Annotated in this window: 44 protein-coding genes and 1 pseudogene (1 of these 45 running past the window's edge); 23 read left to right on the forward strand and 22 right to left on the reverse strand. The window is 70.1% G+C overall.

Annotation, left to right across the window (positions count from 1 at the left end):
• From ADK66_RS06150 to ADK66_RS06170, 5 genes are all read right to left on the reverse strand, one after another.
• Nucleotides 1-361 carry the 5' portion of a dihydrofolate reductase family protein gene (locus ADK66_RS06150; RefSeq protein WP_053652918.1) on the reverse strand. Its footprint begins 254 nt before the window's first position, so the window shows 361 of its 615 coding nt (coding positions 1-361); the start codon lies at nucleotides 359-361; its stop codon lies off the left edge, out of view.
• Nucleotides 362-522: 161 nt separating this feature from the next.
• Nucleotides 523-2,799: a catalase/peroxidase HPI gene (katG, locus tag ADK66_RS06155; protein WP_053652965.1), complete on the reverse strand. Its 2,277-nt coding sequence runs from the start codon at nucleotides 2,797-2,799 to the stop codon at nucleotides 523-525.
• A 41-nt stretch (nucleotides 2,800-2,840) separates the two neighbouring features.
• A complete protein-coding gene (locus ADK66_RS06160) occupies nucleotides 2,841-3,266 on the reverse strand; it encodes a Fur family transcriptional regulator (protein ID WP_053652919.1) in 426 nt (141 codons plus the stop codon).
• 145 nt (nucleotides 3,267-3,411) lie between these two features.
• Nucleotides 3,412-4,137 carry a DUF1275 family protein gene (locus ADK66_RS06165; RefSeq protein ID WP_053652920.1) on the reverse strand — a complete coding sequence of 242 codons (726 nt, stop codon included), beginning with the start codon at nucleotides 4,135-4,137 and terminating at the stop codon, nucleotides 3,412-3,414.
• 259 nt (nucleotides 4,138-4,396) lie between these two features.
• Entirely contained in the window at nucleotides 4,397-5,125 is a 729-nt protein-coding gene (locus ADK66_RS06170) for a TioE family transcriptional regulator (RefSeq protein WP_053652921.1), read from the reverse strand.
• Between the two features lie 55 nt (nucleotides 5,126-5,180).
• Between ADK66_RS06170 and ADK66_RS06175 the strand changes: the two genes are divergently transcribed.
• Entirely contained in the window at nucleotides 5,181-6,758 is a 1,578-nt protein-coding gene (locus ADK66_RS06175) for a DUF6194 family protein (protein ID WP_053652922.1), read from the forward strand.
• Nucleotides 6,759-6,767: 9 nt separating this feature from the next.
• On the opposite strand, the gene ADK66_RS06180 is transcribed toward ADK66_RS06175, so the two are convergent.
• Together ADK66_RS06180 and ADK66_RS06185 are read right to left on the reverse strand one after the other, a co-directional pair.
• Complete coding sequence (locus tag ADK66_RS06180) at nucleotides 6,768-7,448, reverse strand: VOC family protein (RefSeq protein ID WP_231639925.1); 681 nt, start codon at nucleotides 7,446-7,448, stop codon at nucleotides 6,768-6,770.
• A 123-nt stretch (nucleotides 7,449-7,571) separates the two neighbouring features.
• Nucleotides 7,572-8,081 carry a MarR family winged helix-turn-helix transcriptional regulator gene (locus ADK66_RS06185; protein ID WP_053652923.1) on the reverse strand — a complete coding sequence of 170 codons (510 nt, stop codon included), beginning with the start codon at nucleotides 8,079-8,081 and terminating at the stop codon, nucleotides 7,572-7,574.
• Between the two features lie 98 nt (nucleotides 8,082-8,179).
• Here ADK66_RS06185 and ADK66_RS06190 point away from each other — a divergent pair, with 98 nt between their 5' ends.
• Together ADK66_RS06190 and ADK66_RS06195 are read left to right on the forward strand one after the other, a co-directional pair.
• A complete protein-coding gene (locus ADK66_RS06190; RefSeq protein ID WP_053652924.1) occupies nucleotides 8,180-9,211 on the forward strand; it encodes an LLM class flavin-dependent oxidoreductase in 1,032 nt (343 codons plus the stop codon).
• A gap of 32 nt (nucleotides 9,212-9,243) precedes the next feature.
• Nucleotides 9,244-9,930, forward strand: a complete 687-nt coding sequence (locus tag ADK66_RS06195) for an NADPH-dependent F420 reductase (protein WP_053652925.1) — start codon at nucleotides 9,244-9,246, stop codon at nucleotides 9,928-9,930.
• A gap of 63 nt (nucleotides 9,931-9,993) precedes the next feature.
• Here the strand turns inward: ADK66_RS06195 and ADK66_RS06200 are convergent, their stop codons facing one another.
• Nucleotides 9,994-10,695: a TetR/AcrR family transcriptional regulator gene (locus ADK66_RS06200; RefSeq protein ID WP_053652926.1), complete on the reverse strand. Its 702-nt coding sequence runs from the start codon at nucleotides 10,693-10,695 to the stop codon at nucleotides 9,994-9,996.
• Nucleotides 10,696-10,812: 117 nt separating this feature from the next.
• On the opposite strand from ADK66_RS06200, the gene ADK66_RS06205 reads away from it, so the two are divergent.
• Nucleotides 10,813-11,796, forward strand: a complete 984-nt coding sequence (locus ADK66_RS06205) for an NAD(P)-dependent alcohol dehydrogenase (protein WP_053652927.1) — start codon at nucleotides 10,813-10,815, stop codon at nucleotides 11,794-11,796.
• On the opposite strand, the gene ADK66_RS06210 is transcribed toward ADK66_RS06205, so the two are convergent.
• The 3 genes from ADK66_RS06210 to ADK66_RS06220 form a co-directional block, all read right to left on the reverse strand.
• Nucleotides 11,786-12,718: a hypothetical protein gene (locus tag ADK66_RS06210; RefSeq protein ID WP_157552279.1), complete on the reverse strand. Its 933-nt coding sequence runs from the start codon at nucleotides 12,716-12,718 to the stop codon at nucleotides 11,786-11,788. The genes ADK66_RS06205 and ADK66_RS06210 overlap by 11 nt on opposite strands.
• Entirely contained in the window at nucleotides 12,715-13,812 is a 1,098-nt protein-coding gene (locus ADK66_RS06215) for a WxL protein peptidoglycan domain-containing protein (protein ID WP_053652929.1), read from the reverse strand. Before ADK66_RS06215 ends, ADK66_RS06210 begins: the two co-directional genes overlap by 4 nt.
• Nucleotides 13,813-13,898: 86 nt before the next feature.
• Nucleotides 13,899-15,392 (reverse strand): HtaA domain-containing protein, encoded by a 1,494-nt coding sequence (locus tag ADK66_RS06220; protein ID WP_053652930.1) that lies wholly within the window; start codon nucleotides 15,390-15,392, stop codon nucleotides 13,899-13,901.
• Between the two features lie 184 nt (nucleotides 15,393-15,576).
• Between ADK66_RS06220 and ADK66_RS06225 the strand changes: the two genes are divergently transcribed.
• From ADK66_RS06225 to ADK66_RS06250, 6 genes are read left to right on the forward strand one after another with little or no spacing between them, the layout of a single operon-like run.
• On the forward strand, nucleotides 15,577-16,410 hold the full coding sequence (locus tag ADK66_RS06225) for a hypothetical protein (RefSeq protein WP_053652931.1): 834 nt from the start codon (nucleotides 15,577-15,579) through the stop codon (nucleotides 16,408-16,410).
• Nucleotides 16,407-17,426: a hemin ABC transporter substrate-binding protein gene (locus tag ADK66_RS06230; protein WP_231639926.1), complete on the forward strand. Its 1,020-nt coding sequence runs from the start codon at nucleotides 16,407-16,409 to the stop codon at nucleotides 17,424-17,426. Before ADK66_RS06225 ends, ADK66_RS06230 begins: the two co-directional genes overlap by 4 nt.
• Nucleotides 17,423-18,526 (forward strand): iron ABC transporter permease, encoded by a 1,104-nt coding sequence (locus tag ADK66_RS06235; protein WP_082377265.1) that lies wholly within the window; start codon nucleotides 17,423-17,425, stop codon nucleotides 18,524-18,526. Before ADK66_RS06230 ends, ADK66_RS06235 begins: the two co-directional genes overlap by 4 nt.
• Entirely contained in the window at nucleotides 18,523-19,425 is a 903-nt protein-coding gene (locus ADK66_RS32190; RefSeq protein ID WP_082377258.1) for a heme ABC transporter ATP-binding protein, read from the forward strand. The genes ADK66_RS06235 and ADK66_RS32190 overlap by 4 nt, the downstream gene beginning before the upstream one ends.
• Complete coding sequence (locus ADK66_RS32195) at nucleotides 19,422-20,102, forward strand: heme oxygenase (biliverdin-producing) (RefSeq protein WP_231639927.1); 681 nt, start codon at nucleotides 19,422-19,424, stop codon at nucleotides 20,100-20,102. The genes ADK66_RS32190 and ADK66_RS32195 overlap by 4 nt, the downstream gene beginning before the upstream one ends.
• Nucleotides 20,099-20,407, forward strand: a complete 309-nt coding sequence (locus ADK66_RS06250; protein ID WP_053652933.1) for a DUF2470 domain-containing protein — start codon at nucleotides 20,099-20,101, stop codon at nucleotides 20,405-20,407. The genes ADK66_RS32195 and ADK66_RS06250 overlap by 4 nt, the downstream gene beginning before the upstream one ends.
• A gap of 75 nt (nucleotides 20,408-20,482) precedes the next feature.
• On the opposite strand, the gene ADK66_RS06255 is transcribed toward ADK66_RS06250, so the two are convergent.
• Nucleotides 20,483-21,499 carry a LacI family DNA-binding transcriptional regulator gene (locus tag ADK66_RS06255; protein WP_053652934.1) on the reverse strand — a complete coding sequence of 339 codons (1,017 nt, stop codon included), beginning with the start codon at nucleotides 21,497-21,499 and terminating at the stop codon, nucleotides 20,483-20,485.
• Nucleotides 21,500-21,761: 262 nt separating this feature from the next.
• Here ADK66_RS06255 and ADK66_RS06260 point away from each other — a divergent pair, with 262 nt between their 5' ends.
• The 4 genes from ADK66_RS06260 to ADK66_RS06275 all read left to right on the forward strand — a co-directional run bounded on the left by ADK66_RS06260 (nucleotide 21,762) and on the right by ADK66_RS06275 (nucleotide 27,946).
• Nucleotides 21,762-24,116: an AbfB domain-containing protein gene (locus ADK66_RS06260; protein ID WP_053652970.1), complete on the forward strand. Its 2,355-nt coding sequence runs from the start codon at nucleotides 21,762-21,764 to the stop codon at nucleotides 24,114-24,116.
• Between the two features lie 444 nt (nucleotides 24,117-24,560).
• The gene (locus ADK66_RS06265) at nucleotides 24,561-26,495 is read left to right on the forward strand and encodes a hypothetical protein (protein ID WP_157552281.1); all 1,935 of its coding nucleotides are present in this window, start codon (nucleotides 24,561-24,563) and stop codon (nucleotides 26,493-26,495) included.
• A gap of 11 nt (nucleotides 26,496-26,506) precedes the next feature.
• Complete coding sequence (locus ADK66_RS06270) at nucleotides 26,507-26,752, forward strand: hypothetical protein (protein WP_053652936.1); 246 nt, start codon at nucleotides 26,507-26,509, stop codon at nucleotides 26,750-26,752.
• A gap of 144 nt (nucleotides 26,753-26,896) precedes the next feature.
• The gene (locus ADK66_RS06275; RefSeq protein ID WP_053652937.1) at nucleotides 26,897-27,946 is read left to right on the forward strand and encodes a zinc-dependent alcohol dehydrogenase family protein; all 1,050 of its coding nucleotides are present in this window, start codon (nucleotides 26,897-26,899) and stop codon (nucleotides 27,944-27,946) included.
• A 21-nt stretch (nucleotides 27,947-27,967) separates the two neighbouring features.
• Here ADK66_RS06275 and ADK66_RS06280 read toward each other — a convergent pair whose 3' ends face one another.
• Both ADK66_RS06280 and ADK66_RS06285 read right to left on the reverse strand, forming a co-directional pair.
• Nucleotides 27,968-28,501 (reverse strand): copper resistance CopC family protein, encoded by a 534-nt coding sequence (locus ADK66_RS06280; protein WP_053652938.1) that lies wholly within the window; start codon nucleotides 28,499-28,501, stop codon nucleotides 27,968-27,970.
• Between the two features lie 58 nt (nucleotides 28,502-28,559).
• Nucleotides 28,560-29,063 carry a hypothetical protein gene (locus ADK66_RS06285; RefSeq protein ID WP_231639928.1) on the reverse strand — a complete coding sequence of 168 codons (504 nt, stop codon included), beginning with the start codon at nucleotides 29,061-29,063 and terminating at the stop codon, nucleotides 28,560-28,562.
• A gap of 349 nt (nucleotides 29,064-29,412) precedes the next feature.
• Between ADK66_RS06285 and ADK66_RS06290 the strand changes: the two genes are divergently transcribed.
• The gene (locus tag ADK66_RS06290) at nucleotides 29,413-29,991 is read left to right on the forward strand and encodes a carboxymuconolactone decarboxylase family protein (RefSeq protein ID WP_053652972.1); all 579 of its coding nucleotides are present in this window, start codon (nucleotides 29,413-29,415) and stop codon (nucleotides 29,989-29,991) included.
• A gap of 26 nt (nucleotides 29,992-30,017) precedes the next feature.
• Here ADK66_RS06290 and map read toward each other — a convergent pair whose 3' ends face one another.
• Nucleotides 30,018-30,836 carry a type I methionyl aminopeptidase gene (map, locus tag ADK66_RS06295; RefSeq protein WP_053652939.1) on the reverse strand — a complete coding sequence of 273 codons (819 nt, stop codon included), beginning with the start codon at nucleotides 30,834-30,836 and terminating at the stop codon, nucleotides 30,018-30,020.
• Between the two features lie 78 nt (nucleotides 30,837-30,914).
• Here map and ADK66_RS06300 point away from each other — a divergent pair, with 78 nt between their 5' ends.
• The 3 genes from ADK66_RS06300 (at nucleotide 30,915) to ADK66_RS06310 (ending at nucleotide 33,303) form a co-directional block, all read left to right on the forward strand.
• Nucleotides 30,915-31,208: a helix-turn-helix domain-containing protein gene (locus ADK66_RS06300; RefSeq protein ID WP_053652940.1), complete on the forward strand. Its 294-nt coding sequence runs from the start codon at nucleotides 30,915-30,917 to the stop codon at nucleotides 31,206-31,208.
• Between the two features lie 39 nt (nucleotides 31,209-31,247).
• Nucleotides 31,248-31,856 (forward strand): class I SAM-dependent methyltransferase, encoded by a 609-nt coding sequence (locus ADK66_RS06305; protein WP_053652941.1) that lies wholly within the window; start codon nucleotides 31,248-31,250, stop codon nucleotides 31,854-31,856.
• 211 nt (nucleotides 31,857-32,067) lie between these two features.
• Complete coding sequence (locus ADK66_RS06310) at nucleotides 32,068-33,303, forward strand: cellulose binding domain-containing protein (RefSeq protein WP_053652942.1); 1,236 nt, start codon at nucleotides 32,068-32,070, stop codon at nucleotides 33,301-33,303.
• Between the two features lie 104 nt (nucleotides 33,304-33,407).
• Here the strand turns inward: ADK66_RS06310 and ADK66_RS06315 are convergent, their stop codons facing one another.
• The 4 genes from ADK66_RS06315 to ADK66_RS06330 all read right to left on the reverse strand — a co-directional run bounded on the left by ADK66_RS06315 (nucleotide 33,408) and on the right by ADK66_RS06330 (nucleotide 38,134).
• Entirely contained in the window at nucleotides 33,408-35,135 is a 1,728-nt protein-coding gene (locus ADK66_RS06315) for an IlvD/Edd family dehydratase (RefSeq protein WP_053652943.1), read from the reverse strand.
• Between the two features lie 70 nt (nucleotides 35,136-35,205).
• A complete protein-coding gene (locus ADK66_RS06320; protein WP_053652944.1) occupies nucleotides 35,206-36,723 on the reverse strand; it encodes an aldehyde dehydrogenase family protein in 1,518 nt (505 codons plus the stop codon).
• Nucleotides 36,720-37,931 (reverse strand): fumarylacetoacetate hydrolase family protein, encoded by a 1,212-nt coding sequence (locus tag ADK66_RS06325; RefSeq protein WP_053652945.1) that lies wholly within the window; start codon nucleotides 37,929-37,931, stop codon nucleotides 36,720-36,722. The genes ADK66_RS06320 and ADK66_RS06325 overlap by 4 nt, the downstream gene beginning before the upstream one ends.
• Nucleotides 37,928-38,134, reverse strand: coding sequence for a hypothetical protein (locus ADK66_RS06330; protein WP_053652946.1), 207 nt, complete (start codon nucleotides 38,132-38,134; stop codon nucleotides 37,928-37,930). Before ADK66_RS06330 ends, ADK66_RS06325 begins: the two co-directional genes overlap by 4 nt.
• Before the next feature lie 129 nt (nucleotides 38,135-38,263).
• On the opposite strand from ADK66_RS06330, the gene ADK66_RS06335 reads away from it, so the two are divergent.
• From ADK66_RS06335 to ADK66_RS06350, 4 genes are all read left to right on the forward strand, one after another.
• Nucleotides 38,264-39,022 (forward strand): IclR family transcriptional regulator, encoded by a 759-nt coding sequence (locus ADK66_RS06335; protein WP_053652947.1) that lies wholly within the window; start codon nucleotides 38,264-38,266, stop codon nucleotides 39,020-39,022.
• Between the two features lie 100 nt (nucleotides 39,023-39,122).
• Nucleotides 39,123-40,583: an alkaline phosphatase PhoX gene (locus tag ADK66_RS06340; protein ID WP_053652948.1), complete on the forward strand. Its 1,461-nt coding sequence runs from the start codon at nucleotides 39,123-39,125 to the stop codon at nucleotides 40,581-40,583.
• A gap of 74 nt (nucleotides 40,584-40,657) precedes the next feature.
• Nucleotides 40,658-41,836, forward strand: a complete 1,179-nt coding sequence (locus tag ADK66_RS06345) for a DUF4241 domain-containing protein (protein WP_157552285.1) — start codon at nucleotides 40,658-40,660, stop codon at nucleotides 41,834-41,836.
• Nucleotides 41,837-41,922: 86 nt separating this feature from the next.
• Nucleotides 41,923-42,801: a fructosamine kinase family protein gene (locus tag ADK66_RS06350; protein WP_053652950.1), complete on the forward strand. Its 879-nt coding sequence runs from the start codon at nucleotides 41,923-41,925 to the stop codon at nucleotides 42,799-42,801.
• A gap of 112 nt (nucleotides 42,802-42,913) precedes the next feature.
• Here ADK66_RS06350 and ADK66_RS06355 read toward each other — a convergent pair whose 3' ends face one another.
• Nucleotides 42,914-43,852 (reverse strand): oxidoreductase, encoded by a 939-nt coding sequence (locus tag ADK66_RS06355; protein WP_053652951.1) that lies wholly within the window; start codon nucleotides 43,850-43,852, stop codon nucleotides 42,914-42,916.
• A 146-nt stretch (nucleotides 43,853-43,998) separates the two neighbouring features.
• On the opposite strand from ADK66_RS06355, the gene ADK66_RS06360 reads away from it, so the two are divergent.
• Nucleotides 43,999-44,442: a MerR family transcriptional regulator gene (locus tag ADK66_RS06360; protein WP_053652952.1), complete on the forward strand. Its 444-nt coding sequence runs from the start codon at nucleotides 43,999-44,001 to the stop codon at nucleotides 44,440-44,442.
• 15 nt (nucleotides 44,443-44,457) lie between these two features.
• Here ADK66_RS06360 and ADK66_RS06365 read toward each other — a convergent pair whose 3' ends face one another.
• Both ADK66_RS06365 and ADK66_RS06370 read right to left on the reverse strand, forming a co-directional pair.
• A complete protein-coding gene (locus ADK66_RS06365; protein WP_197281431.1) occupies nucleotides 44,458-45,834 on the reverse strand; it encodes an AbfB domain-containing protein in 1,377 nt (458 codons plus the stop codon).
• A 166-nt stretch (nucleotides 45,835-46,000) separates the two neighbouring features.
• Nucleotides 46,001-46,312, reverse strand: a pseudogene (locus ADK66_RS06370) (RICIN domain-containing protein); the annotation flags it as partial.

Raw genomic sequence — 46,312 nt, forward strand, 5'->3', positions numbered from 1 at the left:
TGAGGATGCCCCTGATGCCGGCATCGGCCTTCAGCTCGGTGACCGCGTCGACCAGGTCGCCCTGGACGAGTTCCGAGTTGCGCCAGGTGAACTCCAGCGGCTGACGCGAGACGACCACCTTGCGGACGTCGCCGAGCTGCTTGGCGAAACCGGCGTCCTCCCCGCCCGCGGCCTCACGGTCGGGCCAGGCACCGGCGAAACTGTCGTACGTCTCGCGGCCGATGAGCAACACGTCGGAGGTGTCGTAGTCCTCGCCGACGGCACGGCCCATGTTCTCGTCGAAGTAGGGGAAATGCCAGTCGGGGTCGATCTCGGCCACCCCGTCGGCCGAGATGAACAATGTGGAGATGACCTTCGCCATCGCGGTGCTCCTTCGAGTCGGGTGATGTCGGCACGTAGACCGGCACAGCATCCCAAACTCGCCTGTCCACCACGGCCCCGTCACGGCGGCGCGCCGCAACAACGAACGAGCCCCGGTCGATCCCCTGAGGATCGACCGAGGCTCGTCGGTTGAGGCAGTGGTCAGGCCACGTCGAACCTGTCGAGCTCCATGACCTTCGTCCAGGCCGCGACGAAGTCGTTCACGAACTTGTCACGCGCGTCCTGGCTGGCGTAGACCTCGGCGAGGGCACGCAGCTGGGAGTTGGAGCCGAAGATGAGGTCGACAGCGGTAGCGGTCCACTTCACCTTGTCGGTCGCGAGGTCCCGGATCTCGTACACGTGCTCCTCGGACTCCGACGCCTTCCACCGGGTGCCCGGGGAGAGCAGGTTGGCGAAGAAGTCGTTGGTGAGCACGCCCGGCCGGTCGGTGAGGACACCGTGCTGCGCACCGCCCACGTTGTTACCGAGAGCGCGCAGGCCGCCGACCAGGACGGTCATCTCGGGCGCGGTCAGGTTGAGCATGTAGGCGCGGTCGATGAGCAGCACCTCCGGCTGGGTCTTCTCGCCGGGGCGCAGGTAGTTGCGGAACCCGTCCGCGCGCGGCTCGAGAACCCGGAAGGACTCGACGTCGGTCTGCTCCTGGGTGGCGTCGGTGCGACCCGGCCGGAACGGCACTGTCACCTCGACACCGGCGTCACGCGCCGCCTTCTCGACAGCGGCCGAGCCGGCGAGCACGATCAGGTCCGCGAGCGAGATCTTCGCGCCACCGGCGGAGTTGAAGTCCCGCTGGATGCCTTCCAGGGTCTCCAGGACCGTCGCGAGCTGCTCCGGCTGGTTGACCTCCCAGTTGCGCTGCGGCTCAAGGCGGATCCGGGCACCGTTGGCGCCACCGCGCTTGTCGGTGTAGCGGAAGGTGGCGGCCGAGGCCCACGCGGTCGAGATCAGCTGAGCGGTCGTGAGGCCCGACTCCAGCACCTTCGCCTTGAGCGCCGCGATGTCGGCGTCACCCACGAGCTCGTGGTCGACGGCCGGCACCGGGTCCTGCCACAGCTGGGCCTCCGGAACCCACGGCCCGAGGAAGCGGTCCACCGGACCCATGTCACGGTGCAGCAGCTTGTACCACGCCTTGGCGAACGCCAGCGCGAACTCGTCGGGGTTCTCCAGGAAGCGGCGCGAGATCTTCTCGTAGGCCGGGTCGACGCGCAGCGACAGGTCGGTCGTGAGCATCGTCGGCTTGTGCTTCTTCGACGGGTCGTGGGCGTCCGGGATGATCGCCTCGGCGTCCTTGGCGACCCACTGCTTCGCACCGCCGGGGCTCGTGGTGAGCTCCCACTCGTAGCCGAAGAGGATCTCGAAGAAGCGGTTGCTCCACTCGGTCGGACGGTCGGTCCAGGTCACCTCGAGGCCGCTGGTGATCGTGTCCCCGCCCTTGCCGCTGCCGTACGTGCTCAGCCAGCCCAGGCCCTGCGCCTCCAGGGGGGCGCCCTCGGGCTCGGGGCCGACGTGGTTGTCGGCGACACCGGCGCCGTGGGTCTTGCCGAAGGTGTGGCCACCGGCGATGAGGGCGACAGTCTCCTCGTCGTTCATCGCCATCCGGCGGAACGTCTCGCGGATGAAGTGCGCCGCCGCCAGCGGGTCGGCGTTGCCGCGCGGGCCCTCCGGGTTGACGTAGATCAGACCCATCTCGGTCGCGCCGACGCCGGCCACCATCTCCTTCTCGGAGGCGTAGCGCTCGTCGCCGAGCCAGGCGTCCTCGGGACCCCAGAAGATCTCCTCCGGCTCCCAGACGTCCTCACGGCCGAAGCCGAAGCCGAAGGTCTTGAAGCCCATCGACTCCAGGGACACGTTGCCGGCAAGCACAAGCAGGTCGGCCCAGGAGATCTTCTGGCCGTACTTCTGCTTGACCGGCCAGAGCAGCCGGCGGGCCTTGTCCAGGTTGGCGTTGTCCGGCCAGCTGTTGAGCGGGGCGAACCGCTGGCCACCGTCGCCGGCGCCACCGCGGCCGTCCTCGATGCGGTAGGTGCCCGCGGCGTGCCAGCTCATCCGGATCATCAGGCCGCCGTAGTGGCCGAAGTCGGCCGGCCACCAGTCCTGCGACGTGGTGAGGACCTCGGTGATGTCCCGCTTGAGGGCCTCGACGTCGAGCTTGGCGAACTCCTTGGCGTAGCTGAAGTCCTCTCCCAGCGGGTTGCCCTTTGACGAGTGGGCGTGCAGCACCGAAAGGTCGAGCTGGTTGGGCCACCAGTCCCGGTTGGAACGCGGACGACCACCGGTCTTGGGGGTCGGCGAGTCGATCGCCGGGTTCTCGCTCTCACTGCCGTGGGCGGTCACGGAGTCGTGCGCCACGGGGCAGCCGGCGGCCGCCTTCTCGTCCACGCCCTGCGGGCTGACAGGGCGGTTGTCCTGGGTGTCGCTCATGTACTTCCTTCCGAACTGACGGATTCCGAACTGGCGGATCACTAGGAGGTGCGTTCGGTCGCGCAGCTGGGGCAGACGCCCCAGTAGACGACCTCCGCCTCCTCGACCACGAAACCGTGATCGTTGGAGGCGGTGAGACAGGGAGCGTGGCCGACAGCGCACTCGACGTCGGCGATCGCACCGCAGGAGCGGCACACGACATGGTGGTGGTTGTCCCCCACCCGCGACTCGTAGCGGGCGGTCGCTCGGGCCGGTTGGATGCGGCGCACCAGACCGGTGTCGGTAAGCGCGCGCAACACGTCGTACACCGCCTGATGCGAGATCGTGGGGTGGTCCGCCCGGACCAGCGCGATCACCGTGTCGGTGTCGACGTGCGGGTGATCCCGCAGCGCCGCGAGCACGGCCACCCGGGGCCGGGTCACGCGCAGCGAGACCGCTCGCAGCTGGGCCTCGATGTCGGACGTCACGTGCAGACCTTAGCCCGCTAGTTTGGAATAAATCAAGTTTATGGCCGGCTGCGGCGGCCCGACATGCCCCACATCACCGGCCACCCAGGTTACGGCAGGGGCACCTCGGCATTGCCGTATCGAGGGAAACTCCAGCCGCCCGTGCTCAGCGACGGCGCAGCGCCAGCGCGACAGCCGCCAGGACCAGCGTCGCCCAGACCGGCACCCAGAGGGGCCACTGCTGCGCCAGCGTGCCGAGCGCGCCGCCGACGGCGTAGGCGGCGAGCGTCAGCAGGCCGAGCAGCGAGCCTTTCCGGGCCTGCGACCGGCTGTTTCCGGGGCCGGCGATCCAGCCGACGATCCGCTCTCCGGTCTTGGCGACGGTTCCCGACTGGTACGTGATGGTGGTGGCGACCCCGGCCGTGCGCACGAACAGGGTCGCCAGGGAACCCATGGCCAGGCCACCGAGGGCAGCGAGCGCCGCCCGGGACTGCGGGCCGGAGCGGCCGTACTCGAGCAGGACGTTGACGGCCGACCACGCCGCGGTGGCGACCACGACGGCGGCGATGCCGCGGGCCGCCGACGTGCGGACAGTGCCTGTCGCCCGCAGTCGCGCCACCAGCCCGGCCCCGATGCCGAACGCCACAAGCGAGGCCAACGCGGCCGGCCAGGCCGGTTGGCGGCCAGCCGCGCCGACGCCGATGAAGAGGACGTTGCCGGACTGGTTGGCGACGAAGGAGCCGTAGCGGAGGAACGCGAAGGAGTCGAGGAAACCGGCGGTGGTGGTGGTCACCGCCAGGACCAGAATCGGATAGCGGAACTCGCCGTAGGCATCCTGCGGATCGGCCTGGCCCGGTGGGCGCGCTGGCTGTCCAGATCCAGTGCTGGCCATCGGTTCTCCACTGTTCCGTGAGGTATCGACCTCGCTTTACCCAATGCAGCATAGAGAGCAGAGAGTCAGTTTTTGCCCGCTTCGCGCACCGCCCACAAGCGGTTGACTCTCACCGGCCTGTGCGCCTTCCCCGTCGGCATTCCCGGCGGGCTCACACCTGCGCGCTGATCGTGATGCTGATCGCCCTGGCCTCGGGGAGCGACCGGCAGCGTCGGCGAGCACCCGACGCTGACGTCCCGTTCGACCAGGCGTACCGACGTCAGGTGCCGGTGCCGCTGTCGAGATATTCGGCGAGCCGGGCCGCGCCGGTGAGCATCGCCCTGCCGCGTTCGGTGAGCCGGTGCCGCCACTGGCGCAGTGACGCGGCGAGCGGTTCGGTGCCGCCTGCCTCGCGCACCTGACGCACCACGCCCGCGATGTGGTCGAGGCGGTAGCCACCGCGGCGCAGCAGGTGGGCGAGTTCGGCGTCGCGGACATCGTCCGGCGAGTAGCGGCGGTGGCCGGTCACCGGGTCGCGCACCGGCTGGAGAAGTCCGGCGCGCTCCCACTTGCGCACTGTCGCCGGTCGTACGCCGAGCCGGTGCGCCAGCACGCTGATCGGCACGGCTGCGCGGCCCTGCGGCCCGCGTTCGACCCCGACGAGAAGCGGAACGGCCTCCTCGACAGCGTCCAGCGTCTCCCGGTCACGTTGCAACAGGGCGTGGCCCCGGTCGATGACCCGCAACGCCGCGTCGATCTCGCCCCGGTTGACCGCGCGCATGATCTCGCCACCGGCCGCGTAACCGTGGCCGGGGATGAGCGCGAGGTAGGCGCCCAGCGCCTTGGCGTGCGCCTCGGTGAACCGGCGGTAGCCGCTCGGGCTGCGCTGCGCAGGCGGCAGGACACCGTCTCGCTCGTAGTTGCGTACGGCCTGCGCGGAGAGGCCGTACGTCCGCGCGAGGTCGACCGGTCGACGTACCCCCGCGTTTGAGGGTTTTGCCTGTGTCATTAGTGCTCGATCGCTCGAAAGTTTCAAAGGGTGGTTCAACGATACGGTTGATGGAATGACGTTCTCGCTGGACCTGCCTGCCGTACCGCCGGACCTGCTCGCGCTCGGCGAGCCCACACACGGCGAATCCGCCTTCCTCCAGATACGCAACGAGGTCTTCGCGTCGCTTGTCGAGCGCGGCTACCTGTCAATCGCGCTGGAGAGCGACCGCGCAGCGGGGCTGACCGCCGACGACTTCGTCCGGGGCGACGCCGGCGTGACGCTCGACAGCGCGCTCGCCGAGGGGTTCAGCCACGGTTTCGGCTCGGCCCCGGCCAACCGTGACCTGCTGCTGTGGATGCGGGAGTGGAACACGGGCCGGCCGGCCTCCGAGCGCCTGACGTTCCACGGCTTCGACGCCCCGCTGGAGATGGACCACGCCCCGAGCCCGAGACGGCACCTCGCCCAGGTCTGTGACTATCTCGGCTCGGACCGGTTCGCCGAGATCGACGATCTGATCGGTGCCGACGCCCGATGGAGCGACCCTGCGGCGATCTGGGAGCAGGGCAGGTCGATCGGGCGTTCCGCCGACGCCCACCGGCTGCGGGTGATCGCCGACGACCTGCTGACCGAGCTGCACCTGCGGGCAGCCCAGCGGCCCGAGGGTTGGCAGGCGGCGCGGGTGTGGGCGACAAGCGCGCTCGCCCTGCTGCGCTACCACGCCGAGGCCGCCGCGCCGCTCCCGCAGGACGCCCGCTTCGCCCGCCTGGCACAGGTCCGGGACGCGCTGATGGCCGAGAACCTGCTCGCGATCCGGGAGGTTGAGGCTCACCGGGGGCCGACGCTTGTCTTCGCGCACAACAGGCACCTCCAGCGTGACCCGGGCACGATGACAGTGGCCGGGACCGATCAGCAGTGGTTCGGTGCCGGCGCGATCGTCGGGGCGCTGCTCGGCGACAGGTACGCGGTGATCGTCGGCAGCCTCGGCGCGAGCCCCACGCTGGGCATCGACGCGCCCCCCGCCTCGACGTACGAGGGCAAACTCCAGGACGGAACAGACCTTCCCCGGTACGTCCGCGCCGCCGACGTGGAGGCCGCCGAGAAGAGGCCCCACGACTACCGGTACTTCCCGCTCGACGCGGCCACGATCGCCCACGCGGACGGGGTGCTGCACATTCCGACAGGCGTCGACCCTGCCACGCTCGCCGACCGGATTCTCGCGTTGCCCGACGTCGAGCAGTTCGTCGCGACAGCCGAGAACGGCTCACCGGAAGGCGCGTGGGGCGACCGCTTCTTCTACGTCGGCCCGGACCGCCGCCAGCCGTTCGCCACGATCGTCGAGCACGACGTACCCGGCTTCGACGAAGCCTCGCAGCTCGACCGACCCGGCGTCTTCCGGCTCAACCTTGAGCTGGGCCGGGCCGAGTTCGAGCGACTGTTCGGCTTCGCTCCCGGCGACTTCGAGGCACACCGCGACAGCTTCGACTTCGCCAGGCTGGACACCGTCGTGCCGCACCCCGGCTATGCGCTGCACGGTTTCGCAAGCATCGTCATGCCCGGCCCGCAGATGCTGCCCGAGATCGACCGACTGCTCACGGTGGCCCACGCCCGAGCCGTCGACAGGCACGAGCGCGCATCGCGCAGGGCGAGGTGACGGCGCGGCTCACTCCGGCGGCCTGGCTCCCGACTGCTCGCTCACCATGTACGCCGCGTACCAGTCGGGCCAGTCGTCGTCCCGCTGGCCGGTGCGTTTCTCGTGCTCGCCGTGGGCGGCCGCCGCGCGCCGGAGCGCGCCCGCCAGGTCGCTCACCGAGCCGAACGACGTCAAGCCGCCCTCGACACGCCCCGGCAGCCTTGTCGTGATCTCCTGCATCAGCCAGGTGTTGCCGTCCGGGTCGCGGAACGAGGCCCGCGAGACGTAGCTGCGCCGCTCGGGATCGATTCCGTCGACCGGCCCGTCCGGCCCGACATGGAAGATGCCGCCCACCTCGACGCCCGCGGCGACCACTGCGTCGCGGGCGGCGGCGATGTCGGACACGACCAGGTACGCCACTGACGAGCCGGGCACCGCCGCCGTGAGATCCGGGCCGAACTGCACCGAGCAGTCGCTGCCGTGCGGGGTGAACTGGACGACGCCCGACGGCGTGCGGTCGAGCCGCCATCCCAGGCGTTCGTAGAACGCCTTCGCGCGGTCGACATCCGACACCGGTACGACGATCACCTCAAGCTTCGTGGCGATGCTCTCGACGCTCGCCATCACGCTCACGTCTGCCTGGGCGGTCTTCGGGCACATCGCGGCCTCCCCTGGGTCGAGCAGCGGCGTACCCGGTGGGCGGTGTCGCATGCGCGCGCCCCACGGCGGCCGGTCGCCGGGACGCAACCAACCCCGGGGCCGGGACGGAAGGGGCCGCGCCCGGCGTCGGGCCGGGGAATCTTCGGAGCCGGCCCTCGACGGCGGCTGCCCTGCCTATCGTTCAGTGAGGCGTGCGGTCACTTCGGGCCTCGCGTCGAGGTGCGTGCGAAGCGCCGCCGCTATCTCGCCCGCCGCGCGGAGCTGGTCCGGCGTGAGAGCGTCGACGAAGAGGTCACGCACGGCGCGCAGGTGCGGGACTGTTGCCCGGTGGAAGGCTTCCGCGCCGCTGGGCGTGAGACGCACCTCCGACCCGCGGGGAACGGTGGGGCACTCGCGGCGGCTGACGAGCCCACGCCGTTCCATCCGGCCCAGGTGGTGGGAGAGCCGGCTCCGCTCCCACCCGACGTGGGACGCGAGTGCGGAGGAGCGCATCTGCTGGTCCTGCGCCTCACTCAGCGCGAGCAGTACGACGTAGTCGCCCGGTGACAGCGCGGACTCGACCTGGAGGCGTGACGTGAGCTGGGAGTTGAGCGCGGCGGTCGTCTCGACGAAGTTCCGCCAGATCCGTAGTTCGTCAGTGGTCGGTAGCTGGCGCCGCCGCCGCTCAGGTGTGGCCTCCGTCATCTGCTCCCCCGGAATTGACGTGTCAATGACAAAGTTAGCACCTGTTGACACGTCAACCAGCGAGTCGACAACGGCTCCGGCGAAGGGAGAGTTCACAGATGTCTGACCTCGAATTCGGGCTCGACACCTTCGGCGACGTACCGGAGGACGGTTCCGGCAAGCCGCTCTCGCACGCCGCCGCCATCCGGCAGGTCGTCGACGAGGCGGTGCTTGCGGACGAGTTGGGCGTCGACGTCATCGCTCTCGGCGAGCACCACCGGCCGGAATACTCGGTGTCGACACCGGAGACCGTGCTGGCCGGCATCGCCACCCGTACCTCGCGTATCCGGCTCGCCTCCGGCGTGACGGTGCTGAGTTCGGATGACCCCGTCCGGGTGTTCCAGCGGTTCGCCACCGTCGACGCGCTGTCGAACGGCCGGGCCGAGGTCATCCTGGGCCGGGGCTCGTTCACCGAGTCCTTTCCCCTCTTCGGCTACGACCTGCGCGACTACGACACGCTGTTCGAGGAGAAGATCGAGCTGTTCGTGAAGCTCCTGGACGAGAAGCCGGTCACCTGGAGCGGCACCCTGCGTGCCCCGCTGGACAACGCCGACGTCTACCCGAAGACGGAGTCGGGCCGCCTGAGCACCTGGGTCGGCGTGGGCGGGTCGCCACAGTCGGTGGTGCGTACCGCCCGCTACGGTCTGCCGCTGATGCTCGCCATCATCGGCGGCTCGCCCGAACGCTTCGCGCCCTACACCGACCTCTACCGCCGGGCGGCGGAGCAACTCGGCACGACCGCGCACCCGGTCGGGATGCACTCGCCGGGCTTCATCGCCGACACCGACGAAGAGGCCAAGGAGCTGTACTGGCCGCACTACCGGGTCATGCGCAACCGGATCGGCGCGCTGCGCGGCTGGCCGCCGATCCGCCGCGCCGAGTTCGACGCCGAGGTGGAACACGGCTCCCTCTACATCGGCTCGCCGCAGACAGTGGCCCGCCGGGTGGCCGCTGCGATCCGCAGCCTCGGCGTGGGCCGGTTCGACCTGATCTACACGGCGGGAGCGCAGCCGGTGAGCGCCCGGATGCGGGCCGTCGAACTGTACGGCTCGACGGTGATCCCCATGGTCCGCGACATCCTGGCCAGCTGATCCGCCCGCTCGACGGCACAACGGAGGACGACATGCACGACAACGGCCAGACCCTCGCTGTGCTCGGCGCCGGCAAGGTGGGCACGGTGATCGCCCGGCTCGCCCTCGCCGCCGGCTACCGGGTGCTCATCGCCGGCTCCGGCGACCCGGAGAAGATCGCCCTCACCGTCGAGGTGCTGACGCCCGGAGCGGTCGCCACCACAGCCGTCGACGCGGCGGCCGCCGCCGACCTGGTCGTCCTCGCACTCCCGCTTGGCAAGTACCGCGCCCTTCCCGTCGAGGCGCTGCGAGGCAAGCTCGTTGTCGACGCCATGAACTACTGGTGGGAGGTCGACGGCATCCGCGACGACCTCACCGACCCGGGCACCTCGTCCAGCGAGACCGTCCAGGCGTTCCTGTCCGGCTCGCGGCTCGTCAAGGCGTTCAACCACATGGGCTACCACGACCTGGAGGAGGGGGCGCGGCCGGCGGGAGCGGCCGACCGCAAGGCCATCGCCATCGCCGGCGACGACGCCGCCGACCTCACCGCGGTCGCCTCCCTCGTGGACGCGCTGGGCTTCGACCCGGTCGTCGCCGGTGGCCTCGCCGAGGGCGTACGCCTCGAACCGGGTAGCGAACTGTTCGGCGCCAACGTGAGCGCCGACGAGATACGTGCCATGCTCGACCGCTTCCCCGAGTCCGAACGGGGACGGATCATCGCGGAGGCGCGGGCGCGCTGAGCGCCGTCCTCCATCGCCTGAGCGCGCTCGGCCAGCGGCCATCCCGGCTCGGCGCGGGCGGCGTCACGACGTCCAGCCCTGTCGGTGCAGCCGTTCGATGCCGTCCAGCAGCAGGTCCAGCGCGAACTCGAACTCGAACTGGTCGTCGCAGCCCTGCCCGACGACCGACCCGTCGTCGTGCGACGCCGCTGTGGCGATCTCCGCGAGGTGCGGGAAGCGGGCCGCGACCTCCGGCGGCAGGGCTGCCGACGGTGCTGGCTCGATCGCGCCGGACCGGCCGGCGCGCCGGGAGTCGTCGAACAACTCCTGGCTGAAGCCGAGGATGCGGCTGCCCATCGCGTGCATGACGTGGTGGGTGAGGTCGGCGGAGAACCCGCCGGCCCGGAACGTGCCGACCATCGAGTCGAGGTACGCGAGGATTGCAGGCGTCGCCATGTTGCGCGCGTCGATGGCGAGCGGCGCCCAGGGGTGGCGGCGCAGCGCCTGCCGCGCGGACAGAATGCGCCCCCGGACCGCCTGCTTCCAGTCGGCGCCGGCCGCTGGCGGGTCGATCTCGGCGACGACCACGTCGATCATGCCGTCGAGCAGCTCGTCCTTGTTGGCCACGTGCTTGTAGAGGGCCATCGGCACTACCTGAAGGTCCTTGGCGAGGTTGCGCATGCTCAGCGACTCGATGCCGGCCTCGTCGGCGAGCGCGACGGCGGCGCGCAGGATGCGATCCCTGCTCAGCGGCGTCCGGCGCAGCGTCTCCACAGGCTCAGCCATCTCGGTCCTCGTCTTCCGGCAGCGGTAGAAACCATAACCGCATTGACTGGTGTACGGCGTACACCTACGCTGATGACATCAGGGTGTACGCCGTACACCTTCAGGGAGGGGGAAGCAATGAAGGCGATCGTCCAGGACCGGTACGGGCCGCCCGAGACGCTCCGGTTCGCGGACGTCGACACACCGGTGCCCGCCCCCGACGAGGTGCTCGTGCGGGTCGAGGCCGCAGCGCTCAACGCGTACGACTGGCACGCCATGCGGGGCGAACCACTGATGGCACGGCTGGCAATGGGCCGGTCACGGCCCCGGGCGCGCATCCGTGGGCGCGACTTCGCAGGCCGGGTCGAGGCGGTTGGCGCCAACGTCCGGCAGTTCAGCCCCGGCGACGCCGTCTTCGGTGACCTCGGCGACGCCAACGGCGCCTTCGCCGAGTACGTGTGCGTGCCCGCGAACGTCGTCGCACCGGTCCCCGCGAACCTCACGCCGCAACAGGCCGCCGCGCTGCCGTTGGCAGGCGTCACAGCGCTCATGGGGTTGTCCGATGTGGGACGTGTCGAGCCCGGCCACCGCGTCCTCGTCAACGGAGCCTCCGGGGGCGTCGGCACCCTGGCCGTCCAACTGGCCAAGGCGCTCGGCGCGACGGTGACAGGGGTGTGCAGCACCCGCAACGTCGACCTGGTCCGCAGCCTCGGCGCCGACCACGTCGTCGACTACACCCGCGACGACTTCACAAGGGACGGTCGCCGGTACGACGTCGTGCTCGACCTGGTCGGCAACCGTTCACTCAGTGCTCTGCGGCGGGCGCTGACAGCGACCGGGACGCTTGTGCTCTCCGGCGGAGGCGTGTACCGCGGCAGCAGCCTCCTCGGGCCGGTCTGGCTCCTCGCCCGTGGACGACTGCTGGCACCGTTCGTGCGGCAGCGCATCGTCACCCTCGCCACGACGCCCAGCCGGCAGCACCTCGACACGCTTTGCGCCCACGCCGAGGCCGGCCGCCTCACGGCTGTCGTCGACCGGACCTATCAGCTCCACGAGGTGCCCGACGCCATCCGGTACCTCGAAGGCGAACACGCCCGCGCCAAGGTGGTCATCACCGTCTGACACCCCGGTGGCGCCCCCGACCAGCCGATGCCCGTCGCCGGTCCGGTGTGCCCGCGACGGAAGTGCCGGTCGGCGTGGCGCTGGACGTGGCGGACGCGCGAGGTCGGCCCGGGAGGCTGAACAACAACAGGACGAGCAGCGCCGCCGGCACCACGAGCAGACCCCACGGGTGTCGGGCGGTGGCCACCACGAAGGGCAGCGGCCCGCTGGCGGGTTCGATCAGGCCGTGCACCTCGTACCGGCCGAGCGTCGTCGCGCTCAGCGGCACCCGGACGACGTACTCACGGCTCTGCCCGCCGGGGATGGTGCCTACGGGCGGGGCGGCCACCATCGTGTGCACCTGCCCGGGGCTGCCGGCGAGCAGCGTGACCGGCGGCTCGACGACGTCGACGGGGCCCGGGTTGTGCAGGGTGATCCGCACTGTCAGTTCGCCAGGGAGACCGAACCAGCCGCCCACCCCGGACTCGTCCACAGCGTGCACACCGGCGAGTGCCAACTCCGGCGGCGACCCGGCCGTGCTGGCGACCGGCGCGGACACCCCTGTCAACGGCAGTGCCACTGAGGCGGTGGTCACGCCGCTCGGGGTCTGGACGCGCAGCCGGCAGGGGCAGGCGACCGGCGGCGCGGCGAGCAGCACCGGCATCCGGGCGTTGCCGGTGGCGGGCACCTGGCCGCCGCTGGCCCGGTCCGTCGCGCAGTCGAGTGCGCCCCGCCGGCCGTCGTTGCCGCAGACCTCCACCTGGACCACGCCGGCCGGCCACCCGTCCAGTGCGACAAGCACGCGATCCCCCACCCGGAAGGTCCCGGCGGGCAGCGCCACGCGGGGTTGTCCGTCCGGCGGCCGGTCGGTGCTGGGAGCCGGCCCGGCGGATGCCAGCAGGGCGGCGACGACGGAGACAGCGAGCAGGACGAAACGGCTCACGGCGTGCCGCTGAGCGGTTCGGGGCCGGGCGCGGTCGCGCTCGCGGCCCGCGACGCGATGGCCACCGGCGTCGGTCGCGCGCCGGAGCGACGACGCCACGGCCGCCACCGCCGTACGCCGAACCAGCCGGCCGCCCCGGCGAGCAGGGCGATGAGCAGCCACGGGGGCGCCCAGACACCCGCCGAGCGGAGTACCGGTGGCAGCGCGGTGTCGGTGGTGGTCGCAGCGAGGTCCACAGTTGCGGCAAGTCGCAGCGCCGGTGGCACACCGGTGATCCGTTCGGTCACGGCGAAGGTGGCGCCGGGCAGGAGTTCCGGCAGGTCCACCGGGGCGGTCCGGGCGAGTTCCCAGCCGAAGGGCCCGTCGACGATGACCGAGCCCGTTCCGCCGACCCGAACATTGCCGGTGTTGCGCAGCAGGTAGCTGACCGTCAGGTCGCCGCCGCCGAAAGGGTTGACGGGGTTGTCGTACTCCATCGTGACCGACTCGACGGCGACGGCGGGTCGCACCTCCCCGGGCACCCGCAGGTAGACCCGGGCGGCGAGCCGCTGGTCCATCCGGACCTGCTGGCCGTCGGCGGAGGTACCGGTCTGCCGCAGGGCGGCGATCATCCCTCCGGCGTGGTCGCCCGGGGTGGCGTTCTTCGGCACGGTGAGTCGGAACGGGATGTCGGCCCGCTTGCCGGGCGGCACCGTCCAGCGTCGTCGCTCCAGGTGCATCCAGGAGCCCACGTCCACGGCGGCCCGGTCGGCGGGGAGCAGGGCGAACGCGCCGTCGGTAGTGGTGTGGGCGTCGGTGGCGTACACGTCGAAGGTGAGCGGTCGGTCGCTCAGGTTTGTGACTCCGAGGTGGTCGGTGAGCGTGCTGCCGGGCGCGAGGTCGTAGATGAAGTAGTTGCGTCCGGTGGGCCCGTCGGGGCTGGACGGCTGTACCGCCCATCGCGCTACCGAACCGCCGGCGGCTGGAGTCGGATTCGGTACGGAGGCGAGCGGCGGCGTGGCCGGTGCGGCGGCGGCGAGCGGGGCCGGGACTGTCGCGGCCAGCACGGCGACGAGCGCGGCGCAGGCCCGGGAGGCGGCGGTGACGAGGTGCATGGGTGCGGCTCCGGGTGCTTTCACAGGCGCGTCGGACCGGTGGGGCGGGACGGGGAGGTCCCACCCCACCGGTTGTCGACGCCGACCTAGGAGAGGGTCAGGGTGAGGGTCGCGGCGTAGTCGCCGGCCGTGGCCGACGCCGGGATCCCCAGGTTGAGCTGGGCACCGCAGGTGAAGGTGCCGTTGCTCGTACCGGTGGACGAGGTGCAGAGCGCCCGCGCCCCACCCAGGCCGGCACCGGGTGCGGCGGCCGCACCCGGCGTGACCACGCCGGGCGTACCGCCAAGCGGGTCGGCGACCACGCTGGCACTCGGCACCCAGCCCAGGTTGTCGGCGGCGATGCTGCCGCCGGCCGATGTGAAGTCGGAGACCTGACCGACGAGGCTCCACCCGGCGTTGGTGCCGCGCAGGTCCGCCACAGTGGCGGCGTGCAGCGCCCCGCTGGCCACCTGGCCGTTGCTCACCGCGGGTAGGGCGACAGTGTCGCCGGCCACGCCGAGAGTCAACGGGCCGCCGGTGACTGTGGTGGTGATCTGCTGACTGGCGTTCGCGCCGCCCGGACCACCGCCGGCGAAGGTGACCGGGGTGAAGGTGTCCTGACTGCGGTCGGCCGAGCCGCGAGCGGCGAAGGTGATCACGTAGCACTGCACGACCGTGCAGTCGACCTCCTCGCCGGTACGGGCGGTGTAGACCGCGCTGACCGACAGGGTGGTGCTGAACGTACCGTCGGCGTTGAGCCGGTCCCGGGCGTCGGTCGGCTCGTTGGTCTTGTTCACCCATTTTGTGGCTTGCAGGATTCCCGCGTTGGCCCAGTGCTCGGCGACCTTGGGTCCGAAGGAGACGTAAATGCCTGCGGCGTTGTTGGCCTCGGGGTCGAATCCGCCGCCCTTCACGGTGATTGTCGACCCGTTCGGGTCGAGCCCGCCGGGTGGGGTGACGGTGACCGTCGGGGCAGCCGGTTCTGCATCGCCCGTGCTGAAGGTGAACGACAGCGGATCGAGCGCCTCACCGGCGCTGTAGAAGCCGTTGAAGGCGCTGGCACCCGCCGCGGTCAGCGTGGTCGCAAGGTTCGTGCCGGTCACCGTGGCACCGCTACCGCCGGGATTGCCGGCGATTGTGGCGATTGTGGCCTGGCGGACCGACACGGGTTCGGCCTGCGTGGTGGTCAGGTCCACATCGGCCTTCAGCTCCGAGGCGCCGCCGGAGACGGCAACCGTCGGGTTGGCCAGCGCGATGGTGAAGAAGTGCCCGGGATAGGAGAAGACGATCTTCCCGCCGTACCTGGCGGTGATCGCCCCGGTGGCGGGGTCGTGGGTGCCACCGGCCGACGGGAAGGTGAAGGTCCCGTCGGTCTTGATGGTGGCGCCGTCGCTCGCCACGATCGGGGGATTGCCGTTGCCGGTCTTGAGATAACTGCGGAACGACGACTTGAAGCCCCACGTCAGGCTGCCGCCGGTGATGTCGGCCTCGGCCGCCGAGGCGGGGCCGGTGCCGACGAGGGCGGCCGACGCGCCGAGGACGACGACCGCCGTCCACCGCATCGACCGGCGCCAGGTGGCACCGGCTCTGGATCGGACCATGTTTGTTCCCTTCACGGAGCGCACTGCGGACCCGCAAAGGTTAGGTAATCCTAACTAAGGGCACCCTCACTCGTTCGGCCAAAAGATCTTCAGCCGAAGAACCCCTTGTGACCTGCGTGTTTCTAACTTAGGTTAGCCAAACCTAATGCCCGCTTCCGAGGCGATCCATCATGTGAGGAGTCCGATGCGAACCCTGCGTCGCACCGCTCTGTCCGCCGCCCTGATCACTGTGAGTGTCATTGCGGGTACGCAGCCGGCGTACGCCGGCACCGCCCGCGGCCCCGGAGGACAGACCCTCACCGCTACGCCGAGCACCGGGGTGAGCCGCGCCGGAGCGACAGTCACCGTCTCGGGCAGTGGGTACGACACCACAAAGGGCATCTACGTCGGCTACTGCGTCGACAACGGCGCCGGCAAGACGCCGACACCCTGCGGCGGCGGAGCCGACACCAGTGGCAGCCTCGGCGCCTCGCACTGGATCTCGTCCAACCCGCCCTCCTACGCCGAAGACCTCACCACGCCGTACGGCTCGGGCGGATCGTTCCGGGTCACCGTGAAGATCACCCCGACGATCGGCGACGTCGACTGCACCGTCCGACGGTGTGTGGTCGCCACCCGCGCCGACCACACCCGGCCCGCGGACCGATCCCAGGACGTACGGGTGCCGGTGACCTTCGCCGCCGCCCCCGCGCCGAGTCGCAGCAACGCGGCACCGCCCACCACCGGCAGCGGTACCGCCACCGGGGCACCCCGCACCGGCACCCCCGGCGCCACGCCGTCGACCGCAACCCTGCCGTCGGCCGCCGCTTCCGCTGGTACGACCGGCGGCGTACCGGCCGACGCGGGCGGAACCACGCCGGCCGCCGGCACCGCGCCCACCGAAGCCCAGGTCACCCGGGTCAGTGCGGCTTCCAGCCTCGATGCCGGGCGCTGGTGGCCGGTAGTGCTCGGCGCGTCCCTCCTGCTCGTGACGCTCCTCATCGGACTGCGCCGACGCCGCCGGAAGCTGGCCCGGTGAGCCGCCGCCCCGCCGTCGCCTGTGCCCTGCTCGTCCTCCTCGCCGGCACCGCGTCCGGTTGCGCCGAGCAGACGGTCGCCACCCCGTCGGTCGCCTCCTGCGGCCCGGTCACCGCCACCGTCGGCCAGTCCGACGTCGAGCCGCTCACCCCGGCCCCGGTTCCCGCCCTGCCGGTTACCGTCACCTCCGCCGACGGCGTCCGCACCACTGTCACAAACGCCGACCGGATCCTGCCGGTGAACCTCTACGGCTCGATCGCGGAGATCGTGTTCAGCCTCGGCCTAGGTGGCAACGTCATCGGCCGGGACACCGCCACCACCTTCCCCGCCGCCGCGCATCTACCCGTTGTCACACCTGGCGGGCACGACCTCTCCGCCGAGGCGGTGCTCGACCTGAACCCGAGCGTGATCATCGCCGACGACAGCATCGGCCCGCCGGAGACGCTGAAGCAGTTCCGCGCCGCCGGGATCCCGGTCGTGCTGGTCGACGCCGAGCAGACACTCGCCGGGGTGAGTGCGCACGTCCGCGCGGTCGCCGCCGCGCTCGGCGTCACCCCGGCCGGGACCCAACTCGTCAGCCGGGTCGAAGACGAGATCGCCCAGGCGCAACGCGACGTACCTGAAAGGACCGCCCCCCGGATCGCCTTCCTCTACCTGCGCGGCACCGCCGGTGTGTACCTGATCGGTGGTGAGGGCGCCGGATCCGACGCAATGATCGAGGCAGCCGGCGGCGAGGACGCCGGCAGCGCGATAGGGCTGTCGAAATTCCGGCCACTGACCAGCGAAGGGCTGATCAACGCGGCGCCGGACGTGATCCTCGTGATGAGCGGTGGGCTGGCGTCCGTCGGCGGTGTCGACGGGTTGCTGAAGCTCCCCGGCGTCGCGCAGACCCCCGCTGGCGCCGCCCGTCGGATCGTCGACATGGACGACGGCGTCCTGCTCACCTTCGGCACCCGTTCCGGGCAGGCCGTCCAGGCCCTGGCCCGCGCCGTGCACATGTGCGGAGCGACGTCGTGACCGATGTGGACACCCGACGACCCGGCACCGCCGCGCGGCCGGAACTCCGACGACCTGTCGGGAAGCACCTCCGCCGGGGCCGGCTGCTGCTCGCCACGCTCGCGCTCACCCTGTTGCTGGTCGCCCTGGTAGCGGCGGGTCGCGGGCAGGTGCAGATCTCCCCGGCCGAGGTGCTCGGCTCGATCCTGCACCGGATCGGCCTGGATGTCGGCAGCCTGCCGGCTGCTCCGCAGGGCGAGAACGCGCTGTGGATCGTCCGCTTCCCACGGGTGGTGCTCGCCGCCGTTGTCGGCGCTGCGCTCGGTTCCGCCGGTGCCATCATGCAGGGCGTCTTCGGCAACCCGCTTGCCGAGCCGGGTGTCATCGGCGTCTCCGCCGGAGCCGCGTTCGGCGCCGCGCTGTCCATCGTCGCCGGGGCGAGCGTCCTCGGCGCGTGGACAGTGCCGGCGGCAGCATTCGCCGGTGGGCTCGCCACCACGTACCTCGTCTACCTGCTGGCCCGGTCCAACGGCCGGACCGAGGTGGTGACACTGGTGCTCACCGGCGTCGCGGTCAACGCGGTCGCCGGTGCGGCCATCGGGCTGCTGATGTTCGCCGCCGACGAGTCCGGCGTACAGGCCATCGCCTTCTGGAACCTCGGCAGCCTGGCCCAGGCCAGCTGGTCGGCGGTCGCGCTGGCCGCGCCCTGCCTGGCGCTCGGACTGGTCGTCGCCCTCGCCGACGCCCGCCGACTCGACCTGCTCGCCCTCGGCGAGCGCTCGGCCCGGCACCTCGGCGTCGACGTGGAGCGGTTGCGGATCCGGATGATCGTGGTCACCGCGCTACTCGGCGCCGCTGCGGTCGCCTTCACGGGCATCATCAGCTTCGTCGGCCTGGTGGTGCCGCACCTGGTGCGGATGGTCGCCGGGCCGGGCCACCGGGTGCTGCTGCCGGCAAGCGCGCTCGGCGGCGCGATCGTCGTGGTTGTCGCCGACCTCATCGCCCGTACTGTCGTCGAACACCAGGAACTTCCCCTCGGCGTGCTGACGGCCGTGGTCGGTGGACCGGCGTTCTTCTGGCTGCTGCGCCGCACACGGGAACGGTCCGGAGGGTGGGGATGAAGCGGATCGACCGGCCGGGCGCCGGACGTTTTCGACTGCGCGGCCGTGGGCGGGCTGCCCCGCCGCCCGCGCACACCTCGGAGGTACGCGTCGACGTCGCGGGGCTGCGGGTGCAACGCGCTGGCCGGACCGTGCTGGATCAGGTCGACCTGCGGGTGCGCGCTGGCGAGGTGCACGCCCTGGTGGGGCCGAACGGGGCCGGCAAGTCCACGCTGCTGGCCGCGATCAGCGGCGACCTGCCCGCCGCCGGCACTGTCGAGGTGGACGGCCGGGCACTGCGGGGGTGGTCACCTGTGGAACTGGCGATGCGCCGGGCGGTGCTGACCCAGCGCAGCACTCTGAGCTTCCCGTTCACCGTCGAGGAGACCGTCCGGATGGGACGGGCGCCGTGGGCCGGCCGACCCGAGGAGGAGCAGGACGACGCCATCGTCGCCGAGGCCATGAGCCGGTGCGATGTGGCCCGCTTCGCCGCCCGGCCATACCCGTCGCTGTCCGGCGGTGAACAGGCCCGCGCCGCGCTCGCCCGGGTGCTGGCCCAGCGTACCGGCGTGCTCCTGCTCGACGAGCCGACCGCCGCGCTCGACCTGCACCACCAGGAGTTGGTGATGGGGATCGCCCGGGACCGCGCGTCCGACGGTGACGCCGTCGTCGTCGTGCTGCACGACCTGGCCCTGGCCGGCGCGTACGCGGACGTGGTCACGCTGCTCGGCGAGGGCCGGGTCCGCGCCGTCGGCCCGCCCGCCGAGGTGCTCACCGCCGCGCTGCTCAGCGAGGTGTACCAGCACGACATCGAGGTCGTCCCGCACCCCCGCAACCAGCTGCCGCTCGTCGTACCTCGCCGCCACCGCCCCGCCGCGCACCCGCCGACCGACCCCTACGTATCTTCGGAGCAACCATGAGTGACATGACAACCCCGTTCTCGGCCCGGGTCCGGGCCGCCAGCGCGGACGCCCACGAGACCGCCGAGTCCCAGCGGTACGTCTCCGCTCTGCTGGCCGGCGAGCTTGACATCGCCGGATACGCCGCGCTGGTGGTGCAGCACCACGCCATCTACGCCGCCTTGGAGGCAGCCGGTGACCGGTTGCGAGACGATCCGTTGGCCGGCCCCTTCGTCGACGACGCGCTGATCCGGCTCCCCGCCCTCGAAGCCGATCTGCGACACCTGATCGGCCCCGACTGGGCCGACAGGGCCGCGCAGACCCCGGCAACCATCGCGTACGTCGACCGCATCCGCGCGGTCTGCACAGCCTCCCCGGAGCGCTTCATCGCCCACCACTACACCCGCTACCTGGGCGACCTCTCCGGCGGGCTGCACATCGGACGGTCGGTGGCCCGCCACTACGGCCTCGACGGAGCGGGGGTGGCCTTCTACCGCTTCGACGACATCCCCCGCCCCAAGGTCTACAAGGACGCCTACCGCGCCCGGTTGGACGCGCTGCCGCTCGACGAAGTGGCGGCGAACGCGCTGTTGTCGGAGGTCCTCGTGGCGTACCAGCACAACACCGACGTCTTCGCCGCGCTGGCCGGGCACGCGCCGGCCGACGGCGGCACTCTCACCACGGCGGCTGCGGCATGAGCGGGCAGCCGTTCGGCCCGGACGTGATCGCCGCGGTCAGTCGCCACATGAACGACGACCACGCCGAGGACACCTTGCTGATCTGCCGCACCCTCGGCGGCTGTCCGACGGCGACCCGGGCTCGGACCACCGGCCTGGACGCCGACGGGGTGGACTTCGTGGCCACAGTGGACGGCGTGGAGGTGGCGGTCCGGGTCCCGTTCGCCCACCGGCTCACCGAACGTGCCGAGATCCGCCGTGAGGTGGTGCGGATGTACCAGGAGGCCTGCGTACAGCTCGGCATCGAGCCCCGCCCCGCCGGCTGACAGCGTGGCGCGGGCGACCGGGACCGGCGCTGTCGCTCCGCCCGACGGGTGCGGTGGGCGCGGGCACGGGCGGGTTCAGGTGGTCGGTCCGCCGGTGCTCTCGCGGCGGATCAGCCGGAACGGTGTCTGCACCGTGAGCGGACCCGTCACCGGCGTGCCCTCGATCCGGGCGACGAGGCGCCGCACCGCGAGCCGGCCGATCGCCTCCTTGTCCGGCGCGATTGTGGTGAGCGTCGGGTTGCCGTACCGCCCGTCCTCGATGTCGTCGATGCCGATCACCGCGACGTCCTCCGGCACCCGGCGACCGGCCTCGGTCAGGGCGCGCAGCGCGCCGATCGCCACCAGGTCGTTGTAGCCGAACACCGCGTCGGGCGGCTCGTCGAGGGCGAGGAGGTCGCCCATGGCGCGCCTGCCCTCTGTCCGGTCGAACCCGTCGGTGCGGGCGACCAACTGTGGGCGGAACGGCAGACCGGCGGCGTCCAGGGCCTCCCGGTAGCCGCGGAGGCGCAACTGCGCGGACTGCCTGTCGTCGCCGGGTGGCGCTCCGAGGAACGCTATCCGGCGACGGCCGATGGCCACCAGGTGCCGGATCGCCGCGTGGCTCGCGGCCACGTTGTCGATGGCGATGTGGTCGTACGGCGTGTCGTAGACGCCCTCGCCGATGAGCACCAGCGGGTTGCCGGCCCTGCGGTCGAGCACCTCGGCGCGGCCGACCCGTACCGGGCTGAGGATCAGGCCGTCGATGGTCTGCCGCCGTGAGCCGTCCAGGAGCAGTCGTTCCGCGTCGCCGTCCGCGGCGGTGTTCTCCATGACAAGTGTGTAGCCCAAGCCTGCCGCCTCCCGGATGGCGATCTCGGCGAGTTCGGCGAAGTAGGGGTTCGTCAGTTCCGGGATGGCCAGGGCGATCAGGCCGGTACGCCCTCGACGCAGGTGCCGGGCGCTGAGGTTGGGGCTGTAGCCGAGTTCGTCGACCGCCTGCTGCACCCGTTGCCGGGTCCGCTCCCCCACCGGCCGGTATCCGTTGACCACATTGGAGACCGTGGCCAGCGAGACGCCGGCGCGTTCGGCGATGTCCTTGAGGCTGACGCCCATCGACTCACCCTTTCCGGATGCCGCCTGGGATGGCGGTCGGCGAGGACACCTGAGTATGCATCGACGAACAAGGATTGACCGGGCCGCCGCCCTCCTCTATAACGTTATATAGATAACGACGGGTGTCAATAATGTTGCCGATGGTCGCCGCTGGAACTCCCGCCGACATCCTCCACCTCCGCCCAGCGACCACCGGATGCCCACCGCCCGCGCGCTTCGGGCCAGCTGCACCGCCCGTGGCGACTCGTCCCCCGGAGACGGCATGACACGTCGAGTCCACATCCGCACCGCCCTGCCCCTGCTGCTCGTCCTCACCCTGATCGCCGGCGTACTCGCCGCGCCCACCGGACCGGCGCAGGCCGCCCCGGCCAAGACGCCCCCGCTCACCACCCCGTGGACCAGTCAGGCGCTGGTCGGCACACCGCTGCCGGAATATCCGCGACCGCAGATGACCCGGCCCGACTGGCTCAACCTCAACGGCGAGTGGCAGCTCCGCCAGTCCGCCACCGACGACGCCCCACAGTTCGGCACCACCCTGCCCGAGCGGGTCAACGTCCCCTTCCCGGTGGAGAGCGCCCTGTCCGGGATCCAACGGGCCGCCAACGACAACCGCAACTACCTGTTCTACAGGCGTACGGTCACCGTCCCGCCGAACTGGGCGGGCCGGCGGACACTGCTGCACTTCGGGGCGGTCGACTGGCAGAGCACCGTCTGGGTCAACGGCGTACGCGTCGGGGCGCACACCGGTGGCTACGACGCTTTCAGCTTCGACGTGACACCGCAGCTGCGTGCCGGCTCGAACGAGATCGTCGTCAAGGTGTGGGACCCCACCGACACCCGGCAGAACGGCAGCCTCCCGGCGATCGGCAAGCAGACCAAGACACCAAGCGGCATCTTCTACACACCCAGCTCCGGCATCTGGCAGACGGTGTGGATGGAGCCGGTGCCCGCCGCGTCGATCAGCAGCGTCGACGTCTATCCGAACCTCACGAACAACACATTGCGCGTACGGGTGTTCACCCGAGGCGACGTCAGCGGTCACAGCGTGCTCGCCGAGGCGCTGAACGGCACCACTGTGGTCGGCTCGGCCACCGGCGGATTCAGCGAGTTCAGCGTGCCGGTGCCCAACGCGCGACGCTGGTCCCCCGACGACCCGTTCCTCTACAACCTGCGGGTCACGCTACGCAACGCCAGCGGCGCGACGGTCGACCGCACCACGCACTACTTCGGCATGCGCGAGATCACCACGGGCCTTGTGAACGGGGTGCTGCGCCCCAAGCTCAACGGTCAGTTCGTGTTCCAGGTCGGCACCCTCGACCAGGGCTTCTGGCCGGACGGGCTGTACACCGCACCCACCGACGCCGCGCTCGCGTTCGACCTGCAGAAGCACAAGGACCTCGGCTTCAACATGGTGCGCAAACACATCAAGGTCGAGCCACAGCGCTGGTTCTACCACGCCGACCGCCTCGGCCTGCTCGTCTGGCAGGACATCCCGTCGATGACAGCGCAGAACGTCGACGCCACCGACGCCCAGCAGGCGCAGTTCGAGACCGAGGCACGGGAGATCGTCGACGAGCATCGCAGCTCCCCGGCGGTCGTCGCCTACACGGCGTACAACGAGGGTTGGGGTGAGCGGAACCTGGCCGACACCCGCCGGGTCGGGCAGAACATCAAGAACCAGGACCCGACCCGACTGGTGAACACCCACAGCGGCTACAACTGCTGCCAGTCGCTGGGCAACCCCGGCAACGGCGACATCGACGACTGGCACGTCTACCTGGGGCCGGACTCCCCCTCGCCGTCGGGTAGCCGCATCGCCGTGCTCGGCGAGTTCGGCGGCCTGGGCCTGCACACGCCGGGCCACGAGTACAGCCCCAACGGCCAGTTCTTCGCGTACGAGTGGCAACCCACGTCGGCGGCGCTCACCGACCGCTACGTGGGGCTGGTGCAGGGCACCCAGAACCTGATGATCGGTAAAGGGCTCAGTGCGACCGTCTACACCGAGATCACCGACCAGGAGGGCGAGCTGAACGGCTTCCTCACCTACGACCGGCAGGTCGTCAAGATGGATCAGGCCCGGGTCCGCGCCGCAAACACCGCCCTCATCAACGCCTCCAAGTCGATCGGCAGCTCGGCGCCCGTCGCGCTGCCTGTCGACGCCCGGCGGTCGTTGCAGGTGACCACACCCGGCTACACCAACCGCTATCTGCGCCACCAGAACGGCCTGGCGTTCACCGAGGTCGTCGAGGCGGGCAGCTCGGCGCTGCTCAAGAACGACGCCACGTACACGATCCGGGCCGGCCTTGCCGACGCCACCTGCTACTCGTTCGAGTCGGTCAACTTCCCCGGTCAGTTCCTGCGGCACCAGGAATCCCGGGTCCGCAACTCCCCCAACGACGGGACCGCCCTTCTGCGCCAGGACGCCACCTGGTGCGCCCGGGTGGGCCTGACTGGCAGCGGTGTTTCGCTGGAGTCGTACAACTTCCGCGGCAAGTACCTGCGGCACTACAACTCGGAGGTCTGGCTCAGCAACGGTGCCGGGGGCGACGCATACAACACGCCAACGCTGTGGGCGGCCGACAGCACCTGGAACATCGCCGCACCCTGGGCACCCTGACCGGCGTGTCCGCCGGGGCCGGCCACAGCGGCCGGCCCCGGCGGGATCGCTGGCCAGCGGCCGTGCATCGGATCGCCAACGTTCAGGACAATCCAAGAAGTCAATCAAGCTGGAAGAGGTCGGTCTGCGCCCTCTACGCCATCGCTGAAGCGCACTTTCACGGCAGAACACAAGCAACGCCGGTGTCGTATTGCAGACATCTGCAAGGTGGCCACGGCATTCATATCCCTGAGCTTGCCAAAGCCCTACCTTGAAGCGAAGCCGAGCCGACGAGGCACCGAACGCACCTGCGCAAAACACATACAGTCATTGACATCCGGCTAAGACTTGAAAGTATGCTCGGAGGGCTCTTGCGGCGGTTGACAGGCCGGCACATCCGCCAGACGCCATAGAGGGCAGCGAGTGCACGAGGCTTGCGGTCCTTCGACGCTAGAAGGAGATTCCGTGCGAATCAGGCTTCCAGCAGTCCGCCAGCCGGACTCTTTCGGACTGGGGCGCAAGCGGGCGGGCAGCCTCGTCGCGACGGCACTACTCTTCCTCTTCACCTACGTGGCCCTGGTTGACATGGCGTGGGCAAACACGGCAGTCCACATCATTTTCGCCATCTTGGCCCTCGCGGCACTGACATTCGTCATCCGGATTCGCGAGACTCCCAAGCTGACGGAAGTGGCCCTCGGCCCGCCGGTTGCCGAGCCGGCAACCCGCGAAGAAATAGAAGAGGCCACCAAATACGTCGCACGCAATTACGATTCCTACGCCATCGCATGCTTCATAAACCTACTGCTTAACCCACCACGATCACTGTCACGCGTGCATGACGAAGTAGAGCCGGCCGGACGGATGTGGCGGGTCAACACCTCGTTGCAGTATCGCATCGACATTCCTCGCCCGCAGGGGCGGGGGGCGTCGGTAACCCCCGGCCCTACTGAGGATGCCAGTGTCGCGAACGCGCCTGGTAGCCAAGAGGTGGACCCCCGGGACCCAGATGCCCGATCGACTACGTCAAACCAAGAATCCGTTCCGTCGAGCATCCGTGCCCCACGAGTCCTCATTCCGTTGATCACCGCACGCAAAGGGCTGCTGTTCGACTTGGTGAGCGCTGCCAGCTCCAAGGGCGAGACGATTCCGGCTCTCTCCCAGTGGGAGGCACGTGGGCTCACCTCACTGGCGATTCAGTCCCTGTTTCTTCTGGCCCACCAGGAGACTTCCGGCGGCAAGAGGCCGCCCATTCTGAGCCCGTCCGATCACGAAATAATGGCTAGGGCCATCGTCGCAATTTGCAGGCCGGCGGGCCCACGGAGGTTACGGACCTCCGCCGACACGGCCAGAAGTGGCGTCGACGAGGTAGACGCTTCAATCGCACGCATCAGCAGTTTGAGCGGCGACATTTCGGCAGCATGGCGCGACAAGATCGTCGGCATCTGCAAAGCGCTTTCGCGAAGCTATGTGGTGATCGTCGAAGTTCCCGCACCTGAGACCACGAACCTCGTCGTAAGATACAGCTCGCTGTATTCTCCCGAGCGGATACACGTCAGCTCCTACGAGAAGTTGAGAGCGAGATTGGGGCTGGCGCCGTACACCTTGGATGTTCCGATGACCAGAGCCCTTCAGGCCGACAGTTATCACTTCGAACTGGTCGCGCCTGCGGGATGCTACGTGTTCAGCCACCACCTTGAGGCTCTCAAGAGCCGGCGCGCCCTACGCCAGAGCAACTTCAAACTCAACGATCGACAGCAGTACGTCAGGCTTCACCACGAAAAAGGACGCTCGGTCGCACACCTCTACGTCAGGAGGCAAGGCGGCAGAATCGATCTCCGAGCAAGCGCACCAGAAGAACTGGATCGCTGGAACTTCAAATCGATAATCTATCTGCGTGAGGTGCCCCCGGGGGTCCTTGGCAACGCCGCCATGCTTGCGGTCCTGACGGCCGTCATCATCCTGTTCTTCACTCTGACGCGCGCTGGCATGGACGGTGCAGCGTCGGCGCTGGGACTGCCTGCGCTCGTCCTGGCGCTCCCAGCGTTCGTCGCTGGCGCGCTCGGTCGCGGGCTCGACTACGAAAGGGTCGGTCGCACCTCGCTGACAGCCTACTTCGGGCTACAGTCGGTCGTGGTGCTCTCCCTGTCCGGCGTACTCATGTACGTCCTCGACTCCGCAAAAGAGCTTCCTTCGGAAGTGTCTCTGGCACTTGCCTTCGGCGACCACGTCGTGCACACCGACGCTGTTTGGCTCTCCCTGTCACTCATATCGCTCACCCTTGCGATATTTCTAGCGCGACAGCGACAGAACGCGACTCGCTACTACGTCGACATGCTTGAGCGCGCTGCGGTGAGCAAAGAGTCGGACCTTGAGATCGAGAACGGTAGCCCGACCCAGTAGGAGGCGTTCGAATGAGCGACGATCCAGCAGTTGAAGAGTGGGGCGACGGCCGCTTGGTCGTCCGACGTGCCGAGGTGCCTGACAGTGACATTGCCGGTATGACGGTGGTGACCACGAGAGCCGAACACATAGCGCTGAACGCCATCGTATACGCGTTAGTGGACAAGATCCGCGAGGAGGACGCCGCGCAGCTCAGCCGGAATGCTATCCCCTATCCTCTCCTGGCAGACCAGCGCAGGAAAGACGTTGACAAGTAGGGCCGAGACAGAGAGTCGGATCCGAACGCCGCTCATTGCATCGACTGGGCCAGCCATAAGGGGCGCCGACGGCAGCGGAGGTTAAGGCCCGAGCGTCCGCGATCGACATGACGGGCGATGAGCAGGCGTGTGAGGATACCGGCCATGCGTGCCGTGATCTTCGACGAGTTCGGTGCCCGCCCCGGGGTCCGCGACGTCCCGGACCCGGTGCCGCCGCCCGGAGGCGCTGTCATCCGGGTCGAGGCGACCGGGCTGTGCCGCAGCGACTGGCACGGTTGGCAGGGACACGATCCCGACATCCGCCCGCCGCACGTACCCGGTCACGAGTTCGCCGGTGTGGTCACGGCGGTCGGCGCGGGCGTACGCGGCTGGCGGCCCGGCGACCGGGTCACCGCGCCCTTCGTCTGCGCGTGTGGGCGGTGCCCGGCCTGCCTCGCCGGGCAGCAGCAGGTCTGCGAACGGCAGACGCAGCCCGGTTTCACCCACTGGGGGTCATTCGCCGAGTACGTGTCGGTGCACGACGCCGACGTCAACCTCGTCCCCCTTCCCGACGGGCTGGATTACCCGGCCGCCGCGGCGCTCGGCTGTCGGTTTGCCACGGCGTTCCGCGCGGTGGTGCACCAGGGGCGGGTGGCGGCCGGCGAGTGGGTGGCGGTGCACGGGTGCGGTGGCGTGGGGCTGTCCGCGGTGATGATCGCCGTGGCCTGCGGTGCTCAGGTGGTGGCGGTCGACGTCTCCCCCGGCGCACTCGACCTGGCCAGCCGCTTCGGGGCCACCGTCTGCCTGGACGGCAGCGCCCTCGACGGACCCTCGGCGGTGGCCGCCGCCGTTCGGGACGTGACCGGCGGTGGAGCACACCTGTCCCTCGACGCCCTCGGCAGCCACGCCACGTGCACCGCGTCGGTCGAGAGCTTGCGGCGTCGAGGGCGTCACATCCAGGTCGGGCTTCTGCCCCCCGCCCAGGGCCGCCCCACGCTGCCCATGGAACTCGTGATCGCGTACGAGTTGGAGGTGCTCGGCAGCCACGGCATGGCCGCGCACGCCTACCCGGAGCTCCTGCGGCTCGTCACCGCCGGCGTGCTGCGCCCTGCCGACCTGATCACCCGCACCATCGGCCTCGACGAGGTGCCGGACGCGCTGTCCACGATGGACAGGCCCACCACGGGCGGGATGTGTCTCATCCGCCCGTGGTGAGCACCGCGCAGGGCCCGGTGTCTAACCGTGGTCGATCGACTCGGACGGGACGGCGGGACGGCGACGCCCGGGCCGCATCAGCAGGGCGAGGACGACCACGAGCACGATGCCGTCGACGACAAGCAGGGTGGCCCCGAACGGGTCGATGCCATGGGCATGCCCCTCACTGTCCAGAATGGCCTCGGGAATTTCGCCGGTGTCGAGAGGTCCGGTGCCGGTGCCCACGCTGAACCGCAGCACACCGCTGTCGTCATGCCCGTTGGTGAAGGTGATGTGGTAGGCGACGCTGTAGTCGCCGGCCAGTGTGACGCGGACCGGTTGACGTAGCCCGCTCTCCCCGGCCGCCCTGATCTGTCCGTCGTTGACGGTGCTCCCGGTGCTGTCGCGCACCGTGATGTGCGACAGCACCGGGTCGGCACTTGTCGAGAGCCGCATTGTGACCGCGTCCGGTGTGGTCGCCAGGGCCGAGCCGCTGGCCGGGGTCACCGCCAGCACCCGGGCCGGTTCGGCGTCCGACTGGCGGACGGAGAACCAGACGACGGCGGCGATCCCCACGGAGGCCAGAGCGGTAGCGATCGCCAAGGTACGGCGCGCGGCGGACAAGGCGGCCCGCTCAGCCGACGGACGACGCGAGCGTCAGCCGGCGTTGGCCCCTGGGTACGCAGGTGCACTGCATCTGCTGCAACTCATGATCATTCGGCCGCAGGTGCAGGTACATCGCGACGAGCATCGGGATGAAGACGACCGAGTTGTAGAACAGGTGCAGCTCGACGCGGGGCACGACGAGCTGGACGAGGCTGCTAGGGCCGGCCGCACCGGGCAGCAGGAAGCCCATCTGGACCTGCAACAGCAGCAGCAGGTGCTCGATGTGATGCCAGAACTGGATCGCCAGGGCGACCGTCCACCATGTCTTCGCCCGACCCACGAACCCGGGGCGCAGGAGGAACAAGCCGATCAGCATGACGATCGCGTAGCCGTAGTGCAGCCACTCGGAGCTGACCAGCCATGGGTAGGGCATGCCCAGGACGCCACGCGCCTGTGGGCGGGCCCACCCCAGCGCCCAGATCTGGTACGCCTGCACCAGGTGCTCGGCCCAGTGGGCGAGCACGACGGCCATGTATAACCAGAGGACCGTGCGATGGTGCGCTGTGTTGATCGCGCCGATAAGTCCGGGACGTGCGGTGCTTTCCTTGGCCACGCTCATGTGCACTCCATCTAGGTGGCTGGTCATCTCAAGGAGCACGTTAGACATTGACGGAGAGTGATTGTTCTTCGTGGTTGCGCACTTGGCGCTACCGGGCCGTCACGAACCGCCTCGGGCGTGTGACAGTCTGCTTCTGCGGCGTCACAGAGAGCACGATGAAAGAAGCTCCCCGGACGGCCGGATGGGAGCATTGTCGCGCGGCGGTCACGCCGCCCCGCCCAGGTGGTCGGGGCTGTCACGACGGCGGAAGGGCATGACGACGATGGCGCACATCGATCTCGGCGTCGACGAGAAGCAGTTTCCCGGGATCACCGGCCCGATGATGTACCGGCCGGAGACGGCGAAGCCGCTCAACGAGCTGGCCGAGGTGCTGCTGCGCGCTCCGCACTCGCTCCCCGCTGGCGAGCGGGAGCTGATCGCCGCGTACGTCTCCGGGCGCAACGAGTGCACGTTCTGCTGCTCGTCGCACTCGGCGTTCGCCGCGGCGCAGCTCGAGGAGGGCATGGACCTCGTCGACAAGGTGCGCGCGGACCTCGACACCGCCCCGATCTCGGCGAAGCTGCGGGCGCTGCTGCGCATCGCCGGCGCGGTTCAGATCAGCGGCCGTAACGTCACCTCCGAGCTGGTCGCCGACGCCCGCGCCGAGGGCGCCACCGACCTGGAGATCCACGACACCGTGCTGATCGCTGCGGCGTTCTGCATGTTCAACCGCTACGTCGACGGGCTCGGCACCTTCGCACCCGTCGGTCAGGACGCCTACGCCGAGACCACCCGTCGGATCATCGAGGTCGGCTACGGGTCGGCGCTTCCGGTGCCGCCGCCGGCCACCCCGGTCAGCTGAGCGCCGGCCCCGAGGCCGGGCGCGGGTCAGGACGCGCTGGCGGACCGTTCGGTGGGGCCACCCGAGGTGGCGTCGGGTGTGGGGCGGCGAGTCAACACCTGAGGGCCGGTGGTCGTGATAGCCACCGTGTGCTCCGAGTGGGCGGTACGGGAGCCGTCGGCGGAGCGGATCGTCCAGCCGTCCTCATCAAATTTGATCTTGTCGGTCGAGCGGCAGAACCAGGGCTCGATGGCGACGGTGAGGCCTGGGGCGAGCTTCAGGCCACGGCGGGCGCGGCCGTCGTTGGACACGTGCGGGGCCTCGTGCATGGTCCGGCCGATGCCGTGGCCGCCGAACTCGGCGTTGACGCCGTAGCCATAGGAGCGGGCGACGTCGCCGATCGCGGCGGAGATGTCGCCGAGCCGACCGCCGGGCTGGGCGGCGGCGATGCCGGCCTCCAGTGCGACCTCGGTGGCCTCGATCAGCTTCTCGTCGGCCGGGTCGGGGGTGCCCACGATGACCGACAGCGCGGAGTCGGCGACCCAGCCGTCGACGCCGACCGCCATGTCGATGCTGAGCAGGTCGCCGTCGCGCAGGACGTAGTCGTGCGGCAGGCCGTGCAGCACAGCGTCGTTCACCGACAGGCACAGCACGTTGCGGAACGGGCCGCGGCCGAAGGAGGGTGCGTAGTCCCAGTAGCAGGATTCGGCGCCGCGCTCGGCGATCCGGCGGCGGGCGTGGTGTTCGAGGTCCATCAGGTTGACGCCGACGGCGGCGACACCGCTCAGCTCGGCGAGCAGCTCGCCGACGAACTGGCCGGCTACCGCCATCTGGCGGATTTCCTCGGCGGACTTGAGTTCGATCACGCCATATCTCCCTCTCCCGGTTGCGGTATTTTTATACCACGCCGGACGGCCTACTCCCCCGAGGGCTATCCTTCTGGCATGGTTCGCCAACCCCTCACCGCCGAGCAGATCGCAGCGGGTCAGCGCCTCGGAGTCGCCCTCCGCGCCGCGCGGGGCAGCCGCAGCCTCGTCGAGGTGGCCCTGGCAGCCGGCATCTCCCCGGAGACCCTGCGCAAGATCGAGGCGGGCCGGCTTCCCGCACCGGCGTTCGGCACCGTCGTGTGCCTCAGCCGGGCCCTCGACGTCCCGCTGGCCGACCTGGCCGACACCTGGCTTGCCGACATGCCCGTCGGCCAGTCGCCCTGGCTGCCGGCCGCCGAGGTGCTCCGCTAGGAGCCGGTCGACGTCGGGCCGGTCTCCTATAGTCGTCCGGTGAACCTGGATCGGGTCCGGCAGGCGTACGCGTCAGCCGCCGAGGCGTACATCGGGCTGTTCGGCACCCGCGAGCAGGTCGATCCCGACGACCTCGCCTTCATCGGGCGGCATCTGGCCGGCCGACCCGGCCCGGTGCTCGACCTGGGCTGCGGTCCCGGCCACCTCACCGACCATCTCCGCTCGCTGGGCGTCGACGCGACGGGTGTCGACCTGGTCCCCGAGTTCATCGCCCACGCGCGGTCCACCCATCCGGACGGTCGGTACCACGTGGGGTCACTGCACAGCCTCGACGCCGCCGACCACAGCCTGGCCGGCATCCTGGCCTGGTACTCGTTGATCCACCTGCCGCCGCCGGACCTCGACGGAGTGCTCGCCGAGTTCCGGCGAGCAATCTCGCCCTCCGGAACGCTTGTGCTCGGCCTCTTCGACGGCGGCACCGAGGAGGTCGCCGCCTTCGACCACAAGGTCGTCACGGCGTACCGCTGGCCTTTCGACGAGGTCTCCACGCGACTGGCGCGAGCCGGCTTCACGGAGGTCGAGCGTCTGCGGCGGCCCGGCGACGACCGCCACCGGCCGCACGGCGCCATCGCGGCCGTCGCCGTCTGACGGGACGACCAACGAGCAAGACATTGACACTTTTCGTTACACTGGTGTGAACAACTGCCCACAGCTCCCGCCGGATCGCCGCGGGGATCGCAGCCGGATGGTGGACGCCGCCCACATCCACCCGGCCCGCGCCCGCGCCGACCGCCCTGGTCGAGGCGTGCCCGCACGATCGCCGCCGCCAGCGCAGGGAGCACGTCCCCGGAGGAGTTCCATGAGAAGGAGATCGAAGATCGGCGCGGGGCTGGCGGCACTCATCGTCCCGGTCGCCTCGATGTTCATGGCGTTCGGCGCGACACCTGCCAGTGCCGCCGTCGGCGGCTCGGGGCCCTACCCCGCCGACTACGAGACGTCGACCACCCTGGCCAACCACACCATCTTCCGCCCGCAGACACTCCCGTCCGAGCGTCTCCCCATCCTCGTGTGGGGCAACGGCGCCTGCTCGGTCAATGGCCTCTCCCAGGGCAACTTCCTCCGGGAGATCGCCTCCCACGGCTTCCTCGCCATCGCCAACGGCGCTCCGAACGGATCCGGCTCGACCAACTCCCAGATGCTCACCCAGTCCATCGACTGGGCCGTCGCGGAGAACTCCCGGCAGGGCAGCAAGTACTTCAACAGGTTGGACACGTCCAAAGTCGCCGTCGCGGGCTTCTCCTGCGGGGGTCTGGAGGCGTACGCCGTCTCCAACGATCCCCGGGTCACCACGACCGGCATCTTCAGCAGCGGCCTGTTGAACGACGCCGACGACTACCAGCTCCGGAGACTGACCAAGCCGATCGCCTACTTCGTCGGCGGCCCCAGCGACATCGCCTACCCCAACGCCATTGACGACTGGGGCAAGCTCCCGGCCGGGCTGCCCGCCTTCATGGGCAACCTGAACGTCGGGCACGGCGGCACCTACGACCAGACCAACGGCGGCGAGTTCGGCCGCGTGGCGGTGCTCTACCTCAAGTGGCGCCTCAAGGGCGACACCACCGCCGGCACCAACTTCGTCGGCGCCAACTGCGGTCTGTGCGGTACCCAGTGGACCGTCCAGCAGAAGAACCTGACGCTCGGCGACGACCCGCCGCCCACCACACCGCCGCCGACCACACCCCCGCCCACCACACCGCCGCCGACCACGCCGCCGCCGACCACGCCGCCTCCGACCGGCAGCCCCGCATGCACCGCTGTCTACGCCGTCGCTGACCAGTGGAACGGCGGATTCGTCGCCAACGTCACCGTCACCGCCGGAACCGCCGCGCTCAGCGGTTGGCGCGTGACCCTCAACCTGCCGAGCGGCGCGTCGGTGAGCTCGCTGTGGAACGGCGTCGCCAGCGGAACCAGCGGCACCGTCACCGTCACGAACCAGAGCTACAACGGGCGGCTGGCCGCCGGTCAGACTGCCACCTTCGGGTTCCAGGGCACCGGAAACGGCAGCGGCGCAACCGCCACCTGCACCGGAGGCTGAATTCCACAGATGTGTGGGCCCTTCGGCGGGCCGGTGCCCGATCACCGGCCCGCCGAAGGTGTTTTCGCCGCCGGCCCGCACGCGCAGCGGGTCGACGGGCTGGCTCAGTGCGAGTGCCGGGGCACGGCGCTGCCGCTGCCGCCGACGAGGAAGTCAAGGTCAGCTCCCCTGTCGGCTTGCAGGACGTGCTCGCTGTAGAGCCGCGTCCAGCCCCGGTCGGCAGTCAGCGGTGGCGGCTGCCACGCGGCCCGGCGTCGGGCGAGTTCCACGTCGTCGACAAGCAGATCCAGACGCCGCGCGGAGGCGTCGACGTGAACCAGGTCCCCGGTACGCACCAGCGCCAGCGGGCCGCCCACCGACGCCTCCGGGGCCACGTGCAGGATGCAGGTGCCGTACCCGGTGCCGCTCATGCGGGCATCGGAGATCCGCACCATGTCCGTGATGCCGTCGGCGAGCAGCCGTCGCGGCATCGGCACGTTTCCCACCTCCGGAAAGCCGGGATAGCCGCGTGGGCCGGCGTTACGGACCACGATCACGGTGTCCGGCGTGACGTCGAGGTCCAGATCGTCGGCGGCGACGACGTACTCCTCGATCCGGTCGAAGACGAGCGCCGGCCCGGTGTGCGTGAGCAGGTGCGCGGAGGCGGCGGAGACCTTCAGCACCGCCCCGGACGGCGCGAGCGACCCGCGCAGCACCACGGTGCCCGAGCCGGCGGGCTGGAACGGCTCCGCGAGGGTGCCGATGACGTTCCGGTTCCAGCACCGGGCGCCGCCGATGTTGTCGGCCACGCTCCGTCCGCTGACGGTGACGTGGTCGAGATGCAGCAGCGGGGCGATCTCCGCCATCACCGCCGGCACGCCGCCGGCATAGGCGAAATCCTCCATGAGGTACGTCCCGGACGGCATGAGGTTGACGATCATGGGTACGTCGGCGGTGAGTGTGTCGAAGTCCTCCAGCGACAGCGGGACGCCGAGACGCCCGGCGATCGCCAGCAGGTGCACGACGGCGTTCGTGGAGCCGCCGATCGCCGCGTTGACCCGGATGGCGTTCTCGAACGCCTGTCGAGTGAGCACACTGGACAGCCGCTGGTCCTCGGAGACCATGGCGACGATCCGGCGACCGGCAGCGTGCGCGAGCGCGTACCTGCGGGAATCGACAGCCGGTACGGCGGCGGCCCCCGGCATCTGCACGCCCAGCGCCTCGGTCACACAGGCCATCGTGGAGGCCGTACCCATCGTCATGCAGTGACCCCGGCTGCGGGACATGCCGACCTCCGCCTCCGCGCAGTCGGCAACAGTCATCCGGCCGGCGCGCACCTCCTCGGTGAACTGCCAGACGACGGTGCCCGAGCCGATGTCCTGACCGCGGAACTTGCCGTTGAGCATGGGCCCGCCGGTCAGCATGAGGGTAGGCAGGTCGACGCTCGCCGCACCCATCAGCAGGCCGGGGGTGGTCTTGTCGCAGCCGGAGAGCAGGACCACCCCGTCGAGCGGGTTGGCGCGAACCAACTCCTCCAACTCCATGGCCAGCAGATTGCGGTAGAGCATCGTCGTGGGTCGCATGAGGGGCTCGCCAAGGCTCATCGCGGGAAACTCCAGCGGCAGGCCGCCGCTCTCCCAGATGCCCCGCTTCACCGATTCGGCCAGGTCGCGCAGGTGGGCGTTGCACGGTGTCAGCTCCGACCAGGTGGTGGCGATGCCGATCACCGGGCGACCGTCGAAGACGTCGTCGGCGAACCCCTGATTGCGCATCCACGATCGGTGGACGAACCCGTTGCGGCCTTCGGCGCCGAACCATTGCGCGCTGCGCAGCGGCCGATCTGTGGTCGACATCGGTGCACCCCTCCGGGTTGAGAGAAACAGAAGCGGGCTCAGGCCCAGACCTGTGGCAGCCGTACGGCGGCTACGTCGCCGCTGGCTCCAACCTCCCGTCGACGCGCCGGGCGATCGCGGTGTACCCGTCCCGCAACTCCTCGGGGAGGATCCATTCCGGGGCGTTCTGCCAGGCGAGCGGACGAAGGAACCGCCGAATCGAGGTGGCGCCCACCGAGGTGTGCACGGAATTCGTCGAGGGCCACAGCCCACCGTGGTGCTGGGCCCACGACACCCGCACGCCTGTGGGATAGCCGTCGAAGACGATGCGGCCGGAGCGGGCCGCGAGCACGTCGACCATCCGGCGTACGACAGCGGCGTCGTCGCCCGGCCCGTGGTGGATGGAGCCGGTCAACGACGGCGCGACGGTCGCCAGCACGGCGTCTAGGTCGGCGACGTCGTCGTACCGGACCACGACCAGGAGCGGACCGAAACATTCGTCGGCGATCTCGGCCGTCAGGCCGGGCAAATCGACCTCCAGGAGCGTCGGCGCGACAGTGAAGCCCGCACCGGGATCGACGGTCGGCCGCGCCGAGACGTGCGCGCCGGCCCGCTCGAACGCCCGCGCCCCGTTCTCGTACGCGTCCCGGATGCGCTCGTTGAGCACTACCGCACCGCCGGAGGCCGCGACCCTGTCCCGCAGCGCGTCCACAAGGTGCGCGCCACCCGGGTCCGACGGGACGAACGCCAGACCGGGTTTCGTGCACAGCTGACCGCCCGAGCCGGTGAACGAGGCGTACAGGCCCTCGGCGATCTGGTCCCCCCGGTCGGCGGACGCGCCGGGCAGGACGACGATCGGGTTCACGCTGCTCAGCTCGGCGTACAGGGGAATGGGATCGGGGCGTTCGTCGATGGCCGCCTGGATGGCGCGGGCGGCACCGACAGAGCCGGTCAGGGCCACCGCGCGCATCGCGGGATGGCGCACCAGGCGGCGGCCGGCCTGCTCCCCGTAGACGGTGGAGATCACCCCGTCGGGGCCGCCCAACTCGCGGATCGCCGACCCGATCGCCTCGGCGGAGGCGTGCGATGTCAGCGGGTGCGACGGGTGGGCCTTCAGGACTGTGGGACACCCCGCGGCGAGCGCGGCGGCGGTGTCACCCCCGGCGACCGAGAACGCGAACGGGAAGTTGCTCGCCCCGAAGACGGCGACCGGCCCCAGCGGTACGAGCATCCGCCGCAGGTCCGGGCCGGGCCCGAGTGGCGTCTCGGCAGCGTGGTCGATTGCCGCCTCGACGTACGCTCCGTCGCGCAGCACGTCGCCGAACAGCCGGAACTGGAGCGCCGCCCTGGTGAGTTCCTGGTCGAGTCGGGCGTGGCTCAGCCCGGTCTCCGCCTCGGCGGCGGCGACCAGTGCCGCCCGGTGGGACTCCAGGGAGGCTGCGATGGCGTCAAGCATCCCCGCTCGGCCGAGCCGTCCCAGGTCGGACAGCCACTGCGTCGCCCGGGACGCCTGCTCGGCGATCGCCTCCAGCCGGAGATCGTCGGTCTCGGTGAGATCCGTGTCGCGCTGTCGGCCGTCGCGCGGATCGACCGTGCTGACCACGTTCACAGCAGTCCTCTCTTTCCCAGGTTGGCCATGAGATCCCGGACGCCGAACTCCCAGGGCTCGCATTCCTCCGCGTGCCGCACGCGATTGACGAGGGTGCCGAGGGACGGGCAGCTGATCCGTACGATGTCGTCGACCTTGTGGGTGAAGCCCTCGCCGGGGCGGTCCCGGTCCTGGATGGGCGCGAACATGGTGCCGAGCATCAGGGCGGCGCCGTCGGGATAGCTGTGGTGCGGGCCGATCAACTGACGCACCAACGCCTCCGGGTCGCGCGACATCCGTGTCATCTCCGAGACGGCCTCCAGTCGGAAGCCGTCGACCCCGCAGACCTCAAGGCCCACCTCGAGTTCGCGTACCTGGTCCATGCCGAACCGCTCGTCGAAGAGGCGGATCAGGGGGCCGAGGGCGCAGGAGGCGTTGTTGTCCTTCGCCAGGGGCAGCAGGAGCGCCGAGCGGCCCTCGACGTCGCGCAGGTTCACGTCGTTGCCGAGGGTGGCGCCGACGACCCGGCCGCTGGACTGGACGATCAGCGTGACCTCGGGCTCCGGGTTGTTCCAGGTCGACGCGGCGAGCACACCGACAGCGACGGCGGTGCCGACGGCGGAGAGGATCTGCCCCTTGGTGAAGATCTCGGCGTCGGGCCCGATACCCACCTCCAGGTACTGGCTCCAGATGCCCTCGCCGACAAGCAGGGTCTTGAGCCGGTCCGCCTCGGGCGAGCCCGGTGCCAGGCTGGTCAGGTCGGTGCCGATGTCGGCGGACATGCGGTGCCGGATGTCCGCCGCCACCGCCACGTCTCCCCGTGCCCGCTCCTCGATGACGCGTTCGATGAGCGAGACCGGGAAGGTCACACCCGCGGCCTTGAGCGCCTGGAGGTCGACAGGGGCCAGCAACCAGGGCCGGGTACGGTCCGGCGACGCGGCACCGGTGTTGGCGAGGATCTCCCCGAAGTAGCCCACCCGTGGCCCGTCGAGCCCGGCCACCGTGGCGGCAGGGTCCGGCAGCTCACAGACGTCCCGGACGGTCGGGAACAGATGGCTGATGTCGATGACCTCGCCGCCGCGCACTGTCACCGTCGAGGGTCCGTCGACGGACGGGTCCCAGATCCGTCCGACGAGGACACTGTGGTCGACGTCGTCCGGCAGCGCCTCGGTGGAGGAACCGAACCAGTTCGCCTCAGCGGGCAGCTCTCGGGGCTTCGGGACCGTCATGAGCCGGTCTCCAGGTAGCAGGTGGGCCGCTCGTCCCGAGGGCAGACGAGCACGTCGCCGTAACCGGTCAGGACCAGCCGTTCATTGGTGATCTCGGGTCGCCAGGGCACATCCGTCGCCATGATCTCCAGGTATCGGAAGGTGGACGGTGTCGCGCCGAGCGGCAGTGTCGCCGTTTCTCCACTGTCACGCGTCGGAGTCACCGGGATCAATCTGCAACGATCGTAGCGCTATGTGCAACGGTGTCAAGCCATGATTGCGCGGCGCGTGGATTACATTGCACATGACGCAACGATGGCGGCCGGTGCGGCCGTCGCGGGAGGAGACGGAACTTGTCGCAATCGATTCGCCGCGCCATCGACCTCATCCGCCGGTCGGCGGAACAACCGCTGTCGCTCACCGAGGCGGCGGACGTGCTCGGCGTCCACAAGTCCACGGCTCTGCGGATCCTCCAGACACTGGAGGCCGCCCGCTTCGTACGCCGGACCGGCGCGGGTACCTACGTGCTCGGCAGCGGGGTGATCGAGCTGTCCGAGATCGCGCTCGGCTCGATGGACCTGCGGCAGTTCGCCGCCGCCCACCTCCGCGCGTTGCAACGCGAGACCGGCCACACCGTGCACCTGGGGCAGCTGACCGGCAACGAGATCATCTACATCGACAAGGTCGACAGCCAGGCGTTCGACGCCGTGAAGCTGCCATCCCGGGTGGGGCGCGCCGTGTCGATCTACGCGAGCGCGGTCGGCAAGACGATCCTTGCCTACCTGCCACCGGAGGAACGCGACCGCCTCCTCTCCCACGTCGTCTTCGAACGGTTCACCGACACCACCCTCACCGACCACGACTCCCTCGACGCCGAACTCACACGCATCCGTGAACGCGGCTGGGCCACGGACAACGGCGAGCACGACGCCTACGTGATGTGCGTGGCCGCACCGGTCCGGGACTCGCGCGGGCAGGTCATCGCCGCCGCCTCGATGACGGCGATCGAGGTCATCGCGAGCCTCGACGAGCTGAAGAGCGCCCTGCCCCTCCTGCTGGAGACCGCGAACCAGATCTCGCGTGAACTCGGATACACACCTCCGTCTTCCTGATCGTCACTCCGATGTCACCGGTTGATCGCATCGGTGACGTGTCGGCGTCGGTCCGTGCGAGTTGGCTGTCAGCCGTCGCAGATGACCGGACCAGGAGCTGATGCACGTGCCTTCCTCTCGTCGTACCTTCCTCGCGGGCGGCGCCGCCGCCGGCGTGGGCCTCGCCGTCGCCGGCGGACTGCCGTCGCTGGCGCAGGCCAGCCCGGCCCGGGTTCACCCGCCGGTCAAGGCCGGCCGCGTGCCATTCCCGCCGCTCGTGGACGACCCCAAGGGCATCCTGGCCCTGCCCAAGGGCTTCAGCTACACAGTTGTCACACGTACCGGGGTCACCCGGCTCGACCACGGCCAGGGCCTGACACCGGCCGACCACGACGGCATGGCCGTCTACGACGCCGGCCACGGCCGGTACCACCTGATCCAGAACCACGAGATGGACCCCGGCGCCGAGTTCGGCGTGCCGCACGTCAAGGGCACGGTCTACGACCCGGGCGCCGTCGACGCCGGTGGTTGCACCGTGATCAAGACGGACCGCGCCGGCCGCAACCTGGGCGAGTTCGTCGCCCTCTCCGGCACCGTCGCCAACTGTGCGGGCGGCCCCACCCCCTGGGGGACCTGGCTCACCTGCGAGGAGACCGAGGACCGGGCCGGGGACAAGTGGAGTGAGGACGGCCGGTCCGGCGTCTTCCAGAAGGACCACGGCTACGTCTTCGAGGTGTGGGCCGACGGCAGCGCCGACCCGAGGCCGATCAAGTGCCTGGGCCGCTACTCCCACGAGGCACTGGCGGTCGACAGGGACCGCACCAGGGTCTACCTCTCCGAGGACGCCGACGAGCCCAACGGCCTCTTCTACCGCTGGACGGCGCCACGCGGAGTGAAGCTGGGGCCCGGCGTACTCACCCGCCTCGCACCGGACGCCGGAGTCCTCGCCGCGATGCAGATCATCATGGACGACGGCTCGGTGCTCCCGGACGTCGCCTACCTGACCTCCGCCCAGCTGGGCCGCCCCTTCCCCGTACGGTGGATCGAGGTGCCCGACCGCGACGCGCGGAACAAGCCCGTGCGCGAGCAGTTCACCGATGGCCAGGTCACCCGCGGCCGCAAGTTCGAGGGCGTGTGGGGCACCGACGAGGGCGTGTACGTGGTCAACTCCTACGCCTGGGACGAGGGCGACCTGCCGGCGGACGCGGCGCCGCACGACGGCATGGTCTGGTTCTACAACTACAAGGACCAGACCATCCAGCTGGTGACGTACTTCCCGCACCAGACCGCCTCGGAGGAGGGGACGGCCGTCAAGTACACCGACCTCACCTTCGACGGCCCCGACAACGTGACGGTCACCCCGTGGGGAAGCCTCGTGCTCGCCGAGGACGGCTCTGGCGCCTCCCACGTGCTCAGCGCGACTCCAGGCGGCCCGACGTACGCGATCGCCCGCAACCAGCTCAACGACTCGGAGTTCTGCGGGCCTACCTTCACCGCCGACGGCAAGGTGCTCTTCGTCAACATGCAGGACCCCGGCCTCACCCTTGCCATCACCGGCCCGTGGGAGAAGTACCTGGGCTGACGCCCATCAGTGGGGGTCAGGCGATCGGCCTGGCCCCCACGACGCGGGTCGAGGCGGCAGGTAGGGTCACCGCCGTGCCAGCGAGGCTAGAGGCTGTCTACTGCGACGGGTGGGACGCCGGCGTGGTCAACCCGTTGACGTCGGTCACTGCGAAAGCACGCGACGCGGTGGGCGAACCGTACACCGTCCTGCTGTTGCTCAACGGTCAGCTGTGTGCGGTGATGGACCTGTCCTGGAGCGATGGGTATTGCCGAATCACTCGATTCGACCCCGCTGACAGGCAACTGTCTCGGCACCTGCTGCGCGGCACCGACGAGGGCGACCTGTTCCTGCGCGAAGCCCGCACCTGGGATGGCCCAGCCGACGCAGGCAAGTACGAGTATCCGCACGTTGCGGCCAGGACGACCACGACGTACAGCACCTCCGGAATGCGTACCGACATCGTGGAGCCGCGCGGAGACCTGGGTGCCCGGCAGGAGTCCACGTCGGAGCAGCGACCACCACGGCTACCCATCCCGGCTTTTGGCCAATGGAACGAGCTGTTGCGCCTCGCCGGGGAGGCATCCGCCGAGATTGTCGACGCCGTCCAGCACGAACTGCCGGTGCGCGTGGAGACCCGCGCACCGTGGCGACCGCCCCGTCCCCTGCGGCCCGACGGCATTGCGGAGCTGTTCGTCTCCGGCGCCATCGTCGACATCCACGACAAGCGGCTTCACCTGTCGGTTCATCAGGCCGGGGAGCTTCGCCTGACCTCCGGCCGTCTGGTGGCGGCCGACCCCTCGTCGCTGGAGTTCGACGCCGAGCCGTTCACCGTCAGCGTGCCAGCGGGCGCGTACCCGGTCTCGATCAGCCTTGCCACCTTCCTCGACGACCCGGGCCACAGCCGGGTGTGCGCTGCCCGCCTTGACGTCAACGACCGGCCCACCGTGCGGTGGGAACTGGCCTTGCGCGATGGCCAGGAGCCGATCGATCTGGGCCATCGGGAGTTCTTCGGGTTCGGCGTGGACGCTGGCATGGCCTGCTTCGTCGACGCGGACGCCCGCGAGCGGATGAAGGACGTCTGGCTGACCCTCGACGGCCTGATCGATCCCCGGCATCGCACGATTGACTCCGGAGCGATGGTCGTGTGGTCCAGCGGCTGGGGCGACGGTGCCTACCCCACCTGGATCGGCTACGACGCTACCGAGAGCGTTACCTGCTTTGTCGCGGACATGCTGCTGTTCCCCACCGACAACGACGAGGACGACGACTGAGCTGAGAGGGCTCGCGAGCCGACAAACGTCAGCCGTCCCCTAGGATCGGCCGGCAAACGCCCCGGCCCCAAAGGGAGTGCGGCCCGATGGATTCGAAGATCCTGCTGGAACGCCTGCACCGGGCCGGGATGCGCGACGTCGTGGCGGTCGAGCCGGTGACGGGTGGGCTCGCGGCGCTCGCCGGCATAGCCACCCGCCGGGACGCGCCTGCGGTGTTCGTCAAGGCGTTCGCCGACGCACCAGCCGAGGGCGTCTTCGTCACGGAGGCGCACGGGTTGGCCGCCCTGCGCGAGCGCGGCGGCGTGGCGACGCCTGAGGTGATCCTTGCGGGCCGGGACCTGCTGGTGCTGTCGGTGCTGCGGCCGAGGCCGCACGACGAGCACTTCTGGGAACAGTTCGCGCACGCGCTCGCCGGGATGCACCTGAGCACGACCTCCCCGCGCTTCGGCTGGGACCACGACAACTGGCTGGGCCGCCGCCGCCAGATCAACACCTGGGACGACGACGGCTTCGCCTTCTTCGCGCAGCACCGGTTGCTGCGCTGGCTCGGGCAGCCCCGCGTCGACGCGGCACTCGACACAGCGGACCGGGCGGCGCTGGAGCGGCTGTGCCACCGGCTGCCCGACCTGCTCCCCGACCGGCCGGCCTGCCTGACCCACGGTGACCTGTGGGCACAGAACATCCTGGCCACGCCGGACGGGCAGCCCGCGCTTATCGACCCCGCCGTGTCCTACATGTGGGCCGAGGTCGACCTCGCCCACGTCTGGTCCACCGCTCCCCCGCCCGAGGCGCGACGCTTCTTCGACGTGTACGCGGAACTGACCTCGCTCGACAGCGACTGGCGGGCCCGTATGCCGATCGTCCAACTGCGGCAGCACCTCGCCGTGCTGGCGCAGTTCGACGACGACTGGGGCGCGGCCGACCAGATCCGCGCCACCCTCGCCCCGTTCCGTACGCAAACCTGACCGCAGGTGCCCTCGGCTCGGCACTGCCGAACCGCTCGGGCATGGCCTATCAGGGCCGCTCGGGGCATGGACGCGCGGCGCCGCGGGTGTGCGTGGGCCGGCAGGGTCAGGCTCAGTGGACGAGGTCGAGGCCGGTCAGGTCAGCCGAGAGCGCCCAGAGGCGGGCCACCGCACTGCTGTCCGTGGGGTTGCCGCCGCTTTCGTTGGGGTCGCCGCCGACGATGCGACAGTCCGCGCAGTAGGCGCCACCGTTGGCATCGAGGCCGGGTGACGTGGCGGCCCAGACCTGCGTGGCAGCGCCCTGCTCGGCGGTCTTGAACAGGCCCGGCGTCGGGGTGCCGTCGGCGTCGATCCAGCCGGCGGCGACCATCTCCTCGACGGCAAGGTGTCGTTGCAGGGGCGTGAGGATCCAGCCGGGGTTGACCGAGAAGGCGCGGACGCCGTGCGGCTCGCCGACCAGGTCGAGGTGGCGGGCGAACAGGATGTTCGCGAGCTTCGACTGGGTGTACGCCTCCCACTTGTCGTAGCCGCGCTCGAAGTGCACGTCGTCCCAGCGGATCCGCCACGACGGGTTACGTCCGGAGGCGACCGAGACGACCCGGGCCGTCCGGGCGGCGGTGAGGGCCGGCCACAGCAGGTTCGTGAGCGCGTAGTGGCCGAGGTGGTTGATCGCGAACTGTGCCTCCCAGCCCGGACCGACCCGTGTCTCCGGGCAGGCCATCACCCCGGCGTTAGCGATCAGGATGTCGAGCGTCGGGTGGTCGCGTAGGAACCGGTCGGCGAACGTCCGGACGGACGCCAGGTCGGCGAGGTCGAGTTCGTCGACCTCGACCCCGCCCACGCCGGCCAGCATCCGCTGCGCGTCGTCCGGCCGACGAGCGGGGACGACGACGCGGGCCCCGGCATGGGCGAGAGCACGGGTCGTGGCGCGGCCGAGGCCGGAGTAGCCACCCGTGACGACAGCAGTCCTGCCGGTGAGGTCGATCCCGTCGAGGATGTCTCCGGCCGTGCTGTGGGCGCCGAACATTGTGTGGGTCGTGTCGCTGGTCATGGTCCGGACGCTATGGGCTAGACCAAGGTCTAGGTCAACGCCGATGCCGGGCGGGACTTCTGACGAGCGTGCAGGTACGCCGAGCGGCAGCGACCGGCGACCGGCGACGGACGGTGGGTGGCGGGCGACGGGCTACCGTCGACGCCATGGCGGACGGGGACCTGAGCATCGGGCAGGTGGCGCGGCGCACCGGGTTGAGCGTGCACACTCTGCGGCTCTACGAGCGGGCTGGTCTGCTGGCCGGCGAGGTGCGGCGCGATCGGGCCGGCCGGCGTGTCTACAGTGCCTGGGACGTCGAGTGGCTGATGAACTGCGTGAAGTTCCGGGCCACCGGGATGCCGCTGGCCACGATCAGCCGCCTGGCCCAGCTCGTCCGTGAGGGCAGCGGCAACGAGGCCGAGCGGCTGACGTTGCTGCGCGAGCACCGGCAGCACATCACCGAGCAGCTCGCCCGACTGCACGACTGCCTCGACCTCGTCGACACCAAGGTGGCCAGCTACGAGCGACACCTCGCCGCCGGCGCGACCGGGGATCCTTGGCAACAGCAAACCCCGCCCGTGCCGGGGACGCGCCGACACCAGGTCGGTTGACGCCCCCGGCTCGGGCTAGCTGGTGACGCGGAAGGTGGCGTCCGCGCGGCCGGTCGCGTTGGTGATCTGGTCCAGCCGCAACAGGTACTCCCAGTGCCGGATGTAGCGGTCCGGGAAGTTGTACGACTGGAACGACACCGCGCCGGAGTCGGCGAGCCCGGCCACCCGTCGGAAGGTGGCATCGGCGGCGAACTGCGCGGTGCCCTCGTTGCGGGCCAACGAGAAGTCGTAGTCGTAGTGCCGAAGGTAGTAGCCCGGGAAGTTCACCGACTCGAACGAGACATAGCCGCTCGACGCGTTGGCCAGGCCCGGCACGATCCGCCACTGGCCGTCGGCCGCCGGGCTCACGTTCGCGTCGATCCGGGCGTCGTAGCTGGCGTGCCGCACGTAGCGATCGGCGAAGTTGTACGACTGGAGGCGGTTCACCGGCAGGGTGGGCGTGCCGACACCGACGCTTGTCTGGGTGACCCGCGCGATGGTGCCGTCGCTGTTGTAGTTCAGGTAGTCCATCGCCAGGGACCGCCGGAAGTCGTTGCTGCCCGGCAGCCCGTTGCGGTGGTAGGCGATGTACCAGCGGCCGTTGTACTCCGCGATCGAGTGGTGATTGGTGTTGTTGTTCGTGTAGTCCAGCAGGATCCCGCGGTAGGTGAACGGACCGAGGGGGTTGCTCGCGGTGGCGTACGCGATCTGGCCAGGCCAGCCGGTCGAGTACGAGAAGTAGTAGACGCCGTTGCGCTTGTGCACGAATCCGGCCTCACCGAACGCGGTGCTGCTGCCCGTACCGGTGATCGTGAGGTTCTGGACGCCACCGGAGGTCGAGATCATGTCGGCGTTGAGCCGGACCACCTTCGGCGCGCGGGCACCACCGAAATACAGGTACGCCTGCCCGTTGTCGTCGACGAAGGCGGCCGGGTCGATCGGTTCCTCGCCGGTGTTGGCGTCGCGTCCACGCTCCACGAGGGAACTGCCGCGGGGATCGCTGAAGCCGCCCGTGGGTGACGTGCTGCGGGCCACGCCGATCTTCGTCCGGTCGACCGGAAGGTACAGGTAGTAGTAGCCGTTGCGCTGCACGGCTGACGGCGCCCAGGCGTACTGCGTCGCCCAGGAGAATCCGCTCACCGAGAAGGGCGCGCCGTGGTCGGTCCAGTCGACGAGGTTGCTCGACGAGTAGACCCGCCAGGCGTTGGAGTCCCAGTAGGTGCCGCTGTTGCCCTGGTCGTCGGTGGCGTAGATGTACACGCGGTTGTTGGCCACGAGCATCGACGGGTCGCCGGCGAACCGGGGCACAATCGGGTTCGCCGCCTGGGCGGGCATGGCGACCAAGGCCGTGGCCACCACGGCGGAGGACGCGATCAGGGACGCGATGACGCGCCAGCGGGCTGTCAGTCTCATGAGGGCGTCGTCTCCTAGAGGGTGGGCGCGACAGGTCGGATGGTGCCGTCGGCGTTGAACCACATCTGGTCGCGGAGTTCCTGCCCACCTTCGCCACGGGGGATGGGCGGCGACGGGACGATCGCCACCCAGCCCACGCGCGTTGGTCGGCCGGGGCGCCGAGCTAACCGATGCGGACCAGTTGCCACTGCTGGTTGTTGCCACCCCAGTCGGCGTACTGGACGATGTTGCCGCCGTCGGCGGTGGACGCGCCCTGCACCTCGATCGCCTTGCCGCTGTTGCGGTTGAGCAGGCGCACGTAGCCGCCGCTGGACTCGGCGATCCGGAACTGCTGGTTGGTGCCGTTGCCGTCGCCCCACTGCACGATCGCCGCACCGTCGGCGGTGGAGAAGTTGTAGACGTCGAGCACCTTGCCGGAGTGCCGGGACTTCAGCCGGTAGTAGCCGCCGCCGGAGTCGACGAACTGCCACTGCTGCCA

It is taken from the genome of Micromonospora sp. NRRL B-16802 (assembly GCF_001279555.1).
Lineage (GTDB): Bacteria > Actinomycetota > Actinomycetes > Mycobacteriales > Micromonosporaceae > Micromonospora > Micromonospora profundi.

Excerpts from the sequence above, each read along its gene's own strand:
- katG (WP_053652965.1), bottom strand. The coding sequence starts at position 2,799 with ATGAGCGACACCCAGGACAACCGCCCTGTCAGCCCGCAGGGCGTGGAC.
- ADK66_RS06165 (WP_053652920.1), bottom strand. The coding sequence starts at position 4,137 with ATGGCCAGCACTGGATCTGGACAGCCAGCGCGCCCACCGGGCCAGGCC.
- ADK66_RS06170 (WP_053652921.1), bottom strand. The coding sequence starts at position 5,125 with ATGACACAGGCAAAACCCTCAAACGCGGGGGTACGTCGACCGGTCGAC.
- ADK66_RS06175 (WP_053652922.1), top strand. The coding sequence starts at position 5,181 with ATGACGTTCTCGCTGGACCTGCCTGCCGTACCGCCGGACCTGCTCGCG.
- ADK66_RS06180 (WP_231639925.1), bottom strand. The coding sequence starts at position 7,448 with ATGCGACACCGCCCACCGGGTACGCCGCTGCTCGACCCAGGGGAGGCC.
- ADK66_RS06185 (WP_053652923.1), bottom strand. The coding sequence starts at position 8,081 with ATGACGGAGGCCACACCTGAGCGGCGGCGGCGCCAGCTACCGACCACT.
- ADK66_RS06190 (WP_053652924.1), top strand. The coding sequence starts at position 8,180 with ATGTCTGACCTCGAATTCGGGCTCGACACCTTCGGCGACGTACCGGAG.
- ADK66_RS06195 (WP_053652925.1), top strand. The coding sequence starts at position 9,244 with ATGCACGACAACGGCCAGACCCTCGCTGTGCTCGGCGCCGGCAAGGTG.
- ADK66_RS06200 (WP_053652926.1), bottom strand. The coding sequence starts at position 10,695 with ATGGCTGAGCCTGTGGAGACGCTGCGCCGGACGCCGCTGAGCAGGGAT.
- ADK66_RS06205 (WP_053652927.1), top strand. The coding sequence starts at position 10,813 with ATGAAGGCGATCGTCCAGGACCGGTACGGGCCGCCCGAGACGCTCCGG.
- ADK66_RS06215 (WP_053652929.1), bottom strand. The coding sequence starts at position 13,812 with ATGCACCTCGTCACCGCCGCCTCCCGGGCCTGCGCCGCGCTCGTCGCC.
- ADK66_RS06220 (WP_053652930.1), bottom strand. The coding sequence starts at position 15,392 with ATGGTCCGATCCAGAGCCGGTGCCACCTGGCGCCGGTCGATGCGGTGG.
- ADK66_RS06225 (WP_053652931.1), top strand. The coding sequence starts at position 15,577 with ATGCGAACCCTGCGTCGCACCGCTCTGTCCGCCGCCCTGATCACTGTG.
- ADK66_RS32190 (WP_082377258.1), top strand. The coding sequence starts at position 18,523 with ATGAAGCGGATCGACCGGCCGGGCGCCGGACGTTTTCGACTGCGCGGC.
- ADK66_RS32195 (WP_231639927.1), top strand. The coding sequence starts at position 19,422 with ATGAGTGACATGACAACCCCGTTCTCGGCCCGGGTCCGGGCCGCCAGC.
- ADK66_RS06250 (WP_053652933.1), top strand. The coding sequence starts at position 20,099 with ATGAGCGGGCAGCCGTTCGGCCCGGACGTGATCGCCGCGGTCAGTCGC.
- ADK66_RS06255 (WP_053652934.1), bottom strand. The coding sequence starts at position 21,499 with ATGGGCGTCAGCCTCAAGGACATCGCCGAACGCGCCGGCGTCTCGCTG.
- ADK66_RS06260 (WP_053652970.1), top strand. The coding sequence starts at position 21,762 with ATGACACGTCGAGTCCACATCCGCACCGCCCTGCCCCTGCTGCTCGTC.
- ADK66_RS06270 (WP_053652936.1), top strand. The coding sequence starts at position 26,507 with ATGAGCGACGATCCAGCAGTTGAAGAGTGGGGCGACGGCCGCTTGGTC.
- ADK66_RS06275 (WP_053652937.1), top strand. The coding sequence starts at position 26,897 with ATGCGTGCCGTGATCTTCGACGAGTTCGGTGCCCGCCCCGGGGTCCGC.
- ADK66_RS06285 (WP_231639928.1), bottom strand. The coding sequence starts at position 29,063 with ATGGCCGTCGTGCTCGCCCACTGGGCCGAGCACCTGGTGCAGGCGTAC.
- ADK66_RS06290 (WP_053652972.1), top strand. The coding sequence starts at position 29,413 with ATGGCGCACATCGATCTCGGCGTCGACGAGAAGCAGTTTCCCGGGATC.
- ADK66_RS06300 (WP_053652940.1), top strand. The coding sequence starts at position 30,915 with ATGGTTCGCCAACCCCTCACCGCCGAGCAGATCGCAGCGGGTCAGCGC.
- ADK66_RS06310 (WP_053652942.1), top strand. The coding sequence starts at position 32,068 with ATGAGAAGGAGATCGAAGATCGGCGCGGGGCTGGCGGCACTCATCGTC.
- ADK66_RS06315 (WP_053652943.1), bottom strand. The coding sequence starts at position 35,135 with ATGTCGACCACAGATCGGCCGCTGCGCAGCGCGCAATGGTTCGGCGCC.
- ADK66_RS06325 (WP_053652945.1), bottom strand. The coding sequence starts at position 37,931 with ATGACGGTCCCGAAGCCCCGAGAGCTGCCCGCTGAGGCGAACTGGTTC.
- ADK66_RS06340 (WP_053652948.1), top strand. The coding sequence starts at position 39,123 with ATGCACGTGCCTTCCTCTCGTCGTACCTTCCTCGCGGGCGGCGCCGCC.
- ADK66_RS06350 (WP_053652950.1), top strand. The coding sequence starts at position 41,923 with ATGGATTCGAAGATCCTGCTGGAACGCCTGCACCGGGCCGGGATGCGC.
- ADK66_RS06355 (WP_053652951.1), bottom strand. The coding sequence starts at position 43,852 with ATGACCAGCGACACGACCCACACAATGTTCGGCGCCCACAGCACGGCC.
- ADK66_RS06360 (WP_053652952.1), top strand. The coding sequence starts at position 43,999 with ATGGCGGACGGGGACCTGAGCATCGGGCAGGTGGCGCGGCGCACCGGG.
- ADK66_RS06365 (WP_197281431.1), bottom strand. The coding sequence starts at position 45,834 with ATGAGACTGACAGCCCGCTGGCGCGTCATCGCGTCCCTGATCGCGTCC.